This window comes from Pseudomonas sp. NFX183 (genome assembly GCF_047943075.1).
In the GTDB taxonomy this organism is placed as follows: domain Bacteria; phylum Pseudomonadota; class Gammaproteobacteria; order Pseudomonadales; family Pseudomonadaceae; genus Aquipseudomonas.
In genome coordinates this window covers 6235629-6293299 of the sequence record NZ_CP181333.1, presented here as the reverse complement: position 1 = coordinate 6293299, position 57671 = coordinate 6235629, and the positions used below count along the sequence as shown (strand labels likewise).

General features: G+C 60.9%; 49 protein-coding genes and 7 pseudogenes (2 of these 56 cut by a window edge). 22 read left to right on the top strand and 34 right to left on the bottom strand.

Features of this window, described 5'->3' with window-relative positions:
• The 3 genes and pseudogenes from ACM530_RS29310 to ACM530_RS29300 all read left to right on the top strand — a co-directional run.
• On the top strand, positions 1-285 hold the end of the coding sequence (locus tag ACM530_RS29310; protein WP_242200195.1) for a DHA2 family efflux MFS transporter permease subunit. The gene continues 1200 nt to the left of window position 1, outside the view; the window shows 285 of its 1485 coding nt (coding positions 1201-1485); its start codon lies off the left edge, out of view; the stop codon is at positions 283-285.
• Between the two features lie 109 nt (positions 286-394).
• Positions 395-628 (top strand): annotated as a pseudogene (locus ACM530_RS29305) (Arm DNA-binding domain-containing protein); the annotation flags it as partial.
• 375 nt (positions 629-1003) lie between these two features.
• Positions 1004-1675: a hypothetical protein gene (locus tag ACM530_RS29300; protein WP_242200194.1), complete on the top strand. Its 672-nt coding sequence runs from the start codon at positions 1004-1006 to the stop codon at positions 1673-1675.
• A gap of 126 nt (positions 1676-1801) precedes the next feature.
• On the opposite strand, the pseudogene ACM530_RS29295 reads toward ACM530_RS29300, so the two are convergent.
• From ACM530_RS29295 to ACM530_RS29285, 3 genes and pseudogenes are all read right to left on the bottom strand, one after another.
• Positions 1802-2137, bottom strand: a pseudogene (locus tag ACM530_RS29295) (substrate-binding domain-containing protein); the annotation flags it as partial.
• 47 nt (positions 2138-2184) lie between these two features.
• The gene (locus tag ACM530_RS29290) at positions 2185-3336 is read right to left on the bottom strand and encodes a phytanoyl-CoA dioxygenase family protein (protein WP_242200193.1); all 1152 of its coding nucleotides are present in this window, start codon (positions 3334-3336) and stop codon (positions 2185-2187) included.
• Entirely contained in the window at positions 3336-4181 is an 846-nt protein-coding gene (locus tag ACM530_RS29285) for an SDR family oxidoreductase (RefSeq protein ID WP_242200192.1), read from the bottom strand. Before ACM530_RS29285 ends, ACM530_RS29290 begins: the two co-directional genes overlap by 1 nt.
• Before the next feature lie 119 nt (positions 4182-4300).
• Here ACM530_RS29285 and ACM530_RS29280 point away from each other — a divergent pair, with 119 nt between their 5' ends.
• Positions 4301-5332 carry a LacI family DNA-binding transcriptional regulator gene (locus tag ACM530_RS29280; RefSeq protein ID WP_242200190.1) on the top strand — a complete coding sequence of 344 codons (1032 nt, stop codon included), beginning with the start codon at positions 4301-4303 and terminating at the stop codon, positions 5330-5332.
• A gap of 9 nt (positions 5333-5341) precedes the next feature.
• On the opposite strand, the gene ACM530_RS29275 is transcribed toward ACM530_RS29280, so the two are convergent.
• Genes ACM530_RS29275 through ACM530_RS29265 form a run of 3 tightly spaced genes read right to left on the bottom strand, consistent with a single transcriptional unit; the run spans position 5342 to position 7672 of the window.
• Complete coding sequence (locus tag ACM530_RS29275; RefSeq protein ID WP_242200188.1) at positions 5342-6406, bottom strand: maleylacetate reductase; 1065 nt, start codon at positions 6404-6406, stop codon at positions 5342-5344.
• On the bottom strand, positions 6381-6824 hold the full coding sequence (locus tag ACM530_RS29270; RefSeq protein ID WP_242200185.1) for a nuclear transport factor 2 family protein: 444 nt from the start codon (positions 6822-6824) through the stop codon (positions 6381-6383). The genes ACM530_RS29275 and ACM530_RS29270 overlap by 26 nt, the downstream gene beginning before the upstream one ends.
• 29 nt (positions 6825-6853) lie before the next feature.
• A complete protein-coding gene (locus ACM530_RS29265) occupies positions 6854-7672 on the bottom strand; it encodes a dioxygenase (protein WP_242200183.1) in 819 nt (272 codons plus the stop codon).
• A gap of 161 nt (positions 7673-7833) precedes the next feature.
• On the opposite strand from ACM530_RS29265, the gene ACM530_RS29260 reads away from it, so the two are divergent.
• From ACM530_RS29260 to ACM530_RS29210, 11 genes are all read left to right on the top strand, one after another.
• On the top strand, positions 7834-8748 hold the full coding sequence (locus ACM530_RS29260) for a LysR family transcriptional regulator (protein WP_242200182.1): 915 nt from the start codon (positions 7834-7836) through the stop codon (positions 8746-8748).
• A 169-nt stretch (positions 8749-8917) separates the two neighbouring features.
• A complete protein-coding gene (locus ACM530_RS29255) occupies positions 8918-10255 on the top strand; it encodes a carbohydrate porin (RefSeq protein ID WP_416363864.1) in 1338 nt (445 codons plus the stop codon).
• Positions 10256-10410: 155 nt separating this feature from the next.
• Entirely contained in the window at positions 10411-11847 is a 1437-nt protein-coding gene (locus ACM530_RS29250) for a sugar porter family MFS transporter (RefSeq protein WP_242200180.1), read from the top strand.
• Positions 11848-11892: 45 nt separating this feature from the next.
• A complete protein-coding gene (locus ACM530_RS29245) occupies positions 11893-12789 on the top strand; it encodes an intradiol ring-cleavage dioxygenase (RefSeq protein WP_242200179.1) in 897 nt (298 codons plus the stop codon).
• 41 nt (positions 12790-12830) lie between these two features.
• Positions 12831-13697 (top strand): sugar phosphate isomerase/epimerase family protein, encoded by an 867-nt coding sequence (locus tag ACM530_RS29240; RefSeq protein WP_242200178.1) that lies wholly within the window; start codon positions 12831-12833, stop codon positions 13695-13697.
• A gap of 54 nt (positions 13698-13751) precedes the next feature.
• Positions 13752-14747, top strand: a complete 996-nt coding sequence (gene iolG / locus ACM530_RS29235; protein WP_126589304.1) for an inositol 2-dehydrogenase — start codon at positions 13752-13754, stop codon at positions 14745-14747.
• Between the two features lie 23 nt (positions 14748-14770).
• Positions 14771-15862, top strand: a complete 1092-nt coding sequence (locus ACM530_RS29230; protein ID WP_416363863.1) for a Gfo/Idh/MocA family protein — start codon at positions 14771-14773, stop codon at positions 15860-15862.
• Positions 15863-15972: 110 nt separating this feature from the next.
• On the top strand, positions 15973-17046 hold the full coding sequence (chvE, locus tag ACM530_RS29225) for a multiple monosaccharide ABC transporter substrate-binding protein (protein ID WP_416363862.1): 1074 nt from the start codon (positions 15973-15975) through the stop codon (positions 17044-17046).
• Between the two features lie 54 nt (positions 17047-17100).
• Positions 17101-18636, top strand: coding sequence for a multiple monosaccharide ABC transporter ATP-binding protein (gene mmsA, locus ACM530_RS29220; RefSeq protein ID WP_177130862.1), 1536 nt, complete (start codon positions 17101-17103; stop codon positions 18634-18636).
• On the top strand, positions 18633-19823 hold the full coding sequence (mmsB, locus tag ACM530_RS29215) for a multiple monosaccharide ABC transporter permease (RefSeq protein ID WP_177130861.1): 1191 nt from the start codon (positions 18633-18635) through the stop codon (positions 19821-19823). The genes mmsA and mmsB overlap by 4 nt, the downstream gene beginning before the upstream one ends.
• A gap of 36 nt (positions 19824-19859) precedes the next feature.
• Positions 19860-20165, top strand: coding sequence for a Dabb family protein (locus ACM530_RS29210; RefSeq protein ID WP_103695839.1), 306 nt, complete (start codon positions 19860-19862; stop codon positions 20163-20165).
• Between the two features lie 289 nt (positions 20166-20454).
• Here ACM530_RS29210 and ACM530_RS29205 read toward each other — a convergent pair whose 3' ends face one another.
• A complete protein-coding gene (locus tag ACM530_RS29205) occupies positions 20455-20856 on the bottom strand; it encodes a GNAT family N-acetyltransferase (RefSeq protein WP_416363861.1) in 402 nt (133 codons plus the stop codon).
• Between the two features lie 758 nt (positions 20857-21614).
• On the opposite strand from ACM530_RS29205, the gene ACM530_RS29200 reads away from it, so the two are divergent.
• Complete coding sequence (locus ACM530_RS29200; protein ID WP_177130853.1) at positions 21615-22346, top strand: SDR family NAD(P)-dependent oxidoreductase; 732 nt, start codon at positions 21615-21617, stop codon at positions 22344-22346.
• A gap of 400 nt (positions 22347-22746) precedes the next feature.
• Here ACM530_RS29200 and ACM530_RS29195 read toward each other — a convergent pair whose 3' ends face one another.
• The 5 genes and pseudogenes from ACM530_RS29195 to ACM530_RS29175 all read right to left on the bottom strand — a co-directional run bounded on the left by ACM530_RS29195 (position 22747) and on the right by ACM530_RS29175 (position 25807).
• Entirely contained in the window at positions 22747-23049 is a 303-nt protein-coding gene (locus ACM530_RS29195; protein ID WP_416363860.1) for a YciI family protein, read from the bottom strand.
• A gap of 31 nt (positions 23050-23080) precedes the next feature.
• Positions 23081-23971, bottom strand: a complete 891-nt coding sequence (locus tag ACM530_RS29190) for a TIGR00366 family protein (RefSeq protein WP_416363859.1) — start codon at positions 23969-23971, stop codon at positions 23081-23083.
• A 91-nt stretch (positions 23972-24062) separates the two neighbouring features.
• Positions 24063-24254: pseudogene (locus tag ACM530_RS29185) on the bottom strand (MFS transporter); the annotation flags it as partial.
• A gap of 230 nt (positions 24255-24484) precedes the next feature.
• Positions 24485-24619: pseudogene (locus tag ACM530_RS29180) on the bottom strand (muconate cycloisomerase); the annotation flags it as partial.
• Positions 24620-24766: 147 nt separating this feature from the next.
• Positions 24767-25807 carry a zinc-dependent alcohol dehydrogenase family protein gene (locus tag ACM530_RS29175; RefSeq protein WP_416363858.1) on the bottom strand — a complete coding sequence of 347 codons (1041 nt, stop codon included), beginning with the start codon at positions 25805-25807 and terminating at the stop codon, positions 24767-24769.
• 184 nt (positions 25808-25991) lie between these two features.
• Here ACM530_RS29175 and ACM530_RS29170 point away from each other — a divergent pair, with 184 nt between their 5' ends.
• Positions 25992-26474: an Lrp/AsnC family transcriptional regulator gene (locus ACM530_RS29170; protein ID WP_242200169.1), complete on the top strand. Its 483-nt coding sequence runs from the start codon at positions 25992-25994 to the stop codon at positions 26472-26474.
• A gap of 243 nt (positions 26475-26717) precedes the next feature.
• Here the strand turns inward: ACM530_RS29170 and ACM530_RS29165 are convergent, their stop codons facing one another.
• Both ACM530_RS29165 and baeS read right to left on the bottom strand, forming a co-directional pair.
• The gene (locus tag ACM530_RS29165; RefSeq protein ID WP_242200168.1) at positions 26718-27401 is read right to left on the bottom strand and encodes a response regulator; all 684 of its coding nucleotides are present in this window, start codon (positions 27399-27401) and stop codon (positions 26718-26720) included.
• 3 nt (positions 27402-27404) lie between these two features.
• Complete coding sequence (baeS, locus tag ACM530_RS29160; RefSeq protein WP_416363857.1) at positions 27405-28790, bottom strand: sensor histidine kinase efflux regulator BaeS; 1386 nt, start codon at positions 28788-28790, stop codon at positions 27405-27407.
• Between the two features lie 145 nt (positions 28791-28935).
• On the opposite strand from baeS, the gene ACM530_RS29155 reads away from it, so the two are divergent.
• From ACM530_RS29155 to ACM530_RS29140, 4 genes are all read left to right on the top strand, one after another.
• Positions 28936-30120 (top strand): efflux RND transporter periplasmic adaptor subunit, encoded by a 1185-nt coding sequence (locus ACM530_RS29155; RefSeq protein WP_416363856.1) that lies wholly within the window; start codon positions 28936-28938, stop codon positions 30118-30120.
• Positions 30121-30122: 2 nt separating this feature from the next.
• The gene (locus ACM530_RS29150) at positions 30123-33257 is read left to right on the top strand and encodes an efflux RND transporter permease subunit (RefSeq protein WP_416363855.1); all 3135 of its coding nucleotides are present in this window, start codon (positions 30123-30125) and stop codon (positions 33255-33257) included.
• On the top strand, positions 33254-34648 hold the full coding sequence (locus tag ACM530_RS29145; protein WP_416363854.1) for an efflux transporter outer membrane subunit: 1395 nt from the start codon (positions 33254-33256) through the stop codon (positions 34646-34648). The genes ACM530_RS29150 and ACM530_RS29145 overlap by 4 nt, the downstream gene beginning before the upstream one ends.
• Positions 34649-34734: 86 nt before the next feature.
• Entirely contained in the window at positions 34735-35436 is a 702-nt protein-coding gene (locus ACM530_RS29140) for a VacJ family lipoprotein (protein ID WP_404488393.1), read from the top strand.
• Positions 35437-35481: 45 nt separating this feature from the next.
• Here ACM530_RS29140 and ACM530_RS29135 read toward each other — a convergent pair whose 3' ends face one another.
• The 12 genes and pseudogenes from ACM530_RS29135 to ACM530_RS29080 all read right to left on the bottom strand — a co-directional run bounded on the left by ACM530_RS29135 (position 35482) and on the right by ACM530_RS29080 (position 47080).
• Positions 35482-37017, bottom strand: coding sequence for a diguanylate cyclase (locus ACM530_RS29135; protein WP_416363853.1), 1536 nt, complete (start codon positions 37015-37017; stop codon positions 35482-35484).
• A gap of 195 nt (positions 37018-37212) precedes the next feature.
• Positions 37213-37414, bottom strand: a pseudogene (locus ACM530_RS29130) (alcohol dehydrogenase catalytic domain-containing protein); the annotation flags it as partial.
• Positions 37415-37502: 88 nt separating this feature from the next.
• Positions 37503-39143, bottom strand: a complete 1641-nt coding sequence (locus ACM530_RS29125) for an AMP-binding protein (protein ID WP_416363852.1) — start codon at positions 39141-39143, stop codon at positions 37503-37505.
• A gap of 78 nt (positions 39144-39221) precedes the next feature.
• Positions 39222-39503, bottom strand: a pseudogene (locus tag ACM530_RS29120) (methyl-accepting chemotaxis protein); the annotation flags it as partial.
• 3 nt (positions 39504-39506) lie between these two features.
• Positions 39507-40505, bottom strand: a pseudogene (locus ACM530_RS29115) (PAS domain-containing protein); the annotation flags it as partial.
• A 28-nt stretch (positions 40506-40533) separates the two neighbouring features.
• Positions 40534-41784: a GTP-binding protein gene (locus tag ACM530_RS29110; RefSeq protein ID WP_416363851.1), complete on the bottom strand. Its 1251-nt coding sequence runs from the start codon at positions 41782-41784 to the stop codon at positions 40534-40536.
• Positions 41781-42443 carry a nitrile hydratase subunit beta gene (gene nthB / locus ACM530_RS29105; RefSeq protein ID WP_145163491.1) on the bottom strand — a complete coding sequence of 221 codons (663 nt, stop codon included), beginning with the start codon at positions 42441-42443 and terminating at the stop codon, positions 41781-41783. The genes ACM530_RS29110 and nthB overlap by 4 nt, the downstream gene beginning before the upstream one ends.
• 41 nt (positions 42444-42484) lie before the next feature.
• Entirely contained in the window at positions 42485-43078 is a 594-nt protein-coding gene (gene nthA, locus ACM530_RS29100) for a nitrile hydratase subunit alpha (RefSeq protein ID WP_145163493.1), read from the bottom strand.
• An 85-nt stretch (positions 43079-43163) separates the two neighbouring features.
• Positions 43164-44678, bottom strand: a complete 1515-nt coding sequence (locus tag ACM530_RS29095) for an amidase (protein WP_416363850.1) — start codon at positions 44676-44678, stop codon at positions 43164-43166.
• A gap of 189 nt (positions 44679-44867) precedes the next feature.
• Complete coding sequence (locus ACM530_RS29090; protein ID WP_416363849.1) at positions 44868-45734, bottom strand: transporter; 867 nt, start codon at positions 45732-45734, stop codon at positions 44868-44870.
• An 83-nt stretch (positions 45735-45817) separates the two neighbouring features.
• On the bottom strand, positions 45818-46876 hold the full coding sequence (locus tag ACM530_RS29085; protein ID WP_416363848.1) for a phenylacetaldoxime dehydratase family protein: 1059 nt from the start codon (positions 46874-46876) through the stop codon (positions 45818-45820).
• Between the two features lie 42 nt (positions 46877-46918).
• A complete protein-coding gene (locus ACM530_RS29080; RefSeq protein ID WP_369302697.1) occupies positions 46919-47080 on the bottom strand; it encodes a hypothetical protein in 162 nt (53 codons plus the stop codon).
• A 359-nt stretch (positions 47081-47439) separates the two neighbouring features.
• On the opposite strand from ACM530_RS29080, the gene ACM530_RS29075 reads away from it, so the two are divergent.
• Positions 47440-48375 (top strand): helix-turn-helix domain-containing protein, encoded by a 936-nt coding sequence (locus ACM530_RS29075; RefSeq protein WP_145163500.1) that lies wholly within the window; start codon positions 47440-47442, stop codon positions 48373-48375.
• Between the two features lie 27 nt (positions 48376-48402).
• On the opposite strand, the gene ACM530_RS29070 is transcribed toward ACM530_RS29075, so the two are convergent.
• From ACM530_RS29070 to ACM530_RS29035, 8 genes are all read right to left on the bottom strand, one after another.
• Positions 48403-49386 carry a helix-turn-helix domain-containing protein gene (locus ACM530_RS29070; RefSeq protein WP_145163502.1) on the bottom strand — a complete coding sequence of 328 codons (984 nt, stop codon included), beginning with the start codon at positions 49384-49386 and terminating at the stop codon, positions 48403-48405.
• A gap of 72 nt (positions 49387-49458) precedes the next feature.
• The gene (locus ACM530_RS29065; RefSeq protein WP_416363847.1) at positions 49459-50937 is read right to left on the bottom strand and encodes an aldehyde dehydrogenase family protein; all 1479 of its coding nucleotides are present in this window, start codon (positions 50935-50937) and stop codon (positions 49459-49461) included.
• A gap of 72 nt (positions 50938-51009) precedes the next feature.
• Positions 51010-51858: a VOC family protein gene (locus tag ACM530_RS29060; protein ID WP_416363846.1), complete on the bottom strand. Its 849-nt coding sequence runs from the start codon at positions 51856-51858 to the stop codon at positions 51010-51012.
• A 22-nt stretch (positions 51859-51880) separates the two neighbouring features.
• Positions 51881-53527 carry a bifunctional 3-(3-hydroxy-phenyl)propionate/3-hydroxycinnamic acid hydroxylase gene (locus tag ACM530_RS29055; protein ID WP_416363845.1) on the bottom strand — a complete coding sequence of 549 codons (1647 nt, stop codon included), beginning with the start codon at positions 53525-53527 and terminating at the stop codon, positions 51881-51883.
• 21 nt (positions 53528-53548) lie between these two features.
• Complete coding sequence (locus ACM530_RS29050; RefSeq protein ID WP_369302693.1) at positions 53549-54370, bottom strand: IclR family transcriptional regulator; 822 nt, start codon at positions 54368-54370, stop codon at positions 53549-53551.
• Positions 54371-54373: 3 nt separating this feature from the next.
• On the bottom strand, positions 54374-55225 hold the full coding sequence (locus tag ACM530_RS29045; protein ID WP_416363844.1) for a fumarylacetoacetate hydrolase family protein: 852 nt from the start codon (positions 55223-55225) through the stop codon (positions 54374-54376).
• 233 nt (positions 55226-55458) lie between these two features.
• Positions 55459-56904, bottom strand: coding sequence for a carotenoid oxygenase family protein (locus ACM530_RS29040; RefSeq protein ID WP_416363843.1), 1446 nt, complete (start codon positions 56902-56904; stop codon positions 55459-55461).
• A gap of 35 nt (positions 56905-56939) precedes the next feature.
• Positions 56940-57671, bottom strand: partial view of an MFS transporter gene (locus ACM530_RS29035; protein ID WP_145163516.1) — the 3' portion only. The gene runs 450 nt beyond the window's last position; the window shows 732 of its 1182 coding nt (coding positions 451-1182); its start codon lies off the right edge, out of view — the gene reads right to left on this strand; it ends in the stop codon at positions 56940-56942.

The window sequence follows — 57671 nt, the reverse complement described above, 5'->3', positions numbered from 1 at the left end:
GGAATGGCTTTGGGAATCGCTATTTTAGGTAGCATCATGAGCGTTTATGCGGTCAATAGGCTCACTGTTGAAATACAGGACAGTGGGCCAAGTCATGCAGCTTATTTGGCTCGGCGAGCGATAGTGGACCATGTTTTCCCGTCGACTCAGCCCTGGGTTGTCGATCTGTACAGGTCAGCGATGGCGGGTGGCTTTGGTCTCGTCATGATCTGTGCCGGCTTGGCATGCCTGGCGATATCAGGTCTGCTGCTTTTCTTTTTTTTTTATAGGCCTGCGAATGCTTGAGCTCGTGGAACCGGGGGCGCTATGTAAGGGCTGCCCAACACATCTTGCTCAATTTTCAGCGTCTGTCTGGAGTAGGAAATCTACCTCGTAGATACATCGTGCCGCTCGGATGGTCACAGGGTGTGTGAATGGCTTTACGTCACTCAACTCCACCCTAGCTGATTACGACGGCCTCGCTCTTTTCGTGAATACGAAAGGCGGCAAGTGCTGGCACTTCTGCTTTTCCAGGGCGGAAAAGCAACCCCGTATTTCTTTCGGTACCTATCCTGAAGTTAGCTTGCGAAATGCTCGCACGTTGCGTGATGTCGCGCAGGCACAGGCCGCCAGGGGCATTGATACGCGGGTATCGATCCCCGCGATCAGCGACGGCTTGAGCACAATGCCAAACTGTTGACCGAGAGAACACCTTCTTAGGTTGATGTGATGCAGATCTTCGGCCCTTAGGAGGGAGGGACTGCTAGGGAATTCAAGCAGTGCTGAACTGGGGTTATGCCAACTCTTTCGGTCCACCATCGCTGGTCCTTAACTCGCTCGCACACCTGAAAGCCAAGATCGTACCCTTAGACTTTTCGTCCCAGAGTCACCGCGCTGATCGACGGCATGGCGTGCTCCCCTCAAACCTACCTATGCATCCAGATGAATGGAGTTTAGGCTAGAGCTAGGGTTATCAAGACTATGTTAGGATTAGATAATGTAGATAACTGGTGGGGGATTTTCCATGAGCGTTACAGAGCAATCGGGCGTCTCCACTTTGGTCGGTACGCCTAAGGAAGCTAGGGCCAGCTTAAGCCGCTCGCATGCGGACCGAGTGCTGGTCGTGTCTTTCGATCAGGTCAACCTCAGTGTTTTTGAAGTATTGGCGGAAAACTTCGCCAATGTGGCCTCCTCGATGTATGAGATGCTGCAGGAGCGTCAGGACCCGAAGTCGTTAGAGCGCCTGGCTGAGGTGTTTGTGACGCGTAAGCCGCCTTCGCCTCGCCTGCTCAAGGAAGCGGCAATGCTGGTCCAAGCCCGCAAAGCAATCTTGGAAAGTGGTGACTGGCTGACCGCCGCAGATATTGCACAGGTGGCCCAGTTGAGTACCCGCAACCCGAGTGCCCAGCCCAACAAATGGAAAAAGCAGGGGCAGATCTTTGCCATCAATCACGGTGGGGTCGACTATTTCCCTGGCTATGGCTTGGATCCGGACGCGGGCTATCGGCCGTTCAAGGCATTAGCCAAAGTCATTGAGGCTTTCGCTGGCCACAAGGACGGCTGGGGTATGGCTTACTGGTTCCGTTCAGATAACAGCTTTCTGGGCGGCAAACGGCCCCAGGACCTGTTGGCATCGGCGCCTGAACAGGTGATTGCTGCCGCACTGGATGAGATCCATGGCATTGTCCATGGCTAAGCAGCGTACCGAGTCTAGTGAGGGTAGGGCGACGCATCCCACGGTTTTGGCGGCGTACGTCACCCCACTGCCTGCGGCTACGTTGCACGTCACTTTCACTGTGATTGCCAAAGGCGCTGTGCTTCCCCGACGGTTGACGTATACCAGCGGGATATGGGCGTTTTGCGCGTCATCGGTGATCTTGGCGGTGGCGGCGGTGTCCACCGGGTTGATGATGATCGCGTCCACGCCCTGGGAGGTGAAGTTGAGCACCTGGTTAAGCTGGCGCACCACGTCGCCCTGGGCGTCCTCGAACTGCAGCGTGACCCCTTCCAACTGCTTGGCATGGGCCACCATGTAATCGCGCATCTGCGCCAGGAACACATCGTCCACCTGGGCGATGCTGACGCCGATGCGCACATCGGCCAGGGCCAGGGGGGACAACAAAACACTGAACAGCAAGGTGAGCAGTTGCTTTTTCATGGTGTCGATCCGTTTGTCATTATTGTTGGTGTGATCTGGCCAGCCTTTCAGGCCTGACGTTTGCGGCGAAACTGTTCAACCCGTTCGGCAAAGGCAGCAACGCTGCAACGCTCGGCCAGCGCCGCCAGCATCAGCTGCTGCCCGGTTTGCGGTGCCAGGCCGTGCAGCGGTGGGTCGGTGTCCAGGTTGGTGGGGAAGGAATAGCCGTCGGCGGTGCAGGCCACCACGGCAGCCACCTGTTCGGCGTTCAGTACCTGGTCGTTGACGCGCTCGAGCAGGCCCGGGTACAGCGCCAGCATCATGCGCTCGCGGTCCAGGCTCTCCATGGGTTTGCCGAAGGCTGAGGAAATCTGCAGCAGGTTGGCCATGCGTTGGTGGTCGGCGGTGCGGTTGGTGCCGGCGGCGTGGAACAACGCCGGGTTGAAGAACAGCAGATCGCCTTTGTTCAGGGGCAACTGCACGGCGTGCACCTGGAAGTACTCGATGAACTGGGGGCGACGCCACGCCAGGTAGCCCAGCGGATACTGGTGAGAGAAGGGCAGCAACTGGGTCGGCCCGCTTTCCAGCGGCATGTCCGAATGGGCAACGGCGCCTTGCAGCGTCAGGTACTGGGACAGCACATGCAATGGCAGCGGGAAGCGCTCCACCATCTCCTCCACCTGAAAGCCCAGGTGATAGTCGCGGTGCGGTTGCTGCGCCTGGCCGCCGGGGCGCACCACGTTGACCTGCGCCGTGACTTGGAAGTCCGGGCCCAGCCACGCCTCGGCGATCAGCCCCAGCAGCGGATTGGCGTAATACTCGATAAATGAAGCCGGTGTATGCAGGGCGGCCTTTTGCAAAGCGTTCCAGATGCGTCCATTGCTGCCGGCCTTGGCAAAGTGATCGGCCCCCGCGCCTTGGGCTGCCTCCTGGGCGAAGATCGCCTCGAACACCTGGCTGTGGCGATCCACCACGTCCAGGTCGGTGTAACCCTGGCGCACCACCATCACCCCGGGGCCTGCGCTGAACAGCTGGTGCAGCTCGTTGAGCGCAGCACCGCGATCGGCGTCGCGCAGGGTCTGCGCGTGGTAAATCGGCACGTTGGCCTGCACCTCGGCGCACAGTGGGTAGTGCTCGGGCAGTGCCTGTTGTTCGCACAGGCGGCTGAAGTCCGGCAGGTGCACGGCATCGGCGCGCACAAAGGCAGAGGGACTGTTCATCAGGCACCCCCCGGCAAGGTCAGCGCAGCCTGGGGGCGCGGCGCGGTATCGTCACCGCAGCCGACCACGCCCTGCTCCAGATCCAGCACGGTGCCGGTCATCATCCCTGACTCGGCAGACAGCAGGTACGCCACGCTGCGGGCCACTTCCTCGGGCTTGAGCAGGCGGCCAAAGGGCAGTGCCTGTTCGGCCTTTTCCAGCCAGCCGTCCTGGGCGCCGTGGTAGCGGCGCTGGATTTCGTCCTCGTGGGGCGTGTCCATCCAGCCGATGTTCAGGCCATTGACCCGGATGCGGTTGCGCAAGGCGCTGTACGCCACGTTCTTGGTCAGCACCGCCAGCGCGCCCTTGGAAATGGAGTAAGGGCACAGGTAGGCCGGGCCACCGTGGCCGACGATGCTCTGGATATTGACGATGGAGCCCGCCACGCCCCGGCTGATCATCAGCGTGATCGCCTCCTGGATGAGGAAGAAGGGCGCGCGCACGTTGACCGCGTACAGGCGATCGAACAGTTCGGGGGAGGTGTCGAGGATGGTGCCGCGGTCGGACATGCCGGCGCAGTTGACCAGCCCGTGCAGCGTGCCGAAGTGGGTGCGCGCCGCCTCGATGATGGCGCGGCAGTCCTCCACCCGTTCCAGGTCGGCCTGGACGAAGTGGGCCTGGCAATCGAGCGCGGCCAGCGCCTGCACCTGGGCCTGGCCTTCGGCCTGGCGACGGCCGCAGATGATCAAGCCGGCGGCGCCACGCTTGGCCAGGGTGTGCGCCACGGCAGCGCCCAGGCCTTGGGTGCTGCCGGTGACCACGAAATATTGGCCTTGGAAAGGGCGGTTGAGGTCAGCTTCTGGCATGGGGGTGTTCTCCTGGTTTTTGTTGTTGTGAGTGCAGTGGCTCGACGCCCGGCGAAACTGAGACTAGCATTGCGACAACCTCTCCAATGCCCAAAAAGACCTCAAGAAAACCTCACGCCATGAGCCTCCTCCAACGCGCCAGACACTTCTCCATCAAGCAACTGTCCGCCCAGGCCGGTGTCAGCAAGGCCACCGTCGACCGCGTGCTGCACCAGCGCGGCAGCGTGCATTACCAGACCCAGCGGCGCATCGAGCAGGCGCTGGGCGAACTGGAGGCACAGGAGCAGAGCGGCCTGGCCGTGGGCCGCACCTTCCATGTCGACGTGATCATGCACACTCCCCAGCGCTTCAGCGCCGCCGTGCAGGCGGCCATCACCCAGCAGTTGGGCAGCCTGGCGCCATTTCGCATCGCGCCGCGCTTCCACCTGTTCGAGGAAATCGAACCCCAAGCCATGCATGACCAATTGCTGCGCTGCCTGCACACCGGCAGCCAGGGCGTGGTGCTCAAGGCGGCCGACGAGCCTGCGGTGAACCAGGCGGTCAATCAGCTCATGGCTGCCGGTATTCCCGTGGTGACCTTGGTGACGGACCTGCCCCATAGCGAGCGCCTTGGCTACGTCGGCATGGACAACCGCATGGCGGGGCAGACGGCGGCCTATCTGCTGTCGCGCTGGTTGCCACGGCAGGCCCAGGAGGTGGCGGTGGTCATCGGCAGCGAACTGTTCCGCGGCGAGGAGGAACGCGAGATGGGCTTTCGCATGTGGCTGCGCGGGCATGCCACGCATGTGCGTGTGGTGGATGTCAGCGGTGGCTATGGGGTCTACGAGCGCACGCGCGAGAAGGTCAGTGCAGCACTCAAGCAACACCCCGCGCTGCGCGCGGTGTACAGCGTGGGTGGGGGAAATCAGGCGATCGTCGATGCGTTTGCCGAATCCGGCCGGCCGCTGGACGTGTTCATCGGCCATGACCTGGACGAGGAAAACCGCCAACTGCTGCAAGAGGAGAAAATGGCCGCGATCATCGACCACAACTTGCAGGTGGATGCGCGCCATGTGTTCCTGCACATTTTGCAGTACCACCGGGTATGGAAAACGGGGCCGATCGCACCCTCGCAGGTGCAGATCGTGACCCCGTTCAATATGCCTTACTGATGCGCCGACTTACTGCGGGCGCACGCCGTCATAGGCGTCCTGCAGTAGTTGGCGAATGGCCGTGGCCTCGATAGGGCGCGGGTTCCAGTAGGGGTTGGAGAGGGCGATGTCGGTGGCGCGGTCCAGGTCGGACTCGGTCAGCCCCAGGTCTTTGAGGCGGGTAGGGGCGCCCAGCGAACTGGCCAAGTCGAACAGCGCCGCCGCCGGGCTGCTGTCCACCCCCAGTGCGCGGCTGATGCGCGACAGCGCCGGTGCCGCCGACTGGTTATAGGCGATGGCATGAGGCAGCACGATGGTGTGGGTCTGTGCATGGGGCAGGTTGAAGCTGCCGCCCAGGGTATGGCACAGCTTGTGGTGCAACGCCATGCCGACATTGCCCAGCACGGTGCCGCACAGCCAGGCGCCATACAGGCAATCGCCACGCGCGGCCAGGTCGGCCGGGTCTTTGTAAATGCTCTTCATCCCTTCGGCCAGGGCGCGGATGCCTTCCTCGGCCATCAGCGACATCACCGGATTGCCATCCTGGGCGTAGAGCCCTTCGGCGGCGTGGGCGATGGCGTTCATGCCGCTGGTGATGGACATGTCCACGGGCAGGCTGACCGTCAGCTCCGGGTCGTAGATCACGGTTTTGGGCAGCACGCGGGGGTCCTTGCCGGTGCGCTTGAGACCGTTTTCGGTGATGCCGTATACCGGGGTCATTTCCGAGCCGGCATAGGTGGTGGGAATGGCCAATATCGGCAGCCCCGAGTCCATGGCGATGGCCTTGCCCAGGCCGGTGGTGGAGCCACCGCCAATGGCCACGGCGCAGTCGGCACCCAGCTTGCGCGCCACTTCCCGCGCCTCACGGGCGGTCTCGATGGGCACGTGCATCACCGCCTTGTCGAAGATGTCGGCGGCGCGCTCGCCTAGCAGCCGGGCAATGTGTTCGGCCTGGGCACGCTGTTCGGGGGTGCACAGCACCAGCGCGCGCTTGGCGCCCAGGCGATCGATCTCCGCCTCCAGCTGTTGCAGCGAACCCTGGCCGAAAATGACGCGCGACGGCTGGCCGTTATAGACGAATGGGGGCGTGGACATGGGGCAGGTCTCCTTGAGTAGAGGCAACAGGTGCCGGGGCCGGGCGCGCAGCGACAGGGGTCGGTTGATAGGCAACCAGCCCCCAGCGTTCGCCCGTCTTGAGCCAGACGCTCAGCGTGCGGTTGTGCAGGGTCTTGGCGACACCATGGGAGGTGATGTCGGCGCGCATTTCACCAAACGCCAGGGCGGTGTCGCCTGATCGACGCACCTCGTGCACCTGGTGATCGATGCGGTGATAGAGGTAAAGGCCCTGGCGGCATTTTTCCAGGTAACTGGCCAGGCTGTCCTTGACGCCATTGGAATGGACGTAGACAAGATCGCCATGGGCAAGGCGGGCAAATGCCTCCAGGTCGCCCAAGCGCATGGCCTGGTAGCGCTCGTCTTCCAGAGCGGCGATAACGGTGTGGTCGTCGTGCATGGGATCCTCGACGGGCAGGGCGGCGGTGATCAACCGAGCGGTTGTTTAGCCAGGACAAAATCGAACGTCAGGGTGTAGAACACCTCGTCACTGTGCCCGCCATCGGGCGTGGCGCCTGCCGGTTGGCATTGCCACTGGGTAATCAGGGATGGCCGCACGGCAAACAGGGCGTCGGAGTCGAGGTAGGGGTCGCCTTCTCGATACACATGGGTGGTCAGCGGCTGATGACCCGCGGCGCTCACCGAAAACGCCAGGTGGGCCGGGCGCCATGCATGACGGTTGAGCACGGCCAGCAGCTGCTTCACCGGGCCGTCATGACGCACCTGGTGGCTGCCCGGCAACGACGTGCTGAAGTGGTAGCGGCCCTGGTCATCGGCCTGCAACAAGGCCTCGACCCCGGCCACACGCAGGTGCAGCTGGGCATTGGGCACCGGCCCGCCCTTTTCGTCGCGCACCACGCCCTGTACGTAGCCCTTGGGTCCGCCAAGCTGTGGGTTGATGTCGGCGCCCAAGTCGCGCAATTCGGCGTTCGGCCCGGGGGCCGTGTAAAAGGCCGTGGCCTGGGTACAGACGGCCGGCTTGCGCTCGTTCTGTACCAGCACCAGGGTAGACAGGCCCAGCACGTTGGACAGTAGCGCGAATTCTTCACTGGCCGGTGCCACCTGGCCCACGTCGCCGAGGAAGGCCATGCCCTGGCGCCACTCACCCTCGGTAAGCTTGATGTCCCGGGCGAACGCGTGCAGGTGCTGCACCAGACTGGTCATCACATCGTACAGTCGGGCATCGCTGGCACCGCGGTTATAGGCCAGCACTGCCTGGGTAATGGTCATTTCGTCCAAATTGCGCATGGTCACTCCAGAACGGTCGTGGCGATGGCGCCACCATCATCTTCAGGGGCGACACACTTCTCAGCCTGTTGCGCCGCACGTTATAGTTCCGCAGGATGTAAGAAAAGGCCGCTTGCGGAATTCTTTATTTCACCTGTGAAAAAATAAAAAGGAAGCACACAGTGGATCGTCTTACCGAACTGGAGCTGTTCGTACTGACCGCGGAAGTGGGAACCCTGAGCAAGGCGGCGGAAATACTGGGCTTGTCCAACGCCGCGGCCAGCCGTCACCTGGTGGCGCTTGAGCAGCGCCTGAATACCCGCCTGATCGACCGCAACACCCGACGCCTGGCGCTGACCAATTCCGGCCACCAGTTTTATGCCAGTTGCAAAAGCCTGCTGGGTGAGTTGAAGGAAGCCGAAGCGTCGCTCACTGAATCGCTGGTGCAGCCGGTGGGTACACTGACGATCACCTCATCCATCTCCTTTTGCATGTTGCACATCGCGCCGCTGATCCCGGCGTTCCGCAAGCTTTACCCGCACATCACGGTGAAGCTGCTGGGAGAGAACCGCTACTTTGACATCATCGACAGCGAGATCGACCTGGCCATCCGTACCAAGGAATACGAGCCGGACTCCAATATCACCATTCGCCGCCTGGCCGAGACCCGTCGGGTACTGGCGGCGTCACCCGGCTATCTGCAGCGCATGGGTACACCCAAGAGCATCGAAGACCTGGCCGGCCACGACCTGCTGATCTACAGCCACGCGAACCAGCCGCGCACCATGCGCTTCACCCGTGGCAAGGAAGAGGCGGCGTTCAAGACCGAGCCGATTCTGGAAACCAACGACGGCCAGATTGTGCGCGCCGCGGCGCTGGCCGGGGGCGGCATATTGGTGCAGCCCAAGTACATCATCAACGCCGACCTGGTGGCGGGGCGGTTGATCCCGGTGCTGGACGATTGGGATTTGCCAAGGCTTACCATCAACATGGCGTTCCAGAGCCGGCGTTACATGCCGGCGAAGTTGCGGGTGTTCATCGAATTCCTGTTGTCCGATTTTAATAAACACGAATACGAGCGCTATTGGACTAGATAGACAGTTTTCCGCTTGGCGGAATTCAGATTTGAGTTTTCGCCGGGTATTCACCTGCACGTCACCCCCCTATGATCCGTGGCGCCAAGGCCGGGCAGGCCCTGGCTGCCGGGCCCGGCATTGTTTCGCCTGCACGTTGAACAACAAAACCAACAACAAGGAAACGTCACGCATGAAAAACTTTGCCAAGAGCACGGTTGCGGCCAGCCTTTGCCTGCTGATTCCCGGGCTGGCCTGTGCCGATAATCAACCATTCGCTGCCGACTCCCACTGGATGACCGGTGACTGGGGCGGGGCACGCAGCAACTGGCTGGAACAGGGGGTGGACGTCCAGCTCAATTACACCGGGGAGATGGCCGCCAACGCACACGGCGGTTACGACAAGGACCACACCGCACGCTGGACCAAGCAATACGCCGTGGGCCTCAAGACCGACCTGCAAAAGCTGCTGGGCTGGGACAATACCCGCTTTCAGTTGACCATCACCGAACGCGACGGCCGCAATCTCACCAATGACCGCGTGGCTGACCCCCGCGTCGGCGGGTATTCCTCGTCTCAGGAAGTGTACGGACGCGGCCAGACCTGGCGCCTGACCGAGATGTGGATGAGCAAGGCCTGGTTCGACGGGGCGCTCGACATCAAGGCCGGTCGCTTCGACGAAGGTTCGGACTTCAACAGCTTCCCGTGCGACTTCCAGAGCACGCCATTTTGCGGCGCGCAGGCGGCCAACTGGATTGGCGACATCTGGTACAACTGGCCGGTCAGCCAGTGGGCCATTCGGACCCGCTATCAGTTTGCCCCTGAGTGGTATGCGCAAATCGGTGTGTTTGAGCAGAACCCGTCCAACCTGGAAGTGGGCAATGGCTTCAAGCTCAGTGGCAGCGGCACCCAAGGCGCGCTGATTCCGGTCGAGCTGGTGTGGAGCCCGAAATTCAACGGCCTGCCGGGCGAATACCGACTGGGTTATTACAAGAGCAGCGCCAACGCCAACGACGTGCTGGATGACCGCAATGGCAATCCACAGCCGCTGACCGGGGATGCCTTCCAGGAGCACGGCAGCCGCCATGGCTACTGGCTGGTGGTGCAGCAGCAGTTGACCGCGCGTGACGGCGACAGCAGCCGCGGCCTGTCGGTGTTCGCCAACTTTACCCACCACGACAAGGCCACCAGCCAGGTCGACCACTTCATTCAGGCCGGTATCGTCTACAAGGGGCTGTTAGACAGCCGCCCCCTGGATGACCTGGGCATCGGTATCGCACAGGTACACACCAACGCCGATTACCGCGAGCGCGCACGCCTGCAGAACCAGGCCAACGGCGTCAGCGATTACGACGATCCGGGCTATATCCCGCTGCAGCACAACGAGACCAGCAGCGAGATCTACTACGGCGTGCACGTGACCAACTGGCTCACCGTGCGGCCGAACCTGCAATACGTGAAAAACCCGGGGGGCGTGCGTGAGGTGGACGCCGCACTGATTGCCGGCCTTAAGGTGCAAGCCCGGTTCTAGAGCGCTTGCGATGCGATTCGCGCCGTCGGAGGAGGGCGGCGCAGTTTTCCACTAGCTGGAAAACACATTTGCCATACCGGCATGTTTATTCCAATTCAATCGCAGTACTCTTTGCCCCACTGAGCGTACACATAAATTCAATAAAGGTTGACCTCATGTCCAGTAACCAAACCGCCGCTGTTGGCGCGTCCGCGAAAATCCTCTGGCGCATCGCCGCCATCACTACCATGGGCTCGTTGGGGTTCGGTTACGACACCGGGGTCATCTCCGGCGCATTGCCATTCATGTCACTGGCCCCAAGCCAGGGCGGCCTGGGCCTGACGCCCGTGTCTGAAGGCCTGGTGGCCTCGGCCCTGATCTTCGGCGGCGCATTTGGCGCGCTGTTCGCCGGCCAACTGTCCGACCGTTATGGCCGCCTCGGCGTGCTCAAGGCCCTGGCCGTGCTGTTCGCCCTGGGCGCGCTGGGCACCGCCCTGTCGCCAACCCTGTGGACCATGGTCGCCACCCGTTTCGTGCTGGGCATCGCCGTGGGCGGCGCCTCATCGGCAGTGCCGGTTCTGATCGCCGAATTGGCAGCGCCCAAGCATCGCGGACGGCTGGTGTGCCAGAGCGAATTGATGATCGTGTCCGGCCAGTGTCTGGCCTACATAGCCAGTGCCGGCCTGGTGCACCTGTTCGAAAGCCCGTTGGTGTGGCGCTATATGCTGGCCATCGCGCTGATTCCGGCGGCACTGCTATATGTAGGCATGCACTTCGTACCGTCCTCGCCGCGCTGGCTGGTCAGCAAGGGCCGCATTGACGAGGCCAAGGCCACGCTGCTCGGCATCCGTGACACTCAGCGTGAGGTGGACCGCGAGCTCAAGGAAATCATCGCCCAATGTGAAGTGGAGCGCCGCCATGGTAGCTCCCTGTCCAAGCTCAACGAACCCTGGTTGCTCAAGCTGCTGGGCATCGGCATCGCCCTGGGCTTCGTCATCCAGTTCACCGGCGTCAATGCCTTCATGTACTACACCCCCATGATCCTGAAGGAAACCGGCCTGGGCACCAGCGCAGCCCTGATTGCCACCATTGGCAATGGCGTGGTGGCCGTGGTCGCGACACTGATCGGCATGTGGTTGATCAATCGCATGGGCCGGCGCACGATTCTGCTCATGGGCCTGACCGTGGTGGTGCTGGCGCAGATTTTCCTCGGCGTGGTCATGAACTTCATGCCCCACTCGCCGCTGCAAAGCTACCTGGCCCTGGGCGGCGTGCTGGTGTTTCTGTTCTTCATGCAGATGTGCATCGGCCCCATCTACTGGCTGCTGATGTCCGAGCTGTTTCCCACTCACGTGCGGGGCCTGATGAATGGCATCAGCGTCGGCGTGTTCTGGATTTTCAACGCCATCGTCGCCTTTGCCTTCCCGGTGATGCTCAGCGTGATGGGTGGCATGACGTTCTTCCTGTTCGCTGTGATCAACATCGGTTCGATCGTGTTCTGCACCCTGTGGCTGCCAGAGACCAAGGGCATGACCCTGGAAGAGATCGAACAATTCATGCAGCAGCGCCTGGGCGGCCGCAAATGGCGTACTGCCCAAGCCAATGCCTGCTGATGACAGCCGCCGGCCTTCCACAATAATGATCAAGGACATCAATCCATGACTGCGCACCTGAACACCGAGAGCCCGGTTGGGGGACTGTTCGAGGAAGAACGTTCCGCCGAGATCGTCAACGCCCGCATCACCGACGCCGCCAGCCCGCGCCTGCGCGACGTGATGTCGGTGCTGACCCGTCACCTGCACGCAGCTGTCAAGGAGATCGAGCCTACCCACGAAGAGTGGTTCACGGCCATCGAGTTCCTGACCAGGACCGGGCACATGTGCACCGACTGGCGCCAGGAATACATCCTGCTGTCTGACGTGCTGGGCGTGACCATGCTGGTGGATGCCATCAACCACCGTCGCCCCAGCGGCGCCACGCCCAACACTATCCTCGGTCCGTTCTATGTGGCCGATGCCCCGCGCTACAAGAACGGCGCCAACATTTGCCTGGACGGCAAGGGCGAGCCCACCCTGGTCAGCGGCCGCGTGCTGGACACCGACGGAAACCCCATTGTCGGCGCCACCCTGGACATCTGGCAGACCAACGACGACGGCTTCTACGACGTGCAGCAAAAAGGCCTGCAGCCCGAATACAACCTGCGCGGCCTGTTCACTACCGATGCCGACGGCTGCTACGCCTTCCGCACGGTCAAGCCCCGCCACTACCCGATCCCGGCCGACGGCCCGGTGGGCAAGCTGCTGGGCCAGTTGGGGCGTCACCCTAACCGCGCCGCGCACTTGCATTTCATCGTCACCGCCCCCGGCTATGACCAGGTCATTACCCACATCTTCACGCCCGACTGCCCGTACCTGCACGAGGACACGGTGTTTGGGGTGAAGAAAGAACTGATTGCCGAATTCACCACGCAGACCGATGCGGCCACCGCCCGGCGCTACGACCTGCAAGTGCCTTACCTGGCCGTGAACTGGGACTTTGTCCTGACCCCGGCCTGACTGACCGACCCGATTTTCAACGACAAACAAAAGTGATCGACATGCCCGATAAAAATGTTGAACTGCTTGCAGCCTACTGGACCCTGGCCGGTGACACCTACCCCGGCGCGGCCAGCGAGATCAGCCCGTTTTCCCTGCAGGCGCGGGCAGAGGCTGCGGCCAAGGCCGGCTGGCGCGGCATGGGCCTGGTGCACGCGGACCTGGTGCACAACGTCGCCAAGCTGGGTATTTCCACCGTGCGCAATATCCTCAAGGACAATGGCATCAAGCACGTGGAAGTCGAGTTCCTCACCGACTGGCACCTGGAGGGCGACCTGCTGGCCGCGTCCCACGTGATTCGCGACGAGCTGCTGGAAATCGCCGGTGAACTGGGCGCCCGCAACCTGAAGGTGGCTGGCGGCCTGTTTGAAGAAGGTCCGCCGGACGTGGCGCGCATGCGTGATGCCTTCGCCATCCTGTGCGACCGCGCCGCGCCCTACGGCACCAACGTGGTGATTGAGTTCCTGCCGTTTTCCAGCGTCAACACCATCGACCGCGCCATCGCCGTCACCGACGGCGTGCGCCCCAATGGTGGTCTGCTGGTGGACACCTGGCACGTGGCCCGCGGCGGCATGAGCTTTGATGAAATCAGCAAGATCCCGCTTGAGCTGATCAAGTCCATCGAGCTGGACGACGCCAACCATGCAGTGGTCGAGTCGTTCTTCAACGACTCCACCCACCATCGCAAGCTGTGCGGCGAAGGGCAGCTGGACGTGCCGGAGTTCATTCAGCAGGTGGTCAATGTCGGCTACCGCGGCCCGTGGGGCGTGGAACTGATCAGCGCCGAGCTGCGCAAGTTACCCCTGGACGTGGCGGCCAAGCGCGCCTTCGACACCACCATGGCCCAGTTCGAAAACATCCGTTTCTAAATGGCGACAACCTTTGCCACAACAACGAACAACAACATTTGCGGAGAGACAAAAATGGTAGGTATCGCAGTGCTTGGCGCCGGTCGCATCGGCAAAATTCACGCCGCCAACGTGGCAGCCAGCAAGTTCGCCACCCTGGTGGTAGTCGCCGACCCCTTTGCCGAAGCCGCCTCGCGCCTGGCCGACGAACTGGGCGCCGAATCCATGACCGACTGCGAGGCGGCCATTGACCGCCCCGACGTCGATGCCATCGTCATCGGCACCCCGACCCACACCCACATCAATCTGATGCTGCGCGCCGTGCGCCAGGGCAAGGCGGTGCTGTGTGAAAAACCCATCGACCTGGACATGGCCAAGAGCCTGGCAGCGGTGGAAGAAGTGGAGCGCCTGAATGGCCGCGTGATGCTGGCGTTCAACCGCCGCTTTGAAAGCACTTTCGCCGAAATGCGTGCGGCCATCGAAGCCGGCGACATCGGTGACGTGCGCCAGGTGATCATCACCAGCCGCGACCCGGGCCTGGCCCCGGAGGACTACATCCAACACTCGGGCGGCATTTTCCGCGACATGACCATTCACGACCTGGACATCGGTCGCTGGCTGCTGGGTGAGGAGCCGGTGGAAATCAACGCCATCGGCAGCCGCCTGATCGACCCGGCGATGATGGAAAAGTACGACGACTACGACACCGCGATGGTGCAGATGCAGACCGCTTCCGGCAAGCAGTGCCACATCAACAACTGCCGCAACGCGGTGTACGGCTACGACCAGCGCATTGAAGTGTTCGGCTCCAAAGGCATGCTGCAGATGGACAACCTGCGTCCCACCACCATTCGCCGCTGGAGCCAGGACGTCACCGACGCCCGCGAGCCTCTGCTGAACTTCTTCCTGGAACGCTACCAGCAAGCCTACAAGTCGGAACTGGATGCCTACATCGACGCCCTGGTAAACAAAAAGCCGCTGCCGACCACCGTGCAGGATGGCCTCAAGGCCCTGAAACTGGCCGATGCCGCCGTGGAATCGGTAGCCACCGGCCGTACCATCAAGCTCTGAGTCGCCGCCCCAAGGAGAATCACATGTCTTATCAGCGTGAGCGCGGTACCCCCATTGGCGTCGCCTGCCTGGGTATTACCCACCCGCATACCTCGGGCCGGGTCAAGGCCTTCAAACGCCTGGCCAATGTGCAGTTTCAGGGTGCCTTCGATGACAGCCCGCTGCTTCAGCCGTTCTGCGACGCCATGGAGTTGCAACCGCGCAGCAAGGAAGAGATCCTCGCCGACCCGAACGTGCACGTGGTACTGGTGCACCCCAAGAGCTACCTGATGGCCGACTGGGCCATCGAAGCGCTGGAAGCCGGCAAGGCCGTGCTGTGCGAGAAGCCGGCAGGGCGTGGCACCCAGGACACCCAGCGCATTGTCGACGCGGTGGAGCGCACCGGTGGCCTGTTCCAGGTCGGTTACTGCTGGCGCTACGCGCCATCGGTGGAAAAAATGCAGCAGGTGCTGCAAAGCGGCGATATCGGCAAGGTTCTGCAAGTACGTGCCCACGCCGGCTGCTCCCATGATGAGGCCGACACCAACCACATGAAACAGCCGGGCGACCGTGGCGGCGCGTTCTACGTGATTGGCTGCCACACCATCGACCGCATTCTGCTGCACTTCGGCAAGCCGAAGTCGGTGAACGCGCGCATCACCAAGTTCGCCGGGCAGATGAGCGATTCGGCCCGCGAGGACGCAGTGGGCGCGGTGCTCAACTACGACGACAAACTGGTGACCATCGACTTCATGTCCTGGGACCCGATGCCCTGGACCGAGAGCTGGGACATTACCGCCTACGGTACCCATGGCGTAATGCATTCAACGCCCATGCCAGCGTCGTACAAGCTGTACCACGATGGCAACAACGGCCACCAGCAGGGCTGGACGCACTGGAACGAGAACAGCTTTCCAGAGATCTGGGCGGTGCGCAAAACCGTCTACTCCCCGGAAATCGCCGAAATCGGCAACCCGGTGTACTTCGACCGCGAGGCCGCCGCATTCACGCACTCGCTATACACCGGCGCGCCTTCCAACGTGCCGGCCACCCAGGCCCACGACATCAACGTGATCCTCGAAGCGCTGTTCGAGTCCGCTGATGCCAACGGCCAGGAAACAGTCCTGGCGTTCTAACCCGCACCACAGTCCCGGTACGCGAAACACCCCGTCGGCTCGACCGTTGTCGAGCCGGATGGGCCTTTGCGTCCCTGTTAAAACACAAAAACAACAAGGCAGAGGACATTATGCACACGATCATCAAGATTGCCGCCGCACTCGCACTGGGCATCGCCCTGAGCGCCTGCGGCAAAAGCGAGACCAGCAGCAAGGGCACCATCGGCGTCGCCATGCCCTCCAAGACCGAGGCGCGCTGGGTTTCGGACGGTGCCAATATCGTCGACTCGCTGAAGAAAATGGGTTACGACACCGACCTGCAATATGCCCAGTACGAGGCACCCACCCAGCTCTCGCAGATCGAGAACATGATGGTCAAAGGCATCAAGGGCCTGATCGTGGCGCCGATCGACGGCACCACCATGGCCGATGTGCTCAAACAGGCGAAAGAGAAGGGCATCAAGGTCATCTCCTATGACCGACTGATCCGCAATTCCAAGGACTTCGATTACTACGTCACCTTCGACAACTATCGCACCGGCGTACTGCAGGGCCAGTCCATCGTCGATGCGCTGGACCTCAAGGATGGCAAGGGCCCGTTCAACCTGGAGATCTTCGCCGGCTCCACCGATGACAACAATGCCCACGTGGTGTACTCGGGCGTGATGTCGCAGATCAAGCCTTACATTGACAACGGCAAGCTGGTGGTGCGCAGCGGCCAGGTGGCCATGGACAAGGTTGCCACCCCGAACTGGGACGGTGCCCAGGCCCAGGCGCGCATGGACAACCTGCTCAGCGCGTTCTACAGCACCACCCACCTGGACGCTGTGTTGGCCATGAATGACCAGATTGCCAACGGCGCGGTGTCGTCGCTCAAGGGCGTGGGTTACGGCAGCGGCAAGTCGGCGATGCCGATCGTGACCGGCCAGGACGCCGAGGTCTCCAGCGTCAAGTCGATTATCCGCGGTGACCAGTCGTCCACCATCTTCAAGGACACCCGTGCGCTGGCCGGTGCGGCCGCCCAGATGATGGACGCCGAACTGACCGGCAAGGCAGTCAGCGTCAACGACACCACGTCCTACGATAACGGTTCGATGGTGGTGCCTACCCAACTGCTCACCCCGCAGCTGGTCGACGTCAAGAACTGGCAGAAAGTGCTGGTCGACGACACCAAGTTCTACACCCAGGCGCAGTTGCAACAATAGCCGACGCGGCGTGGCCGCCGCCCCGGTGGCGGCCCCTTGCACGGGAGAGAAAAAATGACAAAAACGATTCTCGACATGCGCGACATCCGCAAGGCGTTTGGCCCGGTCAAGGCGCTGAGCGGCGTCAACCTCAAGGTGGGCGATGGTGAGATTCATGCCATCTGCGGGGAAAACGGTGCGGGCAAGTCGACGCTGATGAAGATCCTCAGCGGCGTCTACCCCCATGGCAGCTTCGAGGGCGAGATCCAGTTCGACGGCGCGCCGCGCACCTTCCATAACCTGCGTGACAGCGAGGCGCTGGGCATCTGCATCATTCACCAGGAACTGGCACTCGTGCCGATGCTGTCGATCACCGAAAACCTTTTCCTGGGCAACGAGATCGCCCGCCACGGGGTGATCGACTGGGATCAGGCGCACTTGCGTGCCCGTGAACTGCTGGCCCGCGTCGGCCTCGATGCCCGCCCGCAGACGCTGGTGGGCAACCTGGGTGTTGGCCAGCAGCAGATGGTCGAGATCGCCAAGGCGCTGGCCAAGGACGTGCGCCTGCTGATTCTCGACGAGCCCACCGCCAGCCTCAACGAAAGGGACAGCGACACCCTGCTCAAGCTGATGCTGGAGCTCAAGGGGCGGGGCATTACCTCGATCATCATCTCCCATAAGCTCAACGAAATTGGCCGGGTGGCCGATGAGATCACGGTAATTCGCGACGGCAGCACGGTTGACGTCATCGACTGCCGCGCCGACGGCATTGATGAGGGCCGGGTTGTGCGTTCCATGGTCGGCCGCGAGCTGTCCGACCGTTACCCCGCGCGGGTGCCCAACATTGGCGAGACCTTGTTCGAGGTGCGCGACTGGTCGGTGGGTGACCCCGAGCGGCCGGACCGCGACCGGGTGCGCAACCTCAACTTTCACGTGCGCCGCGGTGAAGTGGTGGGCATCGCCGGGTTGATGGGCGCCGGCCGTACCGAGTTCGCCATGAGCATGTTTGGCCGTTCCTACGGCGTCAATGTGCGCGGCACCGCGCACCTGGAAGGCCAGGTCGTGGACCTGGGTACCGTGCGCAAGGCGATCAAGCAGGGCCTGGCCTATGCCACCGAAGACCGCAAGGGCGCCGGCCTGGTGCTGGGTGACAGCATTACCCACAACACCTCCATGGCCAACCTGGGCGCGGTGTCCAAACGCTGGGTGATGAACGAGCTGGGCGAGACCGCCGTGGCCGACGGCTTCCGCGCGCGGCTGCGCATTCGCAGCCCGGACGTGACCCAGTCGGTGGAGAAGCTCTCGGGTGGCAACCAGCAGAAAGTCGTGCTGGGCAAATGGCTGTTCTCCAACCCCAAGGTGCTGATCCTCGACGAACCCACTCGCGGTATCGACGTGGGCGCCAAGTACGAGATCTACGGCGTGGTCAACCAGGTGGTCAGCGAAGGGCGCGGGGTGGTCATGATCTCCTCGGAAATGCCCGAGCTGCTGGGTACCTGTGACCGCATCTATGTGATGAACGAAGGCCGCTTCGTGGGCGAGTTTGCTATCGCCGAGGCGTCCCAGGAAAAAATCATGCACGCAATCATGAAAAATGAGGTGATCCAATGAGCGAAGCCAGCCTGCCTCTCTCTTCCAAACCCGGCCACCTGACGTTATTCAAGCGCGGTGCGCGCGAATACGGCCTGCTGGTGTCGCTGATCGTCATCATGGTGTTTTTCCAGGTGGCCACCGGCGGGGCGCTGATGCAACCGCTCAACCTCACCAACCTGCTGCTGCAGAACAGTTACATCGTGGTGATGGCCCTGGGCATGTTGATGGTCATTGTCTGCGGCCATATCGACCTGTCGGTCGGTTCGGTGGTGGGCGTGGTCGGCTCGATCGCCGCGGTGCTGATGGTGCAGTACCGTCTGGACTTCTTCACCGTGACCCTGATCTGCCTGCTGGCGGGTGCCTTGATCGGCGCGGCCCAGGGCTATTGGGTGGCGGTGTGGGGCATGCCGTCGTTCATCGTGACCCTGGCCGGCATGCTGATTTTCCGCGGCGCCACCATTGCTATCTCCCAAGGGCAGTCCATTGGACCGTTCCCGCCGGCGTTCTCGGCCATCAGCTCCGGTTTTGTGCCTGACCTGTTCAGCAACGAACACCTGCGTATCACATCGCTGTTGTTGGGCATCGCCGTCGCTATAGCCTTCTGGGTGATTGAATACCGCAGCCGCCTGCGCACCCTGAAAAGCGGTGGCAGCGTCGTGCCCATGGTGGTGTTCGCCCTGAAAAACGGCGTGGTCACCGCGCTGATCGTGTACTTCTGCTACCTGCTGTCCACCTACCGTGGCATCCCCACAGTGCTGGTGATCATGAGCATTTTGATCGGGGTATACACGTTCATCATGAACCGCACGGTGATCGGCCGTTGGGTATACGCGGTGGGCGGCAACCTCAAGGCTGCGCGGCTGTCGGGCATCAATACGGCGCGAGTGACCTTCTTTGCCTTCGTCAACATGGGTGTGCTGGCGGCGGTGGCCGGGCTGATCTTCGTGGCCCGCCTGAACAGTGCCACCCCGCGAGGCGGCACCGGTTTCGAGCTGGACGTGATCGCCGCGGTGTTCATCGGCGGAGCGTCAGCCTCCGGTGGCGTCGGCAAAGTGGTGGGCGTGGTGATCGGTGCATTCATCATGGGCGTGCTGAACAACGGCATGTCCATCATGGGGATCGGCATCGACTACCAGCAGATGATCAAGGGGGCGGTGCTGTTGGCGGCCGTGTTCGTGGATGTTTATCAAAAGACCAGAGGTTGATATGTCGCCCAAGGAAGACAACGGCAGGGGACAACGATGATCAAGCACATTGTGATGTGGAACCTGGCCGGCGACACGCCGGAGCGCAACCAACAGGCGTGTCTGTTTCTCAAGGAGCAATTCGAAGGGCTGGCAGGGCGGATACCCGGGTTGTTGAAAATCGAGGTGGGGGTGGATTTCAGTCGCATCGACTATGCCTGTGATGTTGTGTTGTACAGCGAGTTCGACTCGCAGGAGGCCTTGGCAGCCTATGCAACGCACCCGGAGCATTTGCGGGTGAAGCGGGAGTTGGGGGACTGTCGGATTGCGCGGCATCAAGTCGATTACGTCGCCACCGTGTAGCTAAGTCCGCTAGGTTGGGGCGATTAGCGCCGCTAGAGGTACCCTGAGCCAATGTGGGGAATCTCAGCTTGGCGGCGCACATTTTAAAAGGCGCCAGAATAGGTCACTCAGAGCGGCGTATTGAGAAAATTCCGCGTTTGGGGGGGCAAAAACATTTTTCCTGGGATCTAGGACGGTAGTTTCAGCCTAAAAAACTAATCGGGCCCCCATTCGCACCGGGTGTGTGAGCGCTCGCGAATAGCGATTTCTCACGGACTACAGTAGGGCGGTGGATGGTATTCAGTGCACCTCAGTATGCTGGATCAGAAACCGGTACCGTGAGCCGGATACGTTCTGAAATACCAGCAAGCGTCTCAGTTAAGAGGAGCTGTGCGGCACCGGTTCCATGGTGTTTTGAATCGACATAGCATCGTTTCAACTCAGGGATGCCATCCGCCAGTAGGATGTTTAATCGATCTGGTTTGTAGTCGACCAAACTGAAACCCACAATATCTCCGGCTTTCTCCAACACTCGCACCTCTTGGCTTGACGTATCCAGCGCGATTTGAAAACAACGCGCGGTCAGATTTTCGCTGATGTAGCGCTCCAGTTCTTCTGCTGGAGTGTCTGCTGGGCACGCCAGTGAAAAGGTAGCCTTCGCGATTCTACTCATGCTCTCAGAGTCACCCATTATCGCTGGACGCACACGCATTCATCGCTCCTTGGATTGGTAGATATTAGCGCGTACCGACGACTGAGGAGGCAGCTACGCAAATCAAGTGTTACGAAATGAGCCTATGGAATGCAAGCCTGTCGAGAGCCCATGAGCGCGAATAATGACCAAACAAGTAGCCTCGGCGGGACTACAACAGAGCTGTGAGGTCAGTTCGTATGCGTCCGCCGAAGTCACGTTGCATGACTAAGCAGATATGCGCCGCCGATCCTCATCGCTCATATCCCGGGCGAGTAGCTCAACTTCGTACAAGCCGCCAATCGAGTGCAGTGCCTAACAAACCGCAGCCAGCCGGGACCGGTTTTGGACCCTTCGCGAACTTACGATTCTGGGCTAGGGCCCCAGCTCCCCGAAGCAGCGATTCTTGACGGAAGAAACCTGCAGTTTGGTGCCGCCGTAAGTGGACCATCCTGTGACCGGTAATGAGGGAAAAATGTCGTTTCCGCCTCCTGTAGTCAGACGTAGAGTCGAACGTTCGAACGGCAAGATTGACTCATCCTCATCCAGGAGAAGGACGCTCATCACTGTTCAGGCGCTTCAATGCAAGGAAACGAGAAATGGCCAAAAAGGGCTTGGGATCCCAGCGAATCACCCGATGTTTGCAGCGAACAAAAGCGGCTATGAGAGTCATGGCCACTCATGACGCCCTGCCCAAAAGTAGCACATTGAAGATCGCGATTTTTTTGACCTAGACCGCTAAAAAACAAAGCGAAACTTTCTAACAGGTAAATGCATGTATGAGCGAAAAGACATTGTTATTGACCGGTGCCAGTCGTGGCATAGGCCATGCCACCGTCAAACACTTTCAAGCCGCTGGGTGGAGGATTTTCACCGCCTCTCGCCAGGACTGGGTCGCTGAATGCCCATGGGCCGATGGTTTGCTCAACCACATTCATCTTGATCTCGAAGATATTGATAGCGTCAGTGACAGTCTGGCTTCCATCAGGGAAAAGTTGGGCGGGCGCTTGGATGCATTGGTAAACAATGCCGGAGTTTCGCCTAAGGGGCCTGAGGGGACACGTCTTGGTGTTCTGGAGTCCGACTATGCAACCTGGATCAAGGTCTTCAATGTCAATCTGTTTTCTACGGCCCTCCTTGCGCGGGGGCTGTTTGATGAATTGAAAGCTGCAAAAGGCAGCATCATCAACGTTACCTCTATTGCAGGATCCAAGGTGCACCCGTTCGCAGGTGTCGCTTATTCCACATCCAAAGCTGCGCTCTCCGCCCTGACTCGGGAAATGGCTTTTGATTTTGGCCGACATGGCGTAAGGGTCAACGCTATCGCACCTGGAGAAATCGAAACCTCAATACTGTCCGCAGGCACTGCGGAAATCGTTGAACGGTTAGTGCCGATGAACCGGCTGGGCAAACCTGAGGAAGTTGCTTCGCTCGTCTACTTCCTTTGCACCAGTGGCGCTTCTTATGTAAACGGCGCAGAGATTCACGTTAACGGTGGCCAGCATGTCTAACGTTAATGGCCGGATCTGGGCGTTCACCTTACGTATCCGCGTAAGCGTTGACGTAGGGAACTGACGTTTAATGCACAAAGCCGGTAGCGCGGGATTTAGGTGTGTCTCGATGATTCACCTAATGACGATCCTACGCAGTTACCGTCCAAATTTGCTCTTGAAATACCCAAAAAACAAGTCCAGAATTGAGTCTTTTCCTGCCTCGGCAAGAAAATAAACCCCTTAGATTTCAATGGGTCGGACGCCAGATGCGAGTCTCGTTTCCCGCTCCAAACACAAAGAAAAAGCCACTCTAACGAGTGGCTTTTTTTTGCCTGGGATTTACGCATACGTCGGCGCTTGGCCCGCTATTTGTCGTGCCTGGCCAAGCACTGTCCAGGGGCACCTGGTGGTGCCGTGGTCACTCGGTCAGCAGGTTTTTACCGAGCACGTAGCTTTTTCGCCAACGGGTGATCTGCACGTTGAGAAACAGCCCTGCCTGGTAGAACGGGTCGCCCTCGATAAACGCCTGTACCTGTTCGCGGGTATCCAGTTCGACGATGTAGAACCCACCGCCCAGGTCGCTGGCATCGTCATGCAACTTGGCGCCACACGCGATCAACAGCGCCGCGTGGCGGTCCAGGTACGCCAGGTGGCTGGGCCGGTGGCGGCTGCGGACCGCCTGGCTGCCAGGCTTGTCCCATGTTTCGATTACAAATGGCATACGCAGACTCCTGAAAATGATGACTCGGGATTCACGGGTGGCCCAGGTATCCCCACAGCAGAACGGTGCAAATGTAGATGGCACCGACCCAGAACATACAGATCACGGTGTAGCCCATCACATCCTTGAGTTTCAGCCGGGACAGGGCGAGGGCCGGGAGGATCCAGAACGGCTGCACCAGGTCGTTCCAGGCGTTGCCCAGCATCACCGCCATGGAGGTCTGGGCCAGTGAGCTGTTCAGGGCACGGGCAGCTTCGATCATGAAAGGGCCCTGAATCGCCCAGTGGCCGCCGCCGGAGGGGGCGAAGAAGTTGATCATGAACGAGCTGATCAAGCCCCAGAAGGGCAAGGTCTGCTGGTTGGCCACGTCGACAAAGACCCTGGAGACACTGTCCACCAGGCCCGAACCGGCCATGATCGCCATGATCCCGGCGTAGAAGGGGTACTGGAGAATGATCCCGGTAATGGTCTTGATGCCCTCATTGAGCTTGGCTATGTACTGGGCCGGGGTGCGCAGCAGCAGGATGCCGAGGAACAGGATCAGAAAGTTGACCTTGTTCAGATCGAGGTTGGCTCCGCGCAAAAAACTCACGGCGACGTAGCCCAGACCCAACAGGCCCACCGCCAGGCTCAGCAGCCTACTGTTGTTGAGCCGAGTGGCCACGGTGTTGTCGGCGAACAGCCCGTCCACGCTCTGGCCGCTTTCATCCTTGGCGATGTACTGGCTGGCGTCGATCTCGGTCACCTGTTCCCCCTGCCGGGGGTGCAGGGCTGCATTGAGCAGAGGCAGCGTTACCAACACCACCAGGGCTGTGAGCAAGATCGGCCAGGAAAAAATCGTTTCGCCCAGGCCTATCAGGCCCATGCTTTTCTGCATCGGATGCCCGGGAGTGGAGATAAGGACCGGGATGGTCGCCGACAACCCCAGGCCGTAGTCCCAGATCGCTGCCGGCGATGCCGCAAGCCACCGAGGCGGCGGCAAAGCCAAGCATGCCAAGCATGAAAATCCGCCGTGGCCCGTACCTGTCCCCTAAACGCCCGCCGAGGATCAGGAACAGCGCAAAGGCTGCGGCGTAGATCGACACCGACGCCTGCATCAGGCCATCGCTGGCTTTCAGGTCGGCCTTGATAAAGGGCAGGGCGATATTGACGATGAAGTAATCCAGGGGCGGCAGGAACGATCCACCAGCAGGATCACCAGGCATACCCAGCGTCTGGCCCCGGTCTGGGTCACGGGCGGCTCCGGTGTCAGCATTGGCGCGCCTGCTGTCCGAGGTTTTCCCGAGCGCTGGCGCCCAGCTCAAGCAGCGTCTGAGCCAGCAGGTGTGGATGGGTGAGCATGGCCAGGTGCCCGGTGGCCAGGCAGCGGCTGGGTCGTCCAGGCCGAACCAGTCGGCGCTGCCCAGTTTGAGCGTCGCTCCCTGGTGTTCTCGTCGATGCCGTCGCTACAGCGTATCCGCAGGATCACGGTAGTTTGGGTTTCGATGGTATGCATCGCCAGCCGGTGTGGCCTGAGGGTCGGCAGCTCGACGATGTGAGCTTCGACCCGTTCAATAGAGATGGGGTGCATGGAGGCGGTCATTCCTTGAGCTGCGTGTCGATGGGGTCCTGATGAACTCAATGGTGTTGCTTTGGTTGGGAGAGGTCAAATACCCAGGAGGTGATGATCAATACTTAATGGGTATTGTGGCCTGGGTACTGTTGCGTCCTGCCTGAGCTAGAACTCGGTCACAACCGTTACGCCGGCCGTCTCGAAGCGATCCATGTTCATCAACGCGTCGATGGACTGCTCCAGGCTGATGGTTTTACCCACGAGTTTTTCCGGGGCGAGTTTTCCGCTGGTGATCATCTGGACCATGGCGTCATAACGATGCGCTTGCATGCCGTGGCTTCCGTAGATCTCAAGCTCGTGCGCGATGACTTTGCTCATGGGGATCGCCGGTGTGGCGTGGTCGGCGAGCATCAGGCCTACCTGGACGTGTTTGCCTCGACGGCGCAGGTTGTTGATGGAGTTGAAGCACGTGGTGGGATGGCCCAGTGCATCCAGTGAGACGTGGGCGCCACCCTGGGTGATTTCCAGCACGGCTTCGGTGACGTCCGCAACGGCTTGTGCGTTCACGGTTGCAACGGCGCCGAGCGAGCGCGCCAGCTCTAGTTTTTCCTGGGAAATATCGATGGCGATGACGTTCGCGCCGAGGGCGTTGGCGATCATCACTGCGGACAGGCCGACGCCTCCGCAGCCGTGCACCGCAACCCACTGTCCGGCGCTGACTTTGCCCTGGTCAACGACGGCGCGGAATGAAGTGGCGAAGCGACAACCCAGGCTTGCAGCGGTGGCAAAGTCCATGCTCTCAGGGAGTGCCACGACGTTCAGGTCGGCCTGATGGATACCGACGTATTCAGCAAACGAACCCCAGTGGGTGAAGCCCGGTTGAAACTGTGTGTTGCAGACCTGCTGGTTACCGCTGTTGCACTCGGGACACGCGCCACACCCGCCTACGAAGGGCACCGTCACACGGTCGCCGACCTTCCACCGGGTAATGTCGCGGCCAACCTCGGCCACGATGCCGGCAAGCTCATGCCCGGGAACATGCGGCAACTGGATGTCCGGATCATGGCCCTTCCAACCGTGCCAGTCGCTGCGGCAAACGCCCGTGCCCCTCACCTGTATCACCACACCGTGACGCTCCGGCGTCGGGTCTTCGACGTCCATCAAGCGCGGCGGTTTGGAAAAGGCTTCGTAGACAACTGCTTTCATGAAAGTAACCTCCACCTTGATAAACGCGGCGCTGTATTCGATGGCTTTCCTATGCGGGGCTGCTCGAATCAGCGGTGATCCATTATGTGCAAATGGGGTGAAATTGCTTTTCAGATTGCGATTGATAGTTTGCGCCAAATGAAATTAATCTCCGTGAGCTGGCACATAATTGAAAGGATCAACCATGCTCGAGCGTTTGGATAAGGTGGACATTGCAATATCAGAGCGACTGCAGCGAGATGGACGACTGTCGAATGTCAAATTGGCGGAGCAACTTTCCCTCAGCGAAGCATCCTGTTGGCGTAAACAAAAGCGCCTTGAGGAGTGCGGGGTGATTGAGGGGTATCAAGCCATCCTGAATCGCAGAAAGCTGGGCCTGGGGGTGATGGCTTTTGTTCAGATTTCCTGCAGTGATCACAGTGAAGAGGCCACGGAAAAGTTTGAAAAAATCATCGCCTCGGCGCCTCAGGTACTCAGTTGTCACAACACAACGGGCGAGGCGGATTTTTTACTTCAAGTCGTCGCCAGGGATTTGGACAGTTACAGCAGATTCGTCGAAAAGGTGCTGCGAAAGCTCCCGGGCGTTTTGAGTATCCGCTCGAACCTGTCGCTGCGAGAAATGAAGACCACGCAGCGTTTTCCGCTGGCCGAACTCCTGAGTATCTGAGGGCCTGCGGCGCCCGGCCTCGCCTGCGCGCACAGCCCTAAGACGCGAAAGATAAATACCCAGGTAAACGGCGATAGCCGGGGAAATCAGACGCTTCTTTGACGTCTTGGAGCCGGTATTGCTCGAAGCCCTATGCGTTGAAAATGCCGAAGATTAAATCGTCGGCGCGCGATCCGAAATGGACGCACCGAGGGTCTTGCCCAGACATCGCATTCACGCCAAGGCCGTCTCTTCGACGGGACCTCAGGCGTCGGCAAGCTGAAACCGATAGCCCACTCCATACAACGACTCGATGGGCGTTTCTCCAGGGCACGCCTGCTCCAGCTTGCGTCGCAGGTTGCGGATATGGCTGTCCACCGTACGGTCGGTGACCACGCGGTGGTCGGAGTAGATCTTGTCCAGCAGTTGGTCGCGGGAAAACACCCGCCCGGCGGAGCGTGCAAAGGTGCTGAGCAGTCGCAGCTCAAGGGGGGTGAGGTCCAGCGCGATACCGTCGAGTGAGGCGCGGTACTGCGTTTCGTCGATCAGCAGGCGCGGTGGGGCGCTGCTCAGCAGTTGGGGACCGCGGCGCAGGATGGCCTTGATCCGGGCAACCACTTCGCGCGGGCTGAAAGGCTTGCAGATGTAGTCGTCGGCGCCCAGGTCCAGCCCCAGCAGGCGGTCCACCTCTTCGACGCGGGCGGTGATCATGATGATGGGCACGGCACTGAACACACGCAGGTCCTGGCAAACTTGCATACCGTCACGGCCGGGCAGCATCAGGTCGAGCAGGATCAGGCGCGGTGTGTGGGCGCGCACGGTCGGCACCACCTGCAAGCCGTTGTCCAGGCACAGGGTCGGGTAGCCTGCCGCAACCACATAATCCTGCATCAATGCGGCCAGCTTCGGTTCGTCTTCGACAATCAGGATCGGGCTTTCGTCGTTCATGAGTCAGATGTTCCTTGGCAGACGCAGGGTCAGCCAAAGCCCCCCAAGCGGGGAGTGCGCGGCGTCAAGGCTGCCGCCGTGGGCGAGGGCGATGCTGTGACAAATCGCCAGCCCCAGGCCGGCCCCGCCACTGCTACGGTTGCGCGACGATTCGCCACGATAGAAGCGCTCGAACAGGCGCGGCAGTTGCTCGGCCGAAACACCAGGGCCGGAGTCGAGGAGCTCGAGGCACACCTCGGCGCGATCCTGGGAGGCGCGGATGTGTATGACCCCCCCCGGATCGGTGTAGCGCACGGCGTTCTCCAACAGGTTGGAAAACAATTGCTGCAAGCGATTGGCGTCGGCGAACAGCTCCAGCGGTTGGGACGGCAAGTCCAATTCGACGCGCAGGTACCGGGTATTCAAACGCTCCTGGAACATCGACACGCTGGCTTGCAACAAGTGATCCAATGAACACACGCTCTTGCGGTAGGTCAGTGCGCCGATATCCGCCAGGGAAAACTCATACAGGTCATCCACCAGTTTGCTGAGCATGCTGACCTCGCCTTGCAACGACTTCATCGAGCCTGGGTTCAGGGTGCGTACGCCATCCTCGATGGCCTCCAGCTCGCCACGCATTACCGACAGCGGGGTGCGCAGCTCGTGCGAAACGTCGGCCATGAACTCGCGACGCATCTGTTCATTGCGCTCCAGGGTGTAGGCGAGCTGGTTGAAGTCACGGGCCAATTGGCCCACTTCGTCATTGGAGGCCACCGCCACCCGACTGCTGTAGTCACCGCTGGCCAGGCGGTGAGTCGCTGCGGCCACCCGTTTGACCGGTTCCAGCAACGTTCGGGCGATCCACCAGGCAATCAGCATCGCCAGCAACAGCGAAAACGCGCCCATGACCAAACTGGTGCGTAACTGGTATTGCTGGAACCGTTCGCCGCCGGCCTCGGTCACGCTCTGGAACGGGGTCACGGCCAGCCAGCCCACGGTTTCGTCGCCCACGACAACCGGGCGCAACAGCGCGTCGTCGCCAATATCCGGGTAACCGTTCACGCGTTTTTTGTGTTTATCCAACAAGGCGATGCGAAATAGCGCGCCTGTCAGGTCGGAGGCCAAAGGCGTGCGCAGGTCGTTCTTCGCCGGATCCTCGCCAAGTTCGGGCCGCATGATGTCGAACCAGCGGTCCGGCTGGTTGCGCAGGAACTCCCAATTGCCTTCGCGCGCGTAGGCGCTGGCCAGGCGCGGCAGCACGGGCGCCATGCGCTCCAGCGCCTGCTCATTGAGGTACCCGAGAAAGCCCCGCCCAAAGCTCCAGCTGGTCGCCAGGCCCATGCTCAGGATGACCAGCAACACACCGGCCAGTACCGCAATAAACAGCTTGGTGGAGATACTCAACTTCATGGAGGCGGGCCGTCGGGAATGGATGGTGACCATTTAGGCCCTGGCGAGCGAAAGATTCAACCCGGCGGGGCAATCTTCAATTTTCCTGCACATTTGCCTCGCAGCATGGCGCTGACTCAAGTCATCCCGTCTTGCAGAGGCTGCTATGTCGACGAAAATAATCGCCAAATTCCTGGTCACCGCCGCGGTGCTCCTGTCCTTGATCATTTTGGTCATGCTGGGCGGCTGCTCCGGCGGCGAGCCACTTCCTGAGGCGGTCACCCCCAAGGTCTCGGTGATCAGCATAAAACCCCAGAGCCAAGTGCTGACCACCGAGCTGGCGGGGCGCACCCAGGCCTTCATGGTGGCGCAGATTCGTCCGCAAGTCGGTGGCATCGTCCAGCGGCGGCTGTTTGTCGAGGGCGCGGATGTCAAGGCCGGGCAAGCGTTGTACCAATTGGATGCGGCGCCCTACAACGCCGCACTGGCGCAGGCCCAGGCGAGCCTGGCCAAGTACCGCGCCACGCTTAAATCGGCGCAGGCCACTGCCAGGCGCGACGCCGAACTGGTGAAGATCAATGCCATCAGCCAGCAAGACAACGAGGACGCGCAAGCGACGTTGCTCACGGCGGCCGCCGACGTGCAAGTCGCCGCAGCTGAAGTCGAGACCGCCCGGATTAACCTCGCTTACACACGTATTACCTCGCCGGTCAGCGGGCGCATTGAAACGTCCACTGTGACCCCCGGGGCGCTGGTGGTGGCTGATCAGGACAGCGCGTTGACCACGGTGCAACAACTTGATCCGATCTATGTGGATGTCACCCAATCGACTACGGAACTGCTGCGGCTCAAGCGTGACCTGGCCAGCGGGGCCTTGCAGTCCAACGGCGAGGGGCAGGCACGGATCAGTCTGAAGCTGGACGATGGCACCGCCTACAACCATGAGGGGCGGCTCAAGGTCAGCGGCGTCAGTGTCAACGAGGGCACGGGCACCGTGACCCTTCGCGCAGAGTTCGCCAACCCGGACCACCTGCTGCTGCCGGGCATGTATGTGCGCGCGGTGCTGGAGCAGGCGCGCAATGATCAGGCCATTCTGATTCCGCAAAAAGCGGTAAACCGCAGCGCCAGCGGTGTGACCACCGCGTTGCTGGTGGTTGACGGCAAGGTTGAACAACGCGAGCTGACCATCGATCGCGCGGTGGGTAACCAGTGGTGGGTCACCGCAGGCCTGAACGCGGGGGACCAGTTGATCGTCGAAGGCGGGCAAAAGGTTCGTGTCGGCGCCGCCGTAAACGCGCAAGACGCCACTACCCAGGCGGCTACGGCGCCGACTGCTGTGAAGGCGGGTTGAACATGGCGCACTTTTTTATTGATCGACCTATCTTCGCCTGGGTGATCGCCATCGTGATCATGCTCGGTGGTGGCTTGTCCATCAGCCAGTTGCCGTTGGAGCAGTACCCGGACATCGCGCCGCCCACGGTCACGATTTCTGCCACCTACACCGGGGCCTCGGCCAAGACCGTGGAGGATTCGGTGACCCAGGTCATCGAACAGCAGATGAAAGGCCTGGATAACCTGACCTATATGTCAGCCACCAGCAGTTCGGCAGGCAGTGCCAGCATCAGTTTGACCTTTACTGCCGGCACTGACCCGGACGTCGCCCAGATGCAGGTGCAGAACAAGCTGCAACAAGCGGAGTCGAGACTGCCGCAAACGGTACAAAGCGAAGGCCTGACCGTGACCAAAGGCGGCTCGGACTTCTTGATGATTGTCGCCCTGGCATCGGATGACCCCAGTGTCACCGGTACCCAGATCGGCGACTACATTTCCACCACCTTGCTGGACTCCATCAGCCGAATAGACGGCGTTGGCGATGTGCAGACGTTGGGGTCGGGCTACGCCATGCGTATCTGGCTGGATCCCGCCCTGTTGGAAAAGTACGCGTTGATGCCCTCGGACGTCAGCAGTGCACTGGAGGCGCAGAACACTGAAGTTTCCGCCGGGCAGCTCGGCGCCTTGCCGGCGATCAAGGGTCAGCAGTTGAACGCCACGATCAGCGCCCGCAGCAAACTGCAGACCGTTGAAGAGTTTCGCAATGTCGTCGTCAAGTCCAACAGTGATGGGGCGGTGGTGTTGCTGGGCGACGTCGCAACCCTGGAGTTGGGCAGTGAAAGCTACGACATCAGTTCGGCCCTCAACGGCAAACCCGCCGCAGCCATGGGGGTGCAACTGGCGGCTGGCGCCAATGCGCTGAATGTCGGTGAGGCAGTCAAGGCCAAGCTCAAGGAGATGGAGCCGTTCTACCCGACAGAAATGCAGCTTAAAAACGTGATTGCCTACGACACCACGCCATTTGTCAGCCTGTCCATCGAGGAAGTGGTCAAGGCCCTGGGCGAGGCCATCGTGCTGGTGGTGCTGATCATGTTCCTGTTCCTGCAGAGCCTGCGGGCAACGCTGATACCGGCGATTACTGTGCCAGTGGTGCTGCTGGGCACGTTCGGTGTGCTGGCGCTGTTCGGCTATTCGATCAACACCTTGACCATGTTTGCCATGGTCCTGGCGATCGGTTTGCTGGTGGACGACGCCATTGTGGTGGTGGAAAACGTCGAGCGGTTGATGGGCGAGGGGCTGTCGTCCATGGCCGCCACGCGGCAATCGATGAGTGAAATCAGCAGTGCACTGGTCGGTATCACCCTGGTGCTGAGTGCAGTGTTTATTCCCATGGCGTTTTTCGGTGGTTCCACCGGGATTATCTATCGGCAGTTTTCGGTGACCATTGTCTCGGCCATGGTCCTGTCGGTGTTGGTGGCGATGACCCTGACACCCGCGCTCTGCGCGTCGTTGCTCAAGGCGCGTGGCGGCCAGGCGCATACGGCTCAGCGCGGGTTCTTCGGCTGGTTCAACCGCACCTTTGAACGGGCCAGTGCCGGTTATGAGCGCTGGGTGGGGGCGGTGTTGCGCCGTTGGGGACGCAGCCTGCTGCTTTACGGCGTGGTGCTGGTGGTCATGGCGGTGGGCTACATGAGCCTGGCCACTTCGTTCCTGCCGGATGAAGACCAGGGGATCCTCCTGGCACAGATCCAGTTACCGGTCGGCGCGACGGACAGCCGCACACAGGCCGTGATCAAGCAGTTCGAAGACTACATCCTGAAACAGCCCGAAGTCGAAGCGATGATCAGCATCAGCGGGCTGGGCATGGGCGGCAACAGTCAGAATACCGCGCGGGCATTTATTCGCCTCAAGGACTGGTCCGAACGCGGTGGCTCTGGTGAGGGTGCGGCCGCCATTGCCCAGCGGGCGACCATGGCGCTGTCGAGCATCGGCGATGCCGATGCGTTCGTCATGCAGCCGCCGACCGTGCGCGGCCTGGGCCAGAGCTCGGGGTTCGACCTGCAACTCAAGGACCTCGGTGGCCTGGGCCATGATGCGTTAGTGGCGGCCCGCGAACAGTTCCTGGAGTTGGCCAGGAAAGACCCCCGCTTGCTGGGCGTGCGCAGCAACGGCCTGGACGATGCACCGCAGCTCAAGGTCAGCATTGACGACCGCAAGGCCGGGGCCTTGAGCTTGAGTACCAGTGACATCAACACCACATTGTCGACGGCGCTTGGCGGTACTTACGTAAACGACTTCCTCAACCAGGGCCGGGTGAAAAAAGTCTATGTACAGGGCCAGGCAAACTCGCGCATGCAGGCGGCGGACCTTGATCACTGGTTTGTGCGCAACAGCAACAATGAAATGGTGCCGTTTTCGTCCTTCGCCAGCAGCTCCTGGAGTTACGGCTCGCCGTTGCTGGAACGCTACAACGGTAACGCCTCCCTGGAAATCGTTGGCGACCCTGCGCCAGGGGTGAGCTCCGGGGACGCGATGAACGCGGTGGAAGCCATTGTCCGGCAATTGCCCCAGGGCATCGGCTACGAATGGACCGGGCAGTCCTATCAACTGCGCCTGTCGGGCTCCCAGGCGCCGCTGCTCTACGGCATCTCCGTGTTGTTTGTATTCCTGTGCCTGGCCGCGCTCTATGAGAGTTGGTCGGTGCCGTTTTCGGTGATCCTGGTGGTGCCCCTGGGGGTGATCGGTGCGGTGCTGGCGACCCGTGTCGCCGGGTTGAGCAACGACGTGTATTTCCAGGTCGGGTTGTTGACCACCGTGGGCCTGGCCGCGAAAAACGCGATCCTGATCGTTGAGTTTGCCAAGCACTTGCAAGAGCAGGGCAACAGCGTGATCGACGCGACGCTGATCGCCGTGCGCCAACGCCTGCGGCCGATCCTGATGACCTCCCTGGCGTTCATGTTCGGCGTGTTGCCGCTGGCCTTGAGTACGGGCGCAGGCTCCGCCGGGCGCCAGGCCATCGGGACCGGGGTGCTGGGCGGCATGTTCAGCGCGACGGTGCTGGGGATTTTCTTTGTGCCGCTGTTTTTCGTGCTGATCCGCCGCCGTTTTGGCCGCGTGCACAGCGCTAACCAATCTGCCCCGACAGGTGATGCATGATCAAGTCACACTGGCCTTTGCTGGCCGCCATGGCCCTGGGCGGTTGCGTCAACCTGGCACCGCAGTATGAGCGTCCCGCTGCACCGGTGTCCGAGCAATGGCTGCCTGCAGCCAGCCTGCCAAAAGGGCAGGCTGGGGCTGATATCAAATGGCAGCAGTTCTTTACCGACAGCCGCCTGGCGCAGTTGCAGGTATTGGCGCTGGCCAATAACCGCGACTTGCGTTTGGCCAGCCTGAACGTTGAGAAGGCCCAGGCGCAGTACCGCATCAAGCGTGCAGACCTGTTTCCCACTGTCGACGCGAGCGTCAGCGGCACCCATACCCGTACTCCGGGGTCGCTGTCCAACTCCGGCGCGGCGGCCACCACTCACGATTACAGCGCTCAATTGGGGCTGAGCAGTTATGAGCTGGACGTGTTTGGCCGGGTTCGCAACCTGCGGGATGAGGCGCTGGAAGACTACCTGGCGCTGACGGAAACCCGGCGCAGCACGCAAATCAGTCTGGTGGCCGAAGTGGCCACGGCCTGGCTGACCCTGGCCGCCGACAACGAACGGCTGCTGCTGGCCCAGCAAACCTTGACCAGCCAGTTGGCCACCTACGACCTGACCCAGCGCAGCTACACCTTGGGCGGCGCTTCTGCGTTGTCCGTGGCGCAAGCCCAGACCACGGTCGAGTCGGCACGGGGTGATGTGGCGTCCTACGAGAGCCAGATCCTGCAGGACCGCAATGCCTTGCGCCTGTTGGTCGGCAGTGATCTGCCCGAGGCGCTCTTGCCGGGGACGCACCTGGAATCGGCGGCGGTGCTGGTGGAGATTCCGGCGGGCCTGCCCTCCAGCTTGCTGCAACAACGCCCGGACGTGCTCTCGGCCGAACATACGCTCAAGTCCGCCAACATTGATATTGGCGCGGCCCGTGCGGCGTTTTACCCGAGCATCAGCCTGACCGCCAATGCCGGCTCGTCCAGTGCGGCATTGGCCGGCCTGTTCAAGTCCGGCAGCGGTGCCTGGACCTTTGCCCCGAGCATCAGCGTGCCGATTTTTGACGGCGGGAGTAACCGCGCGACCCTGGATTCGGCCAAGGTAAAACGCGAGATCCAGGTGCAGACCTATCAGCAAACCCTGCAAACCGCCTTCCGCGAAGTGGCCGATGCGTTGGCGGTGCGCAGCACCCTGGATCGCCGTATCGCCGCGCAACAGGCGCTGACCGACGCCAGCCGCAAAAGCTTCGAACTCTCGGATGCCTTGTATCGGGGCGGCTCGCAAAGCTACCTCGAAGCCCTGGATGCGCAACGCTCGCTCTACAGCGCACAGCAGGACCTGATCACGCTGCGCCTGACCGAGCAGAGTAATCGCATCACGTTGTACAAAGTGCTGGGGGGCGGTTGGAATTAATGGCCCTGCCACGTGCACACATCACCGCAGCGAAGGAACGGCTTGCGCGCATCAAATCAGATGACTTCTTTGAGTGGGGAATAACCATGTGTGCCTTTCGTTCCAGTGTAAGCCGTTGCGTCCAGGTGCTTGTCTGCGCCTGCTTCATCACGATCTCACCGCCTTCGCGTGCGGACGCCGGCGCAGATCCATGGGAAGGTATTAACCGACCTATTTTCTCATTCAACGACACGTTGGATACCTATGCACTCAAACCACTTGCCCAGGCCTACCAATTCGTCACTCCCCGGGTTGCTCAAGACGGCATTCATCATTTTTTCAATAATCTGGGGGAGGTCAAAAATCTGTCCAACAACTTACTTCAAGCCAAGTTTCATAGTGCCGGCGTGGATACGAGTCGCTTTTTACTCAACAGCACGATTGGCCTGGCGGGGTTGTTTGACGTCGCGACGCCCATGGGGCTGCAGCGCAGTGATGAAGATTTCGGTCAAACCCTCGGTTACTGGGGGGTGAATAGCGGCCCTTACCTGGTACTGCCGCTCCTGGGGCCAAGCACACTGCGCGATGCGCCTGCCATCCTTCCTGATGCCTACACCAATCCGGTCCGCTACATCGGCGACGTTCCTACCCGTAATAGCCTTTACGGCGTGAGCCTGATCGACGGACGGGCTCAATATCTGACGTCCGAAAAGCTCATTACGGGCGATAAGTACAACTTCATTCGAAGTGTCTATCTGCAAACCCGAGCGTTCAAGATCAACGGGGGAGCCGTAAAGGACGACTTTTGATCGGGACGTGACCCACCAGGTCGTGATAACCCTGCATCCGGCTTGTTACACATTGGCAAGCTGGACTTGATCACGACCCTTTGATTTAGCACTGTACATAGCGCTGTCCGCACGCCGCATGAAAGCATCAAATGACTCCGATGGCACCCACGCCGCGACGCCGAAGCTACACGTTACCTGACCCGCCTCCTCAAAGGGCAGGGCGCTGACGAGGGCTCGAAGCTTTTCCGCCAGCCGCTTTGTGTCGTGCAGTTCGCTACCCGGGCAGATCAAGGCAAACTCTTCGCCACCTGTTCTGCACAGTAGATCGGCTTTGCGCGTTGCCGAACGTATTCGTGTACACAATGCCTTCAGCACGTTGTCACCGCATTGATGCCCTCTGCTGTCGTTGATGCGTTTGAAGTGATCAACGTCGAACATGATCAGCGATAGAGGCTGGTAGTGGGTGTTAGCTTCAATGAGCAGGCGTTCCATCAGCTCTTCGAAGTGCCTGCGGTTATACACGCCCGTCAGGTGGTCGGTAATGTTCAATAAACGCAGGGCTTGCGTGCGCTCTTCAACAAGAGACAGGGCCCGCGCGCGCTGCGTGATCAGCAAGTACACCATTAATGTCATCAGCAGCGTCAATCCTGTTCCGAACACGGCAATCAGACTGATAAACGATGCGTGACTGTTGGAGCTCAAAAAGGCTGAGGTTGGCCGAAACCGCATCAAGTAGTGTTGGTCGGCTACTTTCAACACGCGCTGAGCGTAAAGCGGCGATGGGGCAGCCGGCGATAAGCTCTGATAAATGTTGTCTTCCTGATGCTGTGTGTCGGTCAATGACAGCGTTACGTTCAGTCGTTGCAGACTGGGTAACGGAATGCTTTGTTCCATCAAGGAGGCCAAGCGCATTGTCGAGATGATGAAGCCCTGCAAACCTTCATCGTTCACTGGCGCCTCGGAGGACTCTTTGAATACGGGAGCGACAAAGAAAACCCCGGCCTGGCCATTGCTCATTTTCAACGGTTCCGACACGACCATTTGATGTGTTTCTCGTGCCTTCTTCAACAGGGCCTCGCGATCCGGGCGGGCGATGACATCCATGCCAGGGGTAACCTTCACGTCATCGCGCTTGGATAAATAGAGCAAGACCATGTGTTCCGGGCGACGGGTGAGGGGGGCTTCGGCACCGGTGATTGGATTGATCTCATGATACGCAAAGTCACTCGTACCATTGAGCAGCGCCTTGGTGTGAAATACTTGTAGATCCTGCTCGAGAATCCTCGGTACCCAACCGTACGTTTCGCCCTCCTCGACGAGAGGCGTGACGAACCCCATAAACTCCTTTTCCGTGACATCGTCGGCGTTGATGAAGAAACGCCTGACGGTGTCCAGTTTCAAGTCTTGAACAGTAAAACGTCGCTGCAAGCGACTGAATCGTTCGTCAACCTCCAGTTGGAACGCAACGGCAACGGTGCGCTGCTCTGACCCGTGGTAAAGAATCAGTACCAAGCTCGTTACGGCCACCCCGGCCAGGCACACAAGAATGCAAAGGGTCACGTCGGATGCTTTAAGGGCGCTCTTACGAAAAGGCATCATTTCGTGTTCCTTACTCATCGCCAAAACGAACTGCAACCGCCTGAAGGGCTTTCTCGATTATCGGCACACCTGCCAATATCTTTATAGATCAGGTACGGCAATACGGCGTTTATAGAGTAAGCGAGGAGCCCACACATCTGCACAGATTGTCGGTGGCAGGTGATTGAGTCTAGAACGCGGTCACGACGGGAACGCCGGCTGTGCGACGAGGTTCAGGTCGGCCTGGTGTATACCGACGTACTCGGCAAACGACCCCCAATGAGTGAAGCCCGGTTGAAACTGGGTAGTGCAGACTTGCGGGTTACCGCTGTTGCACTCGCGACACGCGCCACATCCGCCTGCAAAGGGCGACCGTCACACGGTCGCCGACCTTCCACCGGGTGATGTCCCTGACAACTCCAGGGCTCTGCGCTGGACTTCCGAGCGGCTTAGCACAACACTCGCGCCGTGCTGTACACACGTAGCCGCTCCCGACGGCCCCGGCCTTATGTGTCGAGCGCCTGCTGCCTTGCCATTTCCTGGTTGCGCAGAATGAACCGCTGCAGTTTGCCACTCGGTGTCTTGGGCAGTTGTTCAACGAACTCGATTTCCCGTGGGTACGCATGTGCGGCCAGGCGCTGTCGCACATGCAGGCGCAGGACTTCAGCCAACTCGGCGCTTGGCAGGTACTGACGGTTCAGTACGACAAACGCCTTGATCAGCTCGGTGCGTTGCGGGTCGGGTTTGCCGATGACGGCGGTTTCAACCACCGCCGGGTGTTCGATCAGCGCACTTTCCACATCGAAAGGCCCGACGCGATAACCGGACGTGGTGATCACGTCGTCGTTACGGCCGACGAAGCTGATACTGCCGTCGTCATTGAGCTCCACGATATCGCCGCTCAAGTAATAGCGGTCGACAAAGGCCTTGGTGTGCATACCGAAGTAGCCGTTGAACCAGCACAGGGGCGAGCGCTCGCGATCCACCGCCAGCACGCCTGGCCGGCCAGTCGGCAATTCGCGATGTGCGTCATCCAGCACGACAATCCGGTACCCCGCAACCGCATAACCGGCCGAGCCCTCACGTACCGGGTGGCGCAAGCCGTGGTGATTGCACAGCACCATGCCGATTTCAGTCTGGCCGTAGTGGTCGTGGATGACCACGCCGAGTTCTTCGGCAAACCACCGAATGACTTGCGGGTTGAGCGGTTCGCCGGCGCTGCTGATGACACGCAGGTGGCCACGCACGGCGTCGGCGAACTCAGCCCCTGCTGCGATCAGCAGACGATAAGCCGTCGGCGAGCCGGCCAGGTTGCTGATCGCATACTTGGCGATGATCCGGCAGGTACTGTCCACCGCAAAAGGGCCGTCATAGAACAGCGTGGCACGGCCACACGCCAGCGGGCCGGTCACTGCGTAGTACAAACCATAGGCCCAGCCGGGGTCGGCGAGATTCCAGAAATGGTCGTCCTCTCGCAGGTCAATCGAATCACGCATATAGCCCTTGAAGGCCAGAATGGCGCTTAACGGTACCTCCAGCGGCTTGGCCGGCCCTGTGGTACCCGACGTGCACATCAGCAGGAACGGTGCGCTGGCGTCCAGCAACTCAGGCGCGCAATCCGCCTGTTGACGACTCAGGGCGGCCCAGAAGTCGTAATCACCCGGGCGCCGTGGATCAGCGCCGGTCACGATGACAGGGGGGCAGTCAGTGACCTCGTCGAGCTTGGGGCGATTATGAGCATCGGTCACGATCCAGCGTGCCTCGGAGCAGCCCAACCGCTGCTCGATCGCCTTTGGGCCGAATGCAGTGAAGAGCGGTTGGTAGACCGCGCCGATGCGCCAGGTACCCAAAATGGCAATCAACAGTTCAACCGTGCGTGGCATCAGGCCTGCTACACGCTCGCCCGGCTTGACCCCTTGCTCTCGCAGAAAGTTGCCGAAGCGCGCAGCCTGTGCCTGCAGTTCGCTGAAGGTGTAGTGCGTGGCGTGGCCATCCCGGGTTTCGCAATACAACGCCACGGCATCACCGTCGGCGTGCCGGTCGCAGCATTCGATGCATGCGTTCAAGGCGGCCAGCTCGCCGTGCAAGTCCTGGGCGGCCAGTTGTAGATAATCGAAAGATCTCACTGCTGAGTCGTAATCGCGCATAACGTACCTGATTATTATTGTTGGAATATGCCCTGTGTGCACTGGCCCAGTGCACGCGCTTTCATGGTGTCAGCTGTCCATCATTTCGGCTGCTTGCTGCGTGGCCTGGCTGGTTCGGGTGGCCAGCTTGCGCACTTCATCGGCGACCACGGCAAACCCGCGCCCGGCCTCGCCTGCGCGCGCCGCCTCAATGGCGGCGTTCAACGCCAACAGGTTGGTTTGGCTGGCAATGCCCTGGATGGTGGCGACAATCTGGGTCAACTTGCTGAGGGTTTCCTGCATCACCCGATGTTGTTCCGCCTGAGCCTCACGCATCGTGCTTTCTTCATGGTGGGCATGGATATCGGTGATGGCGCCCACCACTCTTTGCGGTGAGCCGTCCTGCGCGCGGCGCGTTTGCCCCCGGCCGCGAAACCAGCGGTAAGCGCCACTTTTATGTTTGAGTCGATAATCCACATCAAACGGGGTCTTGCCGCTGCGGTCATCAACGTGGGCGACAAACGCTGCGATTGCCCGCGCGCTGTCCTCGGGATGCAGGCGCGAGGTCCAGCTTTCCAGGGTATTGGGGAACTCTTCAACCGTGCTGCACCCCAGCAGCCGGCGCATTTGCGAAGACCACCAAATGGTATTTGTCGGGTTCGCAGGGTCGCCAGCCACGACCTCGATGTCCCAGAGCCCGTCATGCAGCATCTCCCGGGAAATGTCGAAACGTGTGGCCGCCAGTTCGAGCGCTTCGGTGTGCAGGTGCTGGTCGTGAATGTCACGCAGGGTCCCACCGATGGCGAGCGGTACGCCTTGCGTATCGCGACATGAATCGCCGCTGATCCTGCACCATCGATAGTCACCGTCTGATGCGGACTTCATCCGCACCTCGAGCGCAAAGGGCGTCCGCCCGTTGCGGTCGGCAAGATGCCTGGCAAGCGCCTCCAGGTGCGGTTGCCGATCAGCCGGGTGTAGCTGTTCGCTCCAACGGCCAAGCTGATCAATACCTTGGGCCTGGATCGATGCAGACCCCGTCCACTCCATCCTGGACTCCGCCGCGGGTGCGGCGGCGCCCTCCAGGTCCAGCGACCAGAACAGTTCATCTGCGCCTCGGGTGATCAGTGCCCAGCGTGCTTGCAACTGGCGCAAATGTTTGTCGCGGTCAGCCAGGCGCTCGTCCAATTGGCTGACGTGCAAGGTCAGTGCGCGCGTTTGCTCCTTCAGGGCTTGTCGCTCCTGCAGCAGTTGCTCGACGCCTGCAAGGATGCGGCGCAATAACGGGTGGTTCGACGATAACGGCGTGCTCGCCTGGTCAGGCTGCTCCAGCCTGTCGGCAAGTGGCGCCAGTACCCAGCGGGTGGTTCGGCTGAAAAAAAGCATGGAACACCTCTACCTCGATCAAATGGGTTCAGCCTGCAAGCGAGGGCGTCGGGCATGTCGACAAGGCCAGGGCGTCAAAGGCTGTCGCCCCCGGCAGGGCTTGCCAGGCCGACGGGCCTGCGGCGATTTCCTGAGCACTCAGCAGGCAGTGGTCGAGTTCGCGCTGCAACGTGTGGGTATCCAGATCCTGGCCGATGAAGACCAGCTCTTGCCGGCAATCCCCGACAATGCTGTCCCACTTGGCCATGATGCTTTGCAACCGATATTCATCCCGCGGCCATTGCGACGGCTCGATGAAGTTCCACCAGTGGCCGACATAGTCCCACTGGAACTGCTTGCCGCTCTGCACCAGCAGGCCGGTTTCCCGGTGTCGGCTGGCGAGCCAGAAGTAACCTTTGCTGCGCAGCAGACGCCCGTTGCACCAGGGCCGCTGGAGAAAGTCGAACAATCGCTTTGGGTGAAAAGGCGCGCGCTCGCGGTACACCCAGGACGTCACGCCATAGGTGTCCGACTCGGAGGCCGGTGCGTCGCCGGCCTCCATTTTCTTCATCCAGCCCGGCGACGCCGCAAGGCTGGGCAGATCAAACAGATGGGTATCGAGGATGCTGGATAACTCAACGTTACCCTCAACCATCGGCACGATCCGCGCGGTCGGGTTAAGGCCGGCGAGGATCGCGTGCACGGCCTGGTAGCCAGGCTCATCGAGCAGGTCCAGTTTGTTGACGAGAATGACGTTGGCATACTCCACCTGCTCGATCAGAAGGTCCGCCAGAGGGCGCTTGGGTGTGTCCTCCTGCGCGTCGTCGCGTGCCACGGTGTCCGGCGACGCCAGCAACGCCTGAAAACGACTGCCATCGACCACCGTCACCAGCGTATCGAGCCGTGCCAGTTCGCTGAGGCTGAAGCCCTGTGCGTCCAGGAAAGCGAACGTCTCCGCCACGGGCATGGGCTCGGAGATCCCGGTGGATTCAATCAGCAGGTAATCGAAACGCTGCTGGCGTGCCAGGGCACTGATCTGTTCGAGCAGATCGGCGCGCAGCGTGCAGCAGATGCAACCATTGCTCATCTCGATCAACTCATCGCGGCCACGGTGCAGTGATACGTCGCGCTGCACCTCTTCGGCATCGATGTTGACTTCGCTCATGTCATTGACGATGACCGCCACCCGCAGGCCTTCGCGATTGCGCAGGATATGGTTGAGCAGGGTGGTTTTGCCGGCGCCGAGGAAGCCGGAAAGTACCGTTACCGGCAGTCGGCCCGCCTGGGCGCCGTCAATCATGTGTTCACCGCAGGTTGGCTTGCGGCCTTATCCAGGTAGCTTTCGAACAGGTCGACCACCACCAAACCCTCATCTGCGGCGTCCCCCCACAGGTCCTGAGTGCGAAACTCGACGTGGTAGGTGGGCTGATGCGCCGCGCTCAGGTCGCCATGGCCAATCGCGTCCGGGAATGGCCACTGCACGGATGTGCGGTGCAGGACCACGCCTTCTTTGCCACGCACGTAGGCGGGCATGCGGGTATGCCCGGCCACATACTCGTCTCGCACGAGCACTCGGTCGCCCACCTCAAAGTGCGCTCGACCGGTGATCGCCGGGCGACCTTCAGCATGAGCGGGATTCGCCAGCTTGAAGTGAGCACCCAGGGCCTGATCGAGTTCCGCCTGGGTGATGACGCCTGTTTCGACCAGCAGGGTGGCGGTCGCGATGACATAGCGTTCGTAGTACTGGGTGCCGACATGTTGACGAACATCCAGGCGTTCGACGGCGTGGCGTATTTCGTCCACGCTGAACTTTTTCAAGTGATCGGCACCGACAAACATCAGGCTGTAGGCCAGGTGCTCCCAGTCCTGCTTGAACACCTGTTTGTAGCTCAGGCTGTTGATGGTATGAGGGACCTTGCCAAAGCCTTGAAAACCACCGAGATCGTGAAAACCATCCATCGTGAATACCTCTGAAAAGTGAAAGAAACAAAGCGCCCCGGTTACGCTACGTGCGGTAGCGCCACGCCGATAAGGACATCCTTGGTGATCAATTTTCGAAGCGCTTCTTCATCCATCGATTCGCTCCCCTGCGGCCGCACAGGCAGCACCAGGTAGCGGCTTTCGGCGCTGGTGTCCCACACCTTGATGGTGACCGAGGCCGGCAGGTGCGTGCCCAATTCCCGCAGGACGGTGCGCCCTTCGCGAACCAGCCGCGCACGGAATTCGAAGCCCTTGTACCACTCCGGCGGCAAGCCGAGCACAGGCCAGTTGGTGCAGGAGCACAGGCTGCACACAATCACGTTTTTCACGCTGGGCGTGTCTTCCAGGGCAACGATGTATTCACCCTGCGGGCCGGTGTAGCCAAACTGGGCGCACGCTGCGGTGCCGTCCTTGAGCAGCAGTTCACGAAACTGCGGGTCCACCCAGGCCTTGGCCACAATCCGAGCACCATTCTCTGGGCTCCATTCGTGCGCCATCAGCTGTGTCATGTGCTCGATGTAACCGTCGGGGATCAGGTCCTTTTGCTTGAGCACTTGCAGTAAAGCCTGTGCTCGTTCGCCCGGGGTTGACGTGTTTTTTTCAGGTGTGGTCATGGGTTGATTCCTCATCGTTGATCTTCCAGGCAGCGCCTGACGGCTTATTCTTTTTGCGCTGCTTCTTTTGGCGCTGCAGGACCGGCTAAGAGTTTTTCCAGTCAACAGACGCTTCGAACGCCGCGGCAGCCTGGTAAATCGTGCCTTCGGCATAGTGCTTGCCCACCAGCATGAGCCCGACAGGTAAGCCGTCTACCAGGCCGCAGGGAATCGACATGGCCGGATGGCCGGTGATGTCCTGGGCGGAGGCGTTGCCGATCATTTCCAGGGCTCGGGCCACATACTCGGTGATCGAGCAACCCGGCTCCGGGTGGGGCTGGGCAATGATCGGCACGGTAGGCATCACCAGCAGGTCATAGCGCGCCAATGCCGCGTCATAAGCGGAGCGTGCCAGGCGCCTGAGGTTTTGCGCCTTGGCGTAGAAACGGCCGTTGTAGCGCTCGACACCGTATTGACCGACGAACATGCACAGCTTGAGAGAGGCCGACAGGTCATTGGCCTGATCGCGCCATCCGGCTTGCTTGTCCAGCAACCCGACGTCATACAGCCCTTGCCAGTTAAAGCCGGCCCCATTGCCGTGCATCATCTGCATCGTCAGGCCCTCACAGCCGATGGGGTGCCACAGCGAACCGGCAATCTTGTGTTCCGGTACCGACACCTCCTCGACCTGCGCGCCCAGCTGCGAAAACCGTGCGATGGCATTGCGTACAGACGAAGCCACACGCGGGTCCTGGTTGGCCAGTTCGAAGCCTTCGCGCAGGATGCCGATCCTGAGACCGCTCACGCCGCGCTCCAGGTAATCGCTGTACGTGTCGACCTGCGGGGCGGCTTGTCGCGGATCGAGCCCGTCCGTGCCGGCCATCACCTCCAGCATCAAGGCGTTGTCGCGCACATTGGCGGTGATGGGGCCGGCATGATCGATGGTCGCTTCGATGGCCATGATTCCGGTGTAAGGCACCAGGCCGTGGGTCGGCTTCATGCCGTAGGTGCCGCAGAATGCGGAAGGAATCCGGATGGACCCGCCCTGGTCGCCGCCGACTGCCAGGTCGACCTCGCCCGCGGCAACCAGCGCCGCGCTGCCGGAAGACGATCCACCCGAGGCAAACCCATGGCGATAAGGGTTGTGCACCGGTGCGGGGTCGGAGGTGTGACTGCCACCGGACAGGCAGTAATGCTCGCACGTGGCCTTGCCGAGGATGGTTGCGCCCGCATCCAGCAATCGGGTGACGACGGTGGCGTCGAACGCTGGAACGTGGCCCTCCAGCGGCTTGGCACCATTCATCATGGGCACGCCAGCCAGTGAAATATTGTCCTTGAGCGCGACCGTTTTACCGGCCAGTTTGCCTTCACGGGCGCCGCTGACTTCCGTGCGCAAGTACCAGGCGTTCAGTGGGTTGTGTGCGGCCGATGGACGATAGCCCGAGCTGCGTTCGTAACGTACAGGCGGGATAAAGTCGGGCAACTCGTCAATCAGGTCGTAAGCGTCGAAGCTTGACTGCATAAGAAGCAAGTATTCATCAGCTTGCTCGGGGCTGAGCTGCATGTGCAGGCTGCTCGCGATATCCAATAGCTGCTCAAGGGTGGGGCGAACGATTGCCATGGTGGGGCGGTCCTTATCGTCAGTGGCCGAAGAGCACTGTGTACTCGTCAATATCGGTGGGCTTGGTGCTCAAGATAGTCCGCGCCTGCGGTCGCAGGCTTGGTTGGAAAAGACATCGACTTGGCTGAGCCGGACAGCCCTGCGCCAAGGCAGCAGAGGTCTGCGATGGCTGTCCGGTGGACGCTTGCGTCAGAAGATGCGGGCGTAACGCAGGTTCATGCGAAAGTCTTCCTTGGCGCCATAGTCCACCGAGAGATCCTTGCCCAACTGCAGTTGGATCTGGTCCTTGGGGGTGACGAATTTGGTGGCCGTCAGACGGAAGTTGGTTGTCCCCAACTCGTTATCCTGATTGACGTGCTCGACGTTCGTCTCGCCTCCCCAGGTGCGCCCGACGCCGATAGCAAATGCGGTGGTGGCGTCCGGCATGTAACGGCCCATGATCTGTGCTGCGTAGGAAACGTCTTGCTTCATACGGTCGGCATTCGCACCATAATCAGTGTTGTCGCCATACCAGGTAGCGCCGCCGACCAGGTCCATTGCCCATTGTTCTGTGAAGTGCTTGACGTAGGCACTCTGCAGTTCGAACTTCCAGCGGTTCTCACCGATATTCAGCGCGTCATTCTTGTCGTAAGTGCCAGTGGGTACGTACAGATAGGGGGCGACACTGAGGGTGTCGCGGGCTTCGTTGAGCCGCCACTTGACCGGCGCGGTCAGGATCAAGTCGCCGACGCCACGGGTACTGCCCAGCGTCGAGGCATCACCTGCACTGGAGACGTGCCCGAACGGCAAAAGGAATTGCGGGTCGATGGTGACCGTGTCGCTGAGCGCGTAGACATGGAGCAGACGCAGAATGCCGACGTCTGAGCTCAACCTGTAGTCAGAGCTGACCTTGTGCCCGTTGGCGTAAGCCGAGTCCGTGGTGGAGTGCTGGTAATAAATCGCACCGATGGTCGCGCCGACCGGGTATTGCTCATAGTCGCCAGGGGCTACTTCACCGGCGTTCGCGTGAAGTGCGGGCAACAGGGTGGAGAGTGTCAGCAGGCGAATCTTATTCATCTTTTATTCCTCGCACAGGGAGACCGGGCCACCCGGGGAGGGGGGCAAGGAAGCCGAAATTGGGCTGTAAGCGCCGATGGCGCTCAGGCGGTTGGCGACAGCGCGTCGCGCAACATGCCGGTCTGCGAGTGACAGTTGATGTACTCGAATACCTGGCTCTTGGCGTCTGACACGGACACTTCGTGGTACAGCCGTAACTTTTTCAAACCCGCGGCCACGCGGAAGAACGTCACGAAAATACGCAGGTGGGTAGGGTGGGATTCGGCCCAGCGTTCGAGTTTTTCCACCGAGCGCCAATGGCCGATGTTGTAGCTCAGGTCGAGAAAGTTGCCGTCCATGTCGATATTGCGCACGAACCTGTTGCTGTAGCAGCCCAGGGGTTGGCCGTTGTCACGCAGGAAGTCCATGCCGTCCTGCAAGGTCGGCAAAATTTCGTCGAGGTACAGCGAGCGTTCGTCCGCCTCGGCATCCGCCCAATCCTGGCCTGAACGAATCAGGGTGAGGTTGTCATGCCCCAGCACCACGACCCGTCCGCCTTTGGCAGGGTCACCCGCGACCACTTTCAGCTCAGTGTTGGGCTTCATCCAGTCGGTCTGGGAGATCGGGAAGCGGTCGCGCATCGAGCCCCAGTAACCGTGTTCTTCGATCTCGCCACTGGTGGTATCCATGACTGCGCCGACACCGGGCAAGTTTTCCTGGAAGGCGTACAGGGTCTCGAACTGCTCGGCGCGCGGGGCGGTGATTTCGCGGAAATAGCCCAGGCCGTCACTGAGCCGATCCGGCGAACTCCACCAGTCATTGACCTGGGATGAGCGCAACCAGCGACAGTGGGCGCCAGGGTCTTTCCAGTACCCGACCACAATCAAATTATCAAAACCGCTGCTGTCGGTGTGGTGGGTCAAATCATGGGTTTGCGGGCCATCGGCCAGGCTGAAGCTGCCGACGATATAGCGCATTGCCTGCAATGCAGCCTCGCGCTGGGCCTCGCCACGATATTGCACGCCGAGATAGGCCATCACCACCTGTTCCAGCTGCTCGTCAGCGCGCGCGACCCACATCGGGAACGGCGGTTGATACTCGTCGGGCACGCGGCGGGACAGGGTGCGTGGGCATTTGAGATGTGTGTCGATTGCAGATTCCATGTTGAGCTCCTCGTTATTTTCGTTCAGGCCTACGGGTGGGCGTCAGCGCTTCGGCGGCAGGTCGCGCTTGGCGACCTGCCATCGGTGCAGCAGCGTCATGGCCCCCCATTCAATCAACCAATAAGCCGACTCTTCAGGTGCGAGGTCGCGCCTTTGCAGAAGCCAGGAGGAATCAGCCATTCGTTGTGAATAGGGTCGATGCATGGCATGCCTCATCAGCGGTGGGGTGAGCTGCTGTGAGGTGGAAATTAGGCTGGGCGGCGAGGGCGCGCTTTGTTCGACGAGACAACCGTTTGGTTGGAAAAGACAATGCTGAACTGCAATTGCACCTGTGGTCCGCGTTGGTGCACGTGAGCCAACCGCGTGACGTGCGGTGCTTCTAAATGGGGATGACGGCGAAGACGACAGCACCGAAGCCTGGCGAACGTCTCGATGGAAATCGCACGGCGGCACCTGAAGAGGCCTGCGGCTGCGCTTGGCCTGCTAATTGCTTTTGAAGGCTGGATATTGGCCGCAAATCAAACCTATCGAGCGTCAATTGCATCGTTGTTGAGGTCAGTGCCATGAACCCAAGCACGCAGTATTCGACCCTTGCCGTAGCGGCGCCCCGTCGCTTTGATTACTGGAAAGAGGTGGTTTGCCGCCACTGCCTGTCGGCAGATAGCAAACCCTTGTCCCAGAGCAGTTTTGACGGAGCGCTTGCCATCAACACTGTCGGCGATCTGGACATCTGTTCGTTGTCATCGCCGCTGCATTACTGGGAACGCTCCGAGCGGCACCTGCGCAGCGGACCGGCTGAAGATTTATGGTTGGGCTTCTCCCGAAATGGCCATGGACAAATTGAGCAAGGCGGAAGAAAAGCCAACCTGGCAACCGGAAATTTGTTTCTTTATGACGCAACTCAAGCGTTTCGATTCAGCTTCGGTGGTACCGAAAACCACCTGGTCCGTATTCCGCGAGCCTTGCTGACCGAGCGTCTGCCACGGATCGCCGATTACACGGCGATGGTCCTCGACGACCGGCGCCCCGGCGTCATTCCACTGCGTGAAATGTTGCGACAGGCTGCGAGCGCACCGACGTCGTTGCAGGATGAGCACATCTCGAATCGTTATTCAGGCGCATTGATTGACCTGCTGGTGATCAGCCTGGAACTCCAGGACCTGAAGACAACCCACCAGGAGCTGGACCTCTACGGCCGCATCATGAAGTACATTCAACGGCACCTGACCGAGCCGGACCTGTCGATTGAAGTCATCGCGCAAGCCCACAATGTGTCCACGCGAACCGTTACGCGCGCCTTCGCGCGGTACCAGAAAACCCCGGTTGCAGAGATTTGGAAGGAGCGTCTGAATGCCAGCCGTGAGGCGATCGAGCGTGGCCAGGTGCGCAGCGTGTCCCAGGCGGCGCTGGACTTCGGGTTTTCTGACTTCTCCCATTTCAGCCACGCGTTTCGCAAGGCCTTTGGTGTTGCGCCCAATACCCTCTTGCGTCGAAGTTGAGGCGCTTGATGCGCAAACGGCTGGCGACTAACCCCGGCTTTCGCTGGCCGTTTCCCGGAACAATCGGGGCGACATGCCAAATGTCGATTTGAAGTGCCGGCTGAAGTGCGAGCTGCTGCCATAGCCCCACGCATAGGCGATCTCGGTCAGGGAACGATGGGCTTGTTCGCGGTTACGCAGGTCTTCGGCGCAACGGGACAGCCGACGCTGCCAGATGTATTCGCTGACACTGCACCCCAACTCATCCTGAAACGCGCGGTGCAAACTGCGCACCGAGCACTGCTCTGCGTTGGCGATGCGCTCGGTGCTCAGGTCGCGGTCAGCCAGGTGGCGCTCGATATAAGCCTTGAGGCGGTTCTGCTTGAAGAAGCGGAAGTCATGTTCGAGTTGTTTTTCGTCCTGCTTGTTCTTCAGCGCGTTGTCCAGCAGCCCGGCGATACTGTCGCCGATCAGTGCGGCCGAGTGGCTGTTGAGCAACGGATAGTGCTGGTAGGCGTCGCTGATCAGGTGCATCAGCATGCGGCCCAGCCCATTGCGGGCGTTCAGGTGCATGTCGCCGGGGTGTTTCAGTTGCCCGTTGGCGCCCTGGAACAGTAGCAGAAAGTGCTCGCAGCCCTGGGGGCTCGTGACGCTAAAGGGTTTGCCGCAATCGACCAGCAGCATTTCGTCCGGCGCGACGGTGCTGTGTTGCTGGCCTTGGTCGAAATGACTGACCCCGGCGATTTGCAGGATCAGCATGCGCGGCGTGTCGAGCACGTCGAGCGCCTGGCTCAGGTGGCGTGAGTAACGATGGGCGCTGGCGGTCATGCGGCAAAAACGCAGTTGGCCCAGGTCACCGTATTCCAGCCGGCCCTGGAAGTTGCCGTCCTGCAACGGGTCGATGCTGGTGGATTCCAGGCGCTTTATATACTCCGGCGTGCGGCCCAGGTGATCACTCATGAACTCTTTCCACTTCATCAGCCGGTCAGAACAAACGACCTGTTCGGTGGACACACAGGCTAGATTATTCATTGTTTCGCCCTTTTTATTTTTGGTGTTGGCTGACCGGGCGAAGGCTGAGCCTTGCCCGATCCTGGCACGCGATCAGAACGGGTAGTGATGGCCCCCGGCTTGCCAGGTGACCCAATGTGCACGGGTAAATTCGTCCAGAGCATAGTGGCCGTTGAAGCGCCCCAGGCCGGAGTTCTTTTCGCCGCCAAAAGGAGCATTCGGCTGATCATCGACGGTAATGTCGTTGATGTGGGTCATGCCCGCCACAATCCCGCGGGCAAAACTCAAGCCGCGCGCCATGTCGCGGGTAAACACCGCACTCGACAGACCGTACTCGCTTGCGTTGGCCAACTCCAGGGCATGCGCCTGATTTTCTGCCACCATCAGCGGCAACAACGGCCCGAAGGTTTCATCCCGGGCCAGGGCCTGGTCGGGGCCCACTTCGCCGAACACATGGGCCGGCAGCACCAGGCCGCGCGCCTGGCCGCCGCACAATTGCTTGAGGCCGGCGCGCTCGGCGGCGTCGATTTTACCCAGCAGGCCATCGAGCTGGCTCTGGTTGACCACCGGCCCGATCACCGTGTCGGCCAGGGCCGGGTCACCGGTCTTGAGGTTGCGCACGCGCTCGACCACCAGCGCCGCGAAGTCGGCATACAGCGAGCGGTCGACAATGACCCGGTTGACGCTCATGCAGATCTGGCCCTGGTGCAGGAAGCGCCCGACCACTGCGGCATGTGCCGCTATCTCGATGTCCGCATCCGCCAGCACCACCAGCGGCGCGTTACCGCCCAGCTCCAGCGCCACGCGCTTGATGTGCTTGCCGCCGGTGGCGATACGTCCGACATTGCGGCCCACATCCGTGGAGCCGGTGAAGGAGATCAGGCTCGGTATGGGGTGCTCGACGAACGCATCGCCTATCTCCGAACCTGCGCCGACCACCACGTTCAGCGAGCCCGCCGGGAAACCGGCTTCTTCGAACAGATGGGCAATCAGCAGGCCGCCGGTGACCGCCGTATCGCTGGCCGGCTTGAGTACCACGGTATTGCCCAGCGCGAGTGCCGGGACCACTGAGCGCATGCTCAGGTACAGCGGGAAGTTCCACGGGCTGATCACACCGACCACCCCCAGTGGCTCGCGAAACACGAAGCTCTGTTCGCCAGGCTTGTAGCTGGTCAGGATCCGGCCCTCGACCTGCATCGGCAGCGTTGCGCACTCGCGCACCAGGCTGAGGGTGAATTGCCATTCCATGCCCGCCTTGATACGGGTGCTGCCGGACTCATGGATCAGCCAGTCGATGATTTCTTCGCGACGGTTCTGGATGACCTGGGCGAGTTTTTCCAACTGCGCACTGCGTTGGGTCGGGTGCAGCGCTGCCCAATCGGTTTGCGCGCGCCGGGCGGCCTGGTAGGCGTCGTCCAGGTCGGCCACCGAGGCCAGGGGCATTTCCAGCAAAGACTCGCCGTTGAAGGGGTTGCGGTCGTCCAGGCGTCGTGCAGAACGACCTGCACGCCAGGTGCCGTTGATGTATTGGTCGCCGTTGATGGAGTAGGGCGCGATGATTGGAGTTGTCATTGTCTTACCTTAGAGGCAGGTAGCCGCGTCAATTTAAGGGGAGGAGAGGGCAGGCCCTGTGGTTGAACGTATTCAGCTTCGGATCCAGGCGCGCCCCCAGGAATTGAGGGTGTATTCCTCTTGTGGCCAGACCCCGGGTGGACGGCTGGCTTCGGTGATTTCCAGCTCGGCCGAGAACTCCAGGCGGTTGCGATCAGCGTCGACCACCATGAAGAACAGATTGTTGCCGGGACCGTGGCGACCCGGGCCGAAGAACAGGGTGATGCGTTCCTTGGCGAAACGGTCGCCCCAGTCGCGAATGTCGTTCCATTCATTGGTTTCGTAGCAATGGTGGTCCCATTCGTTTTTCGAGCCGCGGAAAAACGCCAGTGAATGGTGCTCATCGTCCGAGCGCAGGAAACAGGTGGTGAGCTGGCCGCTTTGCTCGTCCACGACATTGTCCGAGACGGTGAAGCCCACTGTGTTGACGTAGAAGTCGATCATCGCTTCCAGTTCGGTGGTCTGGAACACCACGTGCTGCAGGCGCCCCGGCATGCCCCTGGGGTTGGCCGTGGATGCGTTGCGGGCGACGCCAAAGACGGTTTGCCGTCCCTGGGGATCACGGATTTGAAAGGCGCCCGCTTCCAGCAACGGCGAGTCGAGCGGTTCGACGCTGCACCCTTTGGCTACCAGGCGGGCGTGCAGCTCGCTCAAGCGCGGCTGGCTGCCCAGGTCGTACGCCGCGGCGAGCAGGCCGCTGTGGTCGGCGGGCGAAATCAGCATGGCTCGCTGGGGCCCCTGGAGCAGCCAACTGCCGTCGGCTTGCGCCAGGCCGTCCATGTCCAGCAGACGCCGATAGAACTCGACTTGCTGCTGGGGATCTTTGCTTGCCAGGTGCAGATAGCACAGGCGTGCGGGTGTGGAAGTCTGCAAGGTTTGCATAAACACCTCTGGGGCTGAAGGTTCAGGGGTAGACGGGTGCCATGCGTGGCTCAGCCGCGCAGTTGTTCGTCAGGGTGATGCCGAACAGCGTCTGCAATGATTCGGCGGTCTGGTCTTGGGTGGCCATGTCGAAGATGGCGGCGATATAGCGATCCGGGCGTAGCAGCAAAAACTGTTGGCTGTCGCCGAGCACGCCCTTGAGCGCCTCTTCACGGTCTTGCAGCACGGTGCAGCCCGGGAGCGAGGGCAGTGTCTGCCAGTGCGCGGGCAGGATCAGGATGCGCTTGGCTTCCAGGTGGTCCCAAAGACCGTGGTGCAGTTGGTCAAGACGCTGGTGGGCAGGGTCGCCATATTGAATAAGGGCGAAGCCGTCCCCGAGGCTCGCGTCCAGCAGGTGGGCATGGCCTTGGGCGTCGGTCAGCAATGGCTGAGGAAACATTTGCCCACAGGCCAGCTTTCCCGCTTTGCCTTCGGGCAGCACCAGGCCTTTGGTAAACCGCGGCTTGGGCTTGAAGCGCATTTGCAGGAAATAGTCGCGCAGCGGTGGCACCAGGCCGATCAATGCGAAGGCCGCGCTGATCAATCGAGCCCGCAGTACGGTGGCCGGGGCCATGACCACGCCCAGGTTCAGGGCCAGCTTGATCAAGGCCCAGGCATGGTCGCGCCGCTCGCTTTCGTAGGACAGCAGGGCGGTCGCGGCCATTTTTCCCTTGATGACGCCGATCAGCTTCCAGCCAAGATTGTGGGCATCGCGAACGCCGCTGTTCATCCCTTGCCCGGCGTAGGGTGGGGTCAAGTGTGCGGCATCGCCGGCCAGAAAGACGCGGCCAACCTGCCAACGCTCGGCAACGCGGGCATGAAAGGTGTAGACCGTCTTGCGCACGATGGACACCGGGGCATCCCCCTTGAACGGACGAAGCAGTGTGTGCAGGCTCTCGGGGCTCAGTGCCTGCGCATCGGCTTCCCCAGGCTTGAGCTGGAACTCGAAGCGCCGTGTGCGGTGCGGGCCGGGCACTTCCACGACCGGGCGTCTGGCATCGCAGTACACGCGGGTCTGCCAGAACGGATCGTCGTCCTGGTCGGTATCGACCACCAGCCAGCGTGAGGCGAAGCTGGACCCGACCATCTCGATCCCCAGTTGCTTGCGCACCGGGCTGCGCCCGCCGTCGCAGGCGACCAGGTAGCTGGCTTTGACCTCGAGCAGTTGGCCATCGGCGTCCATGATCAACGCGCGCACGCCGTGCTGATCTTGAGTGAACTCCAGCAGTTCGTGATTGAAGCGTGCTGTCAGGCTCGCAAAGCGCTCAAGGCCGTTCTTCAGGGTGCTTTCAAACAAAGGCTGGCGAAAGGCATTACGTTTGGGAAACCCATACACCTTGCCGGTGGGCTCGACCTTGCCAAAGCAACGACCGCCCGGGCGGGTAAAGTAGTGCACGCCGTAGCCGGGCACCACGTCGCGCAGTACGGCGTCATCCAGCCCGATCGCCTGCATGGTGCGCAGGGATTCATCGTCGATCGAGACGGCGCGGGGTTCGGTCACGGTACCGGCCTTGCGGTCGATGATCAGCGTGTCGACATTGGCCTGGCCGAGCAGGTTGGCCAGGGTCAGCCCGGTGGGGCCGGCACCGATGATCAGGACTTGAGTGCTGAAGCTGTTGAGGGTTGTCATTGTTATTCCCTTCCAAAGGTTTCAGTCCGGCTGTCGGGGGGCGTGGGTGAGCGCCGCCATGCGTTGCGAAAGCGCCTGCGCGAGGCTGAGCATCTGTGCCCCTTGTTGCGCTTCCAGGGTGTTGTCGCGCTCTTCGATCGGACGAACGCAGCTGATGCTGCCAACCACCTTGCCGTCGCTGTCGAGGATCGGCGCCGCCAGGCCGTAGACACCGGGATCAATTTCAGCCGCGCTGGCGACATACCCCTGGCGGCGTAGTTGCTGCAGTGAGCGGCGGAACTGTTCCCAGGTGTGGCCCAGGTTGCTGGCGCGGACTTCGTCGGGGTTTTCCAGGAACAGTTGGTTGTGCTGGCGCGAAGTCATGTTGGCGAGGATCGCTTTCGAGGTGGCGCCGAGGAACAGCGGCCTGGGTGAACCACGGGAATAGCTGACCTCACTGAACAACTCGCCCTGTTGGTGGATGCACACCACCTGGTCCTTGAACAGCCGGCAGATCAGCCACACTTGCTGCTCGCTCCAGCGCGGCAGGTCCTGCTCCAGGGACTGTGCCGCGCGCACCAAGGGGTCGCTGAGGCGCAATTGGCGGTCCCAGGTGATAATCCGCGCGCCCAGCGCGTAACGCCCGGCCTCGACTTGAAACAACAGGCTCGCCTCGGCCAGTTCGCGAACGTAGCGGTAGATGGTCGAGCGGGTATAACCGAGCTCCGCGCCCATTACGTCGACCGCCCAGATCGGGCTGGCTTCGGTGAATAAATCCAGGACCCGCAGCATGCGTTCCAGGCTCGAGCCTTTGTTATCGGCGTCCTGTTCTGGCGGGGCTTGTGATTCAGACACTGGCTTCATGGCTTACTGCTCGTCGGCGATGCTGTTGTGCAGGATGCCGATACCGGATATCTCGACCTCGACGGTATCGCCAGGCTTCATCCAGACCGGCGGTTCGCGGAAGGCGCCGACACCACCGGTGGTACCACTGACAATGACATCGCCAGGCGCCAGTTCGGTGAAGGTTGAGCAGTACTCGATCAATTGGCGCACGTCGAAAATCATGTCGCTGGTGCGGGTGTGTTGCATCACTTCGCCGTTCAGGCGCGTGGTCAGTTCCAGGTCCTGGGGGTCGCCGATTTCATCGCCGGTCACCAGCCAAGGACCGAAACCGCCGGTGTTCGGAAAATTCTTGCCAGGCACGAACTGGATCGTGTGCTTCTGCCAGTCGCGGACGCTGCCATCGTTGTAGCAGGCATAGCCGGCCACATAGTCCAGTGCATCCGTCGCTTTGACGTGCCGTGCGGTTTTGCCGATGACCACCGCCAGCTCGCCTTCGAAATCCAGTTTGTGCGAAGCCTTGGGGCGAATGATCGGTTGCAGGTGGGCCACCTGGCTGTCGGCGAAACGCGTGAAAATCATCGGGTAAGTCGGCATTTCACGGCCGGTTTCACGCACGTGGGTGGCGTAGTTGATGCCGATGCACAGCACTTTGCCGGGGTTCGCGATAACCGGCAGGAACGTCACGTCTGCCAGAGCCACGCGTGGCAGTGGCGCGAGCACGGCCTGGGTCAGTTCTCCCAGGCGGTTGGCGGCAATCGCCTGCTTGAGGTCGGCGCCAAAGGTGGCCTTGACCGATTCCAGGTCAATTATCTGATCACCGTCAACCACACCGTAAGTCGTGCGGCCTTGAACAACGAAGCTTGCGAATTTCATGAAGCGTCCTCTCGGAAAGGGGAACGGGAGCGGGGCAGTAATGGGGTTAATCTAGGCTTATGCATTAATCCTGTAAAGTGGGATTTATGCATAAATCTCGTATTGCGGAATAAATGTGGGTTTTGTGTTCGATCATCGAATCGAGATTTCCAACGCCAAGCAACCCGGGCCATTCCATGGGGGGGGATGGCGACGGGTGTGGCTATTGGAGGAGAGGGGAATGCCAGGCGGACTTAACGTGGCACCCAGCAGCCGTGCAGCGACATGCGCATGCGAAACGGGATTTTGATACGTGCGATAGGGCCCGCTGACATGTCAGCCGAGTCCAGTACCACCAGTTCGCTGCGGCCTTCGGCAATCAGGTTGAGTAGACAGACCACGTAGCCATCACCTTCCGGTGCCTGAGCCGAGCGTGGAATGAAAATGGGCTCCTGAAAGCATCCGCTGTCACCGGGGAACCAGGCATCGGTGACGCCCGTTGTCAGGTTGAGGTGCGCCAGCAGGTTGAAGAACTGAAACGGCATCGGCCCGTTCGCCGGGTTATAGGGCCGCTGCGGATCGAAGGCGAGCAGGAACCCGTGTTCATACTGGCGTCCGATGTAGCGGTCATCGCAGCGGGGAAATTCACAGGGGTAGTCCGTCAGTGCCTGGGGTTGCAGCTCATCCTGTGAGCTGTGGAGGTCGAACACCCAGCGCATCAGGCTGGCTGCCAGGGTTTCCGGCGGTGGTACGAAGCCGTCCGCCTGGGGGAAGAAATAGAAGATATTGCCGCCGGTGACCGGCATGTCCAGGTAGATTTTTCCGTCTTTGTCGAAGGCATTCAGGGTATGGCCCTGGAAGCCGTCCTTGGGGCCCTTGAACCAGCGCACGTCCCGCGCGTGCCCATGGCGGGGCACCACGGCAAACAGCTGGGGCAGGTCGGGCTGCCACTGGAAATGCTGGCCGCCGTTTTTCATGCGTTCAACGTCCACCGTCAAGGGGATCAGTGGGAACACCACGTAATGCTCGGTGACCGCGAAGTCGTGGACCATCGCGGCGTAGGGCGCCTGGAACCAGATCTCATGCAGCAGTTTCCCCTGCGGCGAAATCTCGAAATAAGCCATGTCGGGTGTGCCGTCGCCTTTGGCTTCGTAACTGAAGGCCAGCAGGTTTCCGGTGACCGGGTCGAGCTTGGGGTGGGCCGTGAAGGTCGCAGCGTCGATTTGCCCGTCGAAATTCCACTCGCCGAGGGTCTCCAGCGTCTGCGGGTCCAGCGCCCAGGGCATGGCATCCTCCTTGAGTGCCAGCAGGACGTTGTTGTGCGCGATCACCGAGGTGTTGGCGGTGGTGTTGTTTTTTGCCGCGAGCGGGTCGTTGGTGTAGGCGTTGCGGTACACGCCATTGAGCGAGCGTCCTTCACGGCGTTGAGCGACCAATCGGTCGGTCAACACGTAGCGGCGGCGCAGCGAGACCTGGCCATCGGCAAAGTAAAAGCCGCTGACCAGGGCGTCGCCGTTGAAGAATATGTCGGTGCCCAGCATGGGCGGGTACTGCGGGTCCGGTGACACCTGGTAAAAGGTGCCACGGATCGCCTCGGGGATCGCGCCTTCGACCTCAAGGTCATACACCTCGCCTTCGACGCGGCTGGGTGTGTACAGCGCCCCGGAAAATTCGGGGGTGTTGGGGAATGGAGTATTCATCGCTTCATCTCATGGATCGGTTTCGTTAATGACATTCAGGCCGATTGCGTCGAGAGCGCCTGCCCACAAGGCTTCACGCCTCGACGGAAGCGAGCCACCACCAGGCACGAGATGATCAAGGCCAGCACATAAGCGCAGGCGGCCAGCCAGCCCACCGCGCGAAAGTGTCCATCACCCACCACCAGCGCGGCGCCAAAGGGGCCAAGCCCTTGGCCGACGAAAATCGCGGCGTTGCCCAGGCCCGCCAATCGACCGGAGGGGTCCAGTTCGGCGGCCATCGAAAGCAGGTACGGCAAGCTGAAAAACCACACCATATGAATCAGGCAAGCCGTGGTGGCGAACGCAACAGTACTGTCGCCGTAGACCATGATCAGCGTCGCCAGCAAGGCGGTGCCAAAGCTCAACAGTTGCGGGAACAACAAACCCAGGCGTCGTCCGATCATCCCGGAGAGTCCCGCCCCCAGGGCGCCGGCCAGGATGCTGCCACCGAGGATGGCGCCGATCTGCTGGGGCTCCAGGCCCAGACTCTTGCCGATTCGCTCCTGATACACCCACAGGGCGGAATGCCCGAAAAACAGCAGCGCAAACAGTGCGATCAGCAGCATGGAGGTCAGCCCGAACGGCCGGGCTGCACCGTGGGCAATGCGATGGGCGTCTGAGTAGTGCCTGGGTATTCTCCAGCAACCCAGCGCGGCAAGCAGGCTGGTGATGGCCAGCAGGAAAAAGGCACCTTGCACGCCAAACGCCTGCAAGAGCAGGGGCATGGA

Coding starts and splice junctions, on each gene's coding strand:
- ACM530_RS29245 (WP_242200179.1), top strand. CDS start 11,893: ATGACTGCGCACCTGAACACCGAGAGCCCGGTTGGGGGACTGTTCGAG.
- ACM530_RS29125 (WP_416363852.1), bottom strand. CDS start 39,143: ATGCGCGATTACGACTCAGCAGTGAGATCTTTCGATTATCTACAACTG.
- mmsB (WP_177130861.1), top strand. CDS start 18,633: ATGAGCGAAGCCAGCCTGCCTCTCTCTTCCAAACCCGGCCACCTGACG.
- iolG (WP_126589304.1), top strand. CDS start 13,752: ATGGTAGGTATCGCAGTGCTTGGCGCCGGTCGCATCGGCAAAATTCAC.
- ACM530_RS29300 (WP_242200194.1), top strand. CDS start 1,004: ATGAGCGTTACAGAGCAATCGGGCGTCTCCACTTTGGTCGGTACGCCT.
- ACM530_RS29055 (WP_416363845.1), bottom strand. CDS start 53,527: ATGACAACCCTCAACAGCTTCAGCACTCAAGTCCTGATCATCGGTGCC.
- ACM530_RS29195 (WP_416363860.1), bottom strand. CDS start 23,049: ATGCCATTTGTAATCGAAACATGGGACAAGCCTGGCAGCCAGGCGGTC.
- ACM530_RS29080 (WP_369302697.1), bottom strand. CDS start 47,080: ATGCATCGACCCTATTCACAACGAATGGCTGATTCCTCCTGGCTTCTG.
- ACM530_RS29255 (WP_416363864.1), top strand. CDS start 8,918: ATGAAAAACTTTGCCAAGAGCACGGTTGCGGCCAGCCTTTGCCTGCTG.
- ACM530_RS29060 (WP_416363846.1), bottom strand. CDS start 51,858: ATGCAAACCTTGCAGACTTCCACACCCGCACGCCTGTGCTATCTGCAC.
- ACM530_RS29095 (WP_416363850.1), bottom strand. CDS start 44,678: ATGGCAATCGTTCGCCCCACCCTTGAGCAGCTATTGGATATCGCGAGC.
- ACM530_RS29075 (WP_145163500.1), top strand. CDS start 47,440: ATGAACCCAAGCACGCAGTATTCGACCCTTGCCGTAGCGGCGCCCCGT.
- ACM530_RS29275 (WP_242200188.1), bottom strand. CDS start 6,406: ATGTCCACGCCCCCATTCGTCTATAACGGCCAGCCGTCGCGCGTCATT.
- ACM530_RS29110 (WP_416363851.1), bottom strand. CDS start 41,784: ATGATTGACGGCGCCCAGGCGGGCCGACTGCCGGTAACGGTACTTTCC.
- ACM530_RS29090 (WP_416363849.1), bottom strand. CDS start 45,734: ATGAATAAGATTCGCCTGCTGACACTCTCCACCCTGTTGCCCGCACTT.
- ACM530_RS29140 (WP_404488393.1), top strand. CDS start 34,735: ATGTGTGCCTTTCGTTCCAGTGTAAGCCGTTGCGTCCAGGTGCTTGTC.
- mmsA (WP_177130862.1), top strand. CDS start 17,101: ATGACAAAAACGATTCTCGACATGCGCGACATCCGCAAGGCGTTTGGC.
- ACM530_RS29285 (WP_242200192.1), bottom strand. CDS start 4,181: ATGCCAGAAGCTGACCTCAACCGCCCTTTCCAAGGCCAATATTTCGTG.
- baeS (WP_416363857.1), bottom strand. CDS start 28,790: ATGAAGTTGAGTATCTCCACCAAGCTGTTTATTGCGGTACTGGCCGGT.
- ACM530_RS29270 (WP_242200185.1), bottom strand. CDS start 6,824: ATGCACGACGACCACACCGTTATCGCCGCTCTGGAAGACGAGCGCTAC.
- ACM530_RS29050 (WP_369302693.1), bottom strand. CDS start 54,370: ATGAAGCCAGTGTCTGAATCACAAGCCCCGCCAGAACAGGACGCCGAT.
- ACM530_RS29290 (WP_242200193.1), bottom strand. CDS start 3,336: ATGAACAGTCCCTCTGCCTTTGTGCGCGCCGATGCCGTGCACCTGCCG.
- ACM530_RS29085 (WP_416363848.1), bottom strand. CDS start 46,876: ATGGAATCTGCAATCGACACACATCTCAAATGCCCACGCACCCTGTCC.
- ACM530_RS29065 (WP_416363847.1), bottom strand. CDS start 50,937: ATGACAACTCCAATCATCGCGCCCTACTCCATCAACGGCGACCAATAC.
- ACM530_RS29200 (WP_177130853.1), top strand. CDS start 21,615: ATGAGCGAAAAGACATTGTTATTGACCGGTGCCAGTCGTGGCATAGGC.
- ACM530_RS29045 (WP_416363844.1), bottom strand. CDS start 55,225: ATGAAATTCGCAAGCTTCGTTGTTCAAGGCCGCACGACTTACGGTGTG.
- ACM530_RS29210 (WP_103695839.1), top strand. CDS start 19,860: ATGATCAAGCACATTGTGATGTGGAACCTGGCCGGCGACACGCCGGAG.
- ACM530_RS29230 (WP_416363863.1), top strand. CDS start 14,771: ATGTCTTATCAGCGTGAGCGCGGTACCCCCATTGGCGTCGCCTGCCTG.
- ACM530_RS29175 (WP_416363858.1), bottom strand. CDS start 25,807: ATGAAAGCAGTTGTCTACGAAGCCTTTTCCAAACCGCCGCGCTTGATG.
- nthB (WP_145163491.1), bottom strand. CDS start 42,443: ATGGATGGTTTTCACGATCTCGGTGGTTTTCAAGGCTTTGGCAAGGTC.
- ACM530_RS29250 (WP_242200180.1), top strand. CDS start 10,411: ATGTCCAGTAACCAAACCGCCGCTGTTGGCGCGTCCGCGAAAATCCTC.
- ACM530_RS29040 (WP_416363843.1), bottom strand. CDS start 56,904: ATGAATACTCCATTCCCCAACACCCCCGAATTTTCCGGGGCGCTGTAC.
- ACM530_RS29155 (WP_416363856.1), top strand. CDS start 28,936: ATGTCGACGAAAATAATCGCCAAATTCCTGGTCACCGCCGCGGTGCTC.
- nthA (WP_145163493.1), bottom strand. CDS start 43,078: ATGACCACACCTGAAAAAAACACGTCAACCCCGGGCGAACGAGCACAG.
- ACM530_RS29240 (WP_242200178.1), top strand. CDS start 12,831: ATGCCCGATAAAAATGTTGAACTGCTTGCAGCCTACTGGACCCTGGCC.
- ACM530_RS29135 (WP_416363853.1), bottom strand. CDS start 37,017: ATGATGCCTTTTCGTAAGAGCGCCCTTAAAGCATCCGACGTGACCCTT.
- ACM530_RS29205 (WP_416363861.1), bottom strand. CDS start 20,856: ATGCGTGTGCGTCCAGCGATAATGGGTGACTCTGAGAGCATGAGTAGA.
- ACM530_RS29145 (WP_416363854.1), top strand. CDS start 33,254: ATGATCAAGTCACACTGGCCTTTGCTGGCCGCCATGGCCCTGGGCGGT.
- ACM530_RS29165 (WP_242200168.1), bottom strand. CDS start 27,401: ATGAACGACGAAAGCCCGATCCTGATTGTCGAAGACGAACCGAAGCTG.
- ACM530_RS29170 (WP_242200169.1), top strand. CDS start 25,992: ATGCTCGAGCGTTTGGATAAGGTGGACATTGCAATATCAGAGCGACTG.
- ACM530_RS29070 (WP_145163502.1), bottom strand. CDS start 49,386: ATGAATAATCTAGCCTGTGTGTCCACCGAACAGGTCGTTTGTTCTGAC.
- chvE (WP_416363862.1), top strand. CDS start 15,973: ATGCACACGATCATCAAGATTGCCGCCGCACTCGCACTGGGCATCGCC.
- ACM530_RS29280 (WP_242200190.1), top strand. CDS start 4,301: ATGAGCCTCCTCCAACGCGCCAGACACTTCTCCATCAAGCAACTGTCC.
- ACM530_RS29150 (WP_416363855.1), top strand. CDS start 30,123: ATGGCGCACTTTTTTATTGATCGACCTATCTTCGCCTGGGTGATCGCC.
- ACM530_RS29265 (WP_242200183.1), bottom strand. CDS start 7,672: ATGCGCAATTTGGACGAAATGACCATTACCCAGGCAGTGCTGGCCTAT.